Below are 57671 nucleotides of genomic sequence, written 5' to 3' on the forward strand. Positions count from 1 at the left end.
GAAGTCGTATTGATCAGCCAGGCGGATCAGTTGCTGCAGTGTTTCCAGCGCTATTACCGCTCCGGTAGGGTTGCCCGGCGTGCAGATGAACAGCAGCTGGCAGCGCTGCCACACGTCTGCGGGAACGGCGGTGAAATCGGGCACAAAGTGATTGGAGGCATCACACGCCAGATAGTGCGGTTCTACTCCGGCCAAAAACGCTGCGCCTTCGTAGATCTGATAAAAGGGATTCGGGCTGACTACCAGGCCCTGCGGGTCACGCTTGACGGCGGCCTGGGTAAAGGAAAACAACGCTTCGCGGGTGCCATTCACCGGAATCACATTGGCGTCGGGGTTCAGGCTGCCAGCCGGCAGGCCGAAGCGGCGGCTCAGCCAATCGGCGATTGATGTACGCAGCTCCGGCGTCCCGGCAGTGGTCGGGTATATCGCCGCCTTGTCGAGATTCTGACTCAGCGCGTCCAGCACAAACCGGGGCGAGGCATGCTTGGGCTCGCCAATCGACAATGCAATCGGGCGCAGCTCCGGATTGGGTACGACGTCGGCGATTAACGCACGCAACTTTTCAAACGGGTAGGGTTGCAGGCGTTGCAGATCGGTATTCATCCGGCGGTCCTCAATGCCCGGTCGCGATATCACGCGAGCGGCTGGTATCTGGTTGTTGGGTATTGCCCAGGGTTTCGACAATAGTGGACTGCAAGCGCGCGCACAGATCGGGGTCCGATAGTGGCTCGTTGTTCGCGTCGGTGAGAACGAATACGTCGTCCACACGCTCACCCAGGGTCACGATCTTGGCGTTCTGCACGCTGATATCGAAGTCCAGGAAAATCTTGCCCATCCGCGCCAACAAGCCGGGGCGGTCAGGTGCGCTGAGCTCGAGAATCGTGTGTTGGCCCCCGTGATCATTGAAGATGGTGACCTCGGGGGGGAAGGCAAAATGCTTCAGCTGACGCGCGACGCGGCGCTGGATGATGGACGGATAGGAATCAGGATCAGACAGAGCCTCGACCAGGCCGCGTTTGATCTGTCGGACGCGCTCAGGATTATCGCCGATGGATTCGCCATCGGCGTCCAGGACAATGTAGTTGTCCAGGCTGAAACGCCCCGTCGAGGTAATGACCCGGGCATCCTGAATGCTCAGATTAAGCTGGTCCATCGCGGCAACCGTCGCTGCAAACAGGTCGTTCTGTTCGGGCGTATAGATGAAGATCTGGGTAGCCCCTTCAAATTCGCGCTGAGCGGTTTCCTTGATCAGGACCAGCGGTACATGCTTGTCAGCATGCTGGGCGATGGCCTCCGTGTGCCAGGCGATATCGTTGGCGGTATGACGAAGGAAGTAATCCTCTCCCAGATATTCCCAGAGCGCCTCGACGTCTTCTTCGTCTATGCCGCTGCGCACCAGAATGTCCAGTGCGGCCTGCTGAGTCTGATGGATATGCTCGTCGCGGTTGGGTGGGTTTTCCAGCCCGCGGCGCAGTGCGCGCTTGGTTTCGGTATACAGCTGGCGCAGCAGGGAGGCGCGCCACGAATTCCACAGGGTCGGGTTGGTGGCATTGATGTCGGCGATGGTCAATACGTACAGATAATCCAGGCGTACCTGATTGCCCACGCGCAGCGCGAAATCGTGAATGATCTGCGGGTCGGAAATGTCCTTGCGCTGCGCCGTGGTGGACATCAGCAGGTGATTGCCCACCAGCCAGCTGACCAGATGGGTGTCCCAGGCCGGCAGCTTGTGACGCTTGCAGAAGATCTCCGCATCCACCGCGCCCAACTCGGAGTGGTCGCCACCCCGGCCTTTGGCGATATCGTGATACAGGCCGGCCATATACAGCAGGTCCGGTTTGGGCAGGCGGTTGAATATGCGCCATGCCAGCGGGTACTTCTCCTGATAGTCGGCATAACCGAGCTTGCGCAAATGCTTGATCAGGTTGAGCGTATGGGCATCGACCGTATAGATATGGAAAAGATCGTGCTGCATCTGCCCGACAATCTTGCCAAATTCCGGCAGGTAGCGGCCCAGGATGCCGTAGCGATTCATTCGCCGCAGGTTGCGGTGGATCCCTTGCCGGCAACGCAGCAGCTCGATGAACAGACTGGTGTTCTGAATATCGTTGCGAAAGTCATCATCAATAAGATGCCGGTGGTCGCGCAACAGGCGGATGGTCCCGGCGCGTACTCCCCGGATTTCGACGTGCTGGGCCATCAGCAGGAAAATTTCCAGCAGCGCGGAGGGTGTGCGTTTGAATACCTGCTCGTCAGTCACTTCAATGTAATGATCGCGGATCCGGAAGCGAGCATTGAGCGGGGTGATGTCCGCGGCTTCGGCATCACGCAGAAGGATTTCCTCGAAGTGTTGCATCAGCAGGTCATTCAGCTGCGACAGGGACATCACCACCCTAAAGTAGCGCTGCATGAAGCTTTCAACGCCGAGTTTGGTGTCGTTATCCTCATAACCCAGCAACCTCGCGAGGGCGCGCTGATGGTCGAACAGCAGGCGGTCTTCTGCACGGCCAGCCAGATGGTGCAGGGCGAAGCGTACCTTCCACAGGAAGGCCTGGCCGGATGCCAAAATCTGATACTCCGATTCATTGACGAAACCGCGATCAACCAGTTGGCGCAGATCGCTGGTGCCGAAGTGCCGCAACGCCACCCAGCCGATGGTCTGGATGTCCCGCAGCCCGCCAGGGGAGCCCTTGACGTTGGGCTCGAGGTTATATTCAGTGTCGTTGAACTTGGCGTGGCGCGCCTGCTGCTCCGCCCGCTTGGCACGGAAGAACTCAGCGTCGCTCCACATTTTATCGGTGCCAATGTTGGCGATCATCGCCTGACGCAGGTCCTCGCCGCCGGCAAGGGTGCGCGACTCCATCAGGTTGGTAATGACGGTAATATCGGCACGTGCCTCTTCCTGGCACTGAGTAACCGAACGCACACTCTGACCTACTTCCAGACCGATATCCCAGAGCAGCATCAGAAACTGTTCGATGGAGTCACGGTAGGCGTCTGCATTGTCGTCACGCAGCAGAATCAGCAGGTCGATATCGGAATGGGGGTGCAGCTCACCGCGACCATAGCCGCCCACGGCCAGCAGCGCGATATTCGGATCCTGCGCGCAGGCGAGTCGACTCCAGGCCTGGGTGAGTATCTGGTCGGTAAACCAGGCCCGGTCATGCACCAGCTTGCGGATGTCGCGGCCGCCATTGAAGCGCACCTTGAGGATGTGGTCAGCATGCTTGATGGCTTTCTTGAAGGCAGCCACAGGGCTGCTCTTCAAGGCCAGCTCAGCCTGAAACTGGCCCCGGTCGAAAAGTTCGTGATCCACGGTAATATCCTCGGTATGGCGTGTGCCGGTTACCTGAAGCTTTCTTCCCCGCGCAGGGTGAGCACTTCATAGCCGTCGGCGGTAACCAGTACAGTGTGTTCCCACTGCATGGACATCTTGCGGTCCTTGGTGATGGCGGTCCAGCCATCGCCGAGCAGGCGGGTTTCGGCGCGGCCCTGATTGATCATCGGCTCGATGGTGAAAATCATACCTTCTTTCAATTCGATGCCGGTGCCGGCGCGGCCATAATGCAGCACCTGGGGCTCCTCGTGGAATACCTTGCCAATGCCATGACCACAATATTCACGCACGACACTGTAGTGGTTGGCGTGCGCATGGGTCTGGATCACATGCCCGATATCTCCCAGGCGAGCACCGGGGCGGACCACCGAAATACCTTTATACATACACTCCTGTGTCACCCTGGCGAGCCGCTCCATCCATTCGGGTACGTCACCGACCAGAAACATCTTGCTGGTGTCGCCGTGGTAACCATCCTTGATAACAGTGACATCGATATTGAGCGCGTCGCCACTCTTTAACGGTTTTTCGTTCGGGATGCCATGACAGACCACGTGGTTGATCGAGGTGCATATGGACTTGGGGAAAGGGATCCGGTCGGGAGCGCCGCCGTAGTTCAAAGGTGCAGGGATGGCCTTCTGCACGTTGACGATGTGGTCGTGACAGATACGGTCCAGCTCCTCCGTTGTGACGCCCGGTTTGACATGCTCACCGATCATCTCCAGTACTTCAGCGGCCAGCCGACCAGCGATGCGCATGCCGGCGATATCTTCCGGAGTCTTGATGGTAACTGTCATGATTGGGCTCTCTCGTTTACGACGCCTGAACTGGCGTAGGGGCTGAACAAGCCACACAGTTTACCAGACATGCCAGGGTGTGTTCATCAGCCATGCCTGGAGCCGCGGAGGTGACCGTCCGGCAACTTCTTATTTCCGCAGCCCTCTCGATATGGTATAAAGCGCCGCGCCTGAGAGAACGCAGCTATCTTGCACCAGGCGAAAACTGAAACCGCACACGTATCGACACATTGTCCTGGGTGCCCTCCGGGGTTGGACTATGGGATACGTGGAGGCTCAACCCGATATATATTGGAGCTGTCATGACTCAAGTATCAATGCGCGATATGCTGAAGGCCGGTGCGCACTTCGGCCACCAGACCCGTTACTGGAACCCGAAGATGGGCAAGTATATCTTCGGCGCTCGCAACAAGATTCACATCATCAACCTTGAAAAAACCATGCCGCTGTTTCACGACGCTCTGAGCTTCGTAGAAAAGCTGGCTTCCGGTAAGAACAAGCTGCTGTTCGTTGGTACCAAGCGCGCTGCCAGCAAGATCATTGCTGAAGAAGCCACCCGTGCCGGCATGCCCTATGTCGATCACCGCTGGTTGGGCGGCATGCTCACCAACTACAAGACCATCCGTGCTTCCATCAAGCGTCTGCGTGATCTTGAAGTGCAGTCTCAGGACGGTACTTTTACCAAGCTGACCAAGAAAGAAGCGCTGATGCGCACTCGCGATCTGGAAAAGCTGGATCGTGGTCTGGGCGGTATCAAGGATATGGGCGGCCTGCCCGACGCCATGTTCGTTATCGACGTTGAGCACGAGCGCATTGCTATCACCGAAGCCAACAAGCTGGGTATCCCGGTTATCGGCATCGTCGATACCAACAGCAGCCCGGACGGCATCGATTACGTCATTCCCGGCAACGACGACGCTATCCGTGCGATCCGTCTGTACGCAGCAGCCATGGCTGATGCAGTGCTGAGCGGCAAGAACAACACCGGCGGCGCCGATGAGTTCGTTGAAGAGTCCGCTCCTGCTGCTGAGGCACCTCAGGGCTAAGGGCTCACGGCTAGGTTCATGCCGTACTAAAAAGGGGGCTATGCCCCCTTTTTTGCCACATCTTTTTGCAACACTGATATGGCTGCCTGCGAATCTCCCGGGCAGCTAAAAATCAAGCAATTCAGAGGAATATCTCTATGACACAGATTACTGCAGCCATGGTTAAAGAACTGCGCGAGCGCACTGGCCAGGGCATGATGGATTGCAAAAAGGCACTCAACGCTGCCGGCGGCGATATCGAAAAAGCCATTGATGACATGCGTGCTGCCGGTTCGATCAAAGCTGCGAAAAAAGCAGGCAATATCGCTGCTGAAGGCGCTATCGCTGTCAAGGTCGCTGACGACAACAAGACTGCTGTGATCATCGAAGTAAACTCACAGACCGACTTTCTGGCGTTGCAGGATGACTTCAAAGGTTTTGTTAACGAGACTCTGGAGAAGGCCTTTGCTGCTGGTTACACCGATGCCACTCCGCTGATCGCTGATCAGGAAAGCGCGCGTGAAGCGCTGGTGGCCAAGACGGGCGAAAACGTCAATATCCGTCGTCTGACCCGCATTGAGGGCGACGTAATTGGCGCTTACCTGCACGGTCATCGTATCGGTGTTGTCGTCACCCTGAACGGTGGCACTGTTGAGCTGGCGCGCGACATCGCCATGCACGTAGCGGCCAGCAACCCACAGTTCCTCGATCCTTCCCAGGTTTCCGAGGAAGCGGTCGCCAAGGAAAAGGAAATATTCCTGGCACTGAACGCAGAGAAGATCGCCGGTAAGCCGGAAAATATCGTTGAGAACATGGTCAAAGGCCGGATCAACAAGTTCCTGTCCGAAGCCAGCCTGATCGACCAGCAGTTCGTCAAGGATCCTGAAGTCAAGGTGGGTGAGCTGGCCAAGAAAGCCGGTGCTGAGATTGTTTCCTTCGTTCGTTTCGAAGTAGGTGAAGGTATCGAGCGCGCCGAAGTTGACTTCGCTGCAGAGGTTGCGGCCCAGCTCGAAGCGTCCAAGAAGTAAGATCCGTGTCGTTTAACCGGCGCGCAGCAGTCGCTCTGACAGGGCGTCTGTAATATGGTTGATCAGAGGCTTCCCGCGTAGGCGGGAGGCCTCTTTTTTAGGAAACACTGAACAAGTAATCATCCCGAGTGTCTAGGGAGGCTGCTGAGCAGCGCTCCCATGGTGAGACTTGTTGAGTTTTTCTCCATCCCCACAGCAGGAGAGTCAAGCATGGCCCAGGTACCTAGCAGTCGCCAGCCCAAGTATAAAAGGATCCTTCTCAAACTCAGCGGTGAAGCGCTGATGGGCACTGAGGAGTTCGGTATTGATCCAAAGGTTCTGGATCGCATGGCCCTTGAAGTGGGGCAGCTGGTAGGTATTGGCGTCCAGGTTGGCCTGGTGATCGGTGGCGGTAACCTGTTCCGTGGCGCTGCGCTACATGCCGTTGGCATGGACCGCGTTACAGGTGACCACATGGGGATGCTGGCTACTGTCATGAACGGCCTGGCCATGCGTGACGCGCTGGAGCGCTCTAATATCCAGACCAGGGTAATGTCCGCCATTACCATGGAAGGGGTCACCGAGCACTACGATCGCCGCAAGGCCATGCGCTATCTTGCGGGTGGCGACGTGGTAATATTTTCCGCCGGTACCGGCAACCCCTTCTTCACTACGGACACTGCCGCCTGTTTGCGGGGCATCGAAGTGGATGCCGATGTGGTGCTCAAGGCCACCAAGGTTGACGGGGTATACAACGCTGATCCGATGAAAGACCCGAACGCCGAACGTTTCGACAAGCTGACCTATGACCAGGTCCTGGATCTCAAGCTGGGTGTGATGGATCTCACCGCCATTTGCCTGATCCGCGATCACAAGATGCCGTTACGGGTATTTAATATGAACAAGCCCGGCGCGCTGCTGAATGCAGTAGTGGGAAGCGCCGAGGGAACTCTGATCGAGGACTAGTAATGATCAATGAAATCAAGAAAGACGCGCAGGAGCGCATGAAGAAGTCGGTCGAATCGCTGGAGCATGCGTTTGCCAAGATTCGCACCGGTCGCGCTCATCCGAGCATTCTCGACACGGTAGTGGTCTCCTACTACGGAGCCGACACGCCGTTGCGCCAGGTTGCCAACGTGAACGTTGAAGATTCCCGGACCCTGGCGCTTACCGTGTTTGACCGGAGCATGATTCAGGCCGTTGAAAAGGCCATCATGACCTCTGACCTGGGCCTTAACCCGGCAACTGCAGGCACTACTATTCGTGTGCCGATGCCTGCCTTGACGGAAGAAACCCGCAAGGGCTACACCAAGCAGGCTCGCTCCGAGGCCGAGAATGCCCGGGTAGCCGTGCGAAATATCCGTCGCGATGCTCTGGGGCAGCTGAAGGATCTGCAGAAAGAAAAAGAAATCAGCGAGGACGAAGAGCGTCGTGCCGCTGATGAGGTGCAGAAGCTGACAGACAAATTCATCGCCGAGGTCGACAAGGCACTGGAAGCCAAGGAAGCGGATTTGATGGCCATCTAAGGTCCTCTTCCCACGTCATGACATGAAACAACAGACAGCTATCAGCCCTTCATCATCTGACAATCCGCGGCATGTTGCCATCATCATGGATGGCAACAATCGTTGGGCGCGCAAACGTTTTATGCCAGGGGTGGCCGGTCACAAGGCGGGCGTCGATGCCGTCCGCGCGGTGATCGAAGTATGTGCCGAAGAGGGTGTCGAGGTGCTTACCCTGTTTGCCTTTTCCAGTGAGAACTGGAGCCGCCCTGAAGAAGAAGTCGGCGCGCTGATGGAGCTGTTCCTGCGCGCGTTACGGCGGGAAGTGCGCAAGCTGAGTGACAACGGGATTCGCTTGCGCCTCATTGGTGATCGTTCCAGATTCTCGGCTGACCTTCAGAAGGCCATGGCAGATGCTGAGGCGCTCACAGCTGAGGGCCGTCGGATGACGCTGGTCGTCGCAGCAAACTACGGCGGCAAATGGGATATGACCCAGGCTGCGAAAGCGCTTGCCAGTGATGCGGCTGCCGGTCGGCTTGACGCCTCGGCGATCACTGAAGACGATTTTCAGGCGCGCTTGAGCACGGGGGAGTGGCCCCTCCCTGATCTGTGTATTCGTACCGGCGGTGAGCGACGCATCAGCAATTTCCTGTTGTGGCAGCTCGCTTATGCCGAACTGTACTTCTCCGATCTCTATTGGCCAGACTTCAAGCATGATGCCATGCGCGGCGCGTTGGCTGATTTCGCCGGCCGTCAACGCCGTTTTGGTAAAACCAGCGAACAAATAGTGGCGGAATCCTGATGCTGATGCAGCGTGTAATAACCGCAGTGATCCTTGCACCGCTGGCCATTGCCGGTTTTGTATTGCTGGATGGCGCCTGGTTTGCATTATTTGTTGGTGTGATTGTGACGCTTGCAGCCTGGGAATGGGCGCGGCTCGGTGGTGAAACGACTCAGAAAGGCCGCGTTATCTACGCTGTCGCAGTGGCGCTGTTGCTGGCTGGGCTGTACCGGGACGCCTGGCCTGCGCAATATGTCCTGCTGCCCGCGCTTGCCTGGTGGATAGTCGCTACGGTGCTGGTCATGCGTTATCCCAAGGGACGCGGTCTGTGGAGCGGGTCGATGATGTGCCAACTGTTCGGGTTGCTGGTGCTGCTTCCCGCCTGGTATGGCCTGGTGTGGCTCAAGGCGCAGGACAATGGATTATGGCTGATTCTGGCGACCATGATTCTGGTCTGGGGCGCGGATATTGGCGCCTATTTCGCGGGTAAGACTTGGGGTCGCCGCAAGCTACGTCCGGCAGTAAGTCCCGGTAAAACCCTTGAGGGGTTGTTGGGCGGTGTGCTCTTTACTCAGCTGCTGACGCTGATTGCCCTGATCTATCTGGGCTGGGATGTGGCGGCGGTGATGCTGGGACTTCTCGGTGCCTTGCTTGTGGTGTTGTTCTCTGTCGTCGGTGATCTGACTGAAAGCCTGTTCAAGCGTGAGCAGGGACTCAAGGACAGCAGCAATCTGCTCCCCGGCCATGGCGGTGTAATGGACAGGGTCGACAGTCTTACCGCAGCCATCCCGGTTTTCGCTCTGTACTGGCTGTTTATCGGGAGCACGCTGGGGTGAGGTCTACCTGGATCAGCGTATTAGGTGCTACCGGCTCGATCGGTGTCAGCACCCTCGACGTCATTGCTAGGCATTCTGACCGCTACAAGGTGTTTGCCCTGACCGGGCATAGCCGCATGCGTGAATTGGCCGAGCAATGCGTGACGCACCAGCCGCGTTACGCCGTTGTCGCTGATCAGACCCGGGCGCAAGCCTTGCAGGCCACGTTATCGGCCGCGGGGTCGCTGACCGAAGTACTGCACGGGGCTGAGTCGCTGGCCTGGGTCGCTGCGCATGAACAGACCGACGTCGTCATGGCTGCGATCGTCGGGGCTGCTGGCCTGCAACCGACGATGGCAGCGGCGCATGCTGGTAAAAAGGTTCTGCTGGCAAACAAGGAAGCGCTGGTCATGGCCGGCGCCCTGTTGATGGATGCTGTAAAGACGTCCGGCGCGCGGTTGTTGCCCATTGATAGTGAGCACAACGCCATATTCCAATGCATGCCCGAACGCTACCCGGATGGGCTTCAGCGGGTAGGTGTGCGGCGTATTCTGCTCACTGCTTCCGGCGGTCCGTTTCGTGATTTCAGCCGCGAGCAACTCGAAAGCGTTAGCCCGGAACAGGCCTGTGCTCATCCAAACTGGTCGATGGGCCAGAAGATTTCGGTGGACTCGGCGAGCATGATGAACAAGGGCCTGGAGCTGATCGAGGCCTGCTGGTTATTCGATGCGCGTCCGGCCCAGATCGAGATCGTTGTGCATCCGCAAAGTGTGGTGCACTCGCTGGTGGATTACGTTGATGGCTCGGTGCTGGCGCAGATGGGCAATCCTGATATGCGTACGCCCATTGCTCATGCGCTGGCCTGGCCTGAGCGGATCGACTCGGGTGTCAGCCCGCTTGATCTGCTCAGTGTCGCCCGGCTTGACTTCGAAGCGCCCGATCCAGAGCGCTTCCCTTGCCTTCGCCTGGCCAGGCAGGCTGCCGAAGCCGGCGGTACAGCCTGCGCCATTCTCAACGCGGCCAATGAGGTGGCGGTAGAAGCCTTTCTGGCGCGGCGCATTGGCTTTACCTCGATCCCTGTTATTATCGAGCACACCCTGAGTCGTCAGGCTTGCGAGCCGGTACGGGATCTCGAGCACGTTCTTCAGGCTGATCGTCTGGCGCGGCAACACGCAGCTGACTGGTTGGCGCTCAAAGATTGAACCGGAGCTGTCTGCGCGAGCGGACCTCCGAAAGAGGCGTTAAATGGATCTGCTTTTCACTCTGCTTGCTACCGTCGTAGCCCTCGGTCTCCTGGTAACCATTCATGAATATGGTCATTTCTGGGTAGCCCGGCGCTGTGGCGTCAAAGTGTTGCGGTTCTCCGTGGGCTTTGGCAGCGCACTGTTCCGTTGGCATGACAAGCGCGGTACCGAGTATGTCATCGCCGCGATACCGCTTGGCGGCTACGTGAAGATGCTTGATGAGCGCGAAGGCCCTGTTGATCCTGCCGAACTGGATCAAGCCTTCAACCGCAAGGATGTGAAACAGCGCATTGCGGTGGTTGCAGCCGGGCCAATTGCCAACTTCCTTCTGGCCATCGTTGCCTTCTGGTTGATTGCTGTATTCGGCGTGACAACTGTTGCGCCGGTTCTGGGTCCGGTTACGCCGGGCAGCGTTGCCGAACGCGCAGGCTTGAACGAGGGCCTGGAGGTCATCGAGATTGATGGGGTTAAAACCCGGAGCTGGCATGACGTGAATCTGCAGCTTATCCGTCGTCTGGGTGAAAGTGGACAACTGCAACTGCTCGGCAAAGAAGAGGGCAGCAGTGTTCCGCAGCGTTATACGCTGGAGCTGCAGGACTGGCTGCGCGGTGCAGATCAACCCGATCCGATCAGCGCGCTGGGGTTGACCAGCTGGCAGCCACAGATTACGCCGCGCCTGGGCGAGGTGAGCGAAGATGGCGCTGCCTACGCCGGTGGTCTGCGTAAAGGCGATCTGATCCTGGCGATCAATGGTCAGCCCGTGACTGACTGGGTGCGCGAGGTCGTTCCAGCGATTCAGGCCAGTGCCGGTGAGCCGTTGGTTTTTGAGGTGCAGCGAGATGCTGAAAGGCTGTCGATCGAGGTAGTCCCGGCAGTTCGTTCTGCCGAAGATCGGCAGGTCGGTTTCGTTGGCGCAGGTGTCGACGCCTTCGAATGGCCCGACCATATGGTCCGCACCATTGATTACAACCCTTTGATGGCTATCCCTGTCGCGGTCAACAAAACCTGGGATATGACGGTACTGACCCTCGATTCATTGAAGAAAATGGTTACCGGGCTGGTCTCGGCAAAAAACTTGAGTGGCCCGATAACCATTGCTAAAGTGGCGGGCGCTTCAGCCAAGTCCGGTCCGGAAAGCTTTCTGAGTTTCATCGCTTATCTGAGCATCAGTCTGGGGGTGTTGAACTTGCTGCCTATCCCCGTGCTGGATGGTGGGCATCTGGTTTATTACTCAGCCGAATGGATCAGGGGCAAGCCGCTGTCCGAGCGAATTCAGGCCTGGGGGTTGCAAATCGGCCTCACGCTGATCGTGGGTGTGATGGTCTTTGCCATTTATAACGACATCAGCCGACTGGGCGGATGACATGCAAGATGGCCTGGCACCGTAGTTTTAGTACAGCTACCCGAGCTGTCGTACGCGGCAGATATTATATAAACAGCTAGTCAGAACGGATTTCATGAAACGTTACCTATTGCCTGCGCTACTGATGACACTCCTGGCGCCGGAAGTTTTTGCCGATGCTTTCCGGATCTCCGATATTCGCGTCAATGGGTTGCAGCGTGTGTCTGCCGGCAGCGTTTTCGCTGCACTGCCCCTCAACATCGGCGATGAGGTCGATGATCCAGAGCTGGTTGATGCCTCACGCTCGCTTTTCCGTACTGGTTTCTTCGAAGACATCCGGCTCGGCCGCGATGGCGATGTGCTGGTTATTACCCTGGTCGAGCGTCCTTCCATCTCGTCCATCGAGCTCGAAGGTAACAAGGCGATCAAAAGCGAAGATCTGCTGAACGGTCTGACCATGGCCGGTCTCGCTGAAGGCGAGATTTTCCAGCAGGCAACGCTCGAGGGGGTACGTAATGAGCTGCTGCGTCAGTACGTAGCCCAGGGTCGCTATTCAGCCGATATCGAAACCGAAGTGATAGCCGAGCCGCGTAACCGTGTTTCACTGAAAATCATCGTCGATGAAGGTTCGGTGGCATCCATCAAGCACGTCAATATCGTCGGTAATAGTGTGTTTCCCACCGACGAGCTGGTAAATCTGTTCGAGCTGAGCGCCACCGGCTGGTTGTCGTTCTTCCGTAACGACGACAAGTATTCCCGGGAAAAACTCTCTGGTGATCTGGAGCGGCTGCGTTCCTACTATCTGGACCGCGGCTATATCAACATGAATGTCGCCTCGACCCAGGTCTCTATCACACCGGACAAGCAGAACGTCTATATCACCGTCAATATTGATGAAGGCGACCGTTACACTGTCGACGACGTCAAGTTGTCAGGCGACCTGGTTGTCGATGAAGAGGAAGTGCGCAAGCTGTTGCTGGTCGAGCCTGGTCAGGTGTTTTCCCGTCAGGTAATGACCGCCAGCTCCGACCTGATCAGCCGCAGGCTGGGCAATGAGGGTTACACCTTCGCCAACGTCAATGGCATTCCCGAGATCAACGAAGACGACCAGACCGTATCGGTTACCTTTGTCGTGGATCCGGGCAATCGCGCTTATGTAAACCGCATCAACTTCCGTGGCAACACCAAGACCGACGATGAAGTACTGCGGCGTGAAATGCGCCAGATGGAAGGTGGATGGGCTTCCACTCATTTGATTGATCAATCCAAGGTGCGTCTGGAACGCCTGGGGTTCTTCAAGGAAGTCGACGTTGAAACCGTTCCGGTGCCCGGTGCAGAAGATCTGATCGACGTGAACTACTCGGTAGAGGAACAACCCTCCGGCTCAATCACCGCCAGTGTCGGTTTCGCCCAGGGCACGGGTCTCATCCTTGGCGGCTCGATCAGCCAGAACAATTTCTTCGGCTCGGGTAACCGCGTCAGCTTCAGCGCCAACCGCTCGGAATATCAGTCTGCGCTGTCGTTTGGTTTCATGAACCCGTACTTCACCGCTGACGGTGTGAGCCTTGGCTACAACGCGTTCTACCGGACCACCGACTATGACGAGCTGAACTATGATTTCACCAGCTATGCGGTGGACTCATACGGTGGCGGCTTCAATATCGGTTATCCGATCAGCGATACCTCGCGCCTGTCTTTCGGCCTCAGTGCACAGAAGGATGACATCAAGGAAGGTATTTACACAGTGGAGGAGATCAGTCGGTTCCTCGATACCGAAGGCAACTCTTTCACCAACTTCAAGTTCAATGCGTCCTGGTCACAATCGACGCTGAATCGTGGCGTTTTTCCGGATCGCGGTTCATCCCAGTCGCTGGGTCTTGAAACCACGATCCCTGGCAGCGACCTGTCGTTCTACAAGCTTGATTACCGCGGCCAGAAATTCTTTCCCATGTCGGACAGCCTGACCCTGCGGTTACATACCAATCTGGGCTACGCGGAGAGCTATGGCTCCACCACGTTCGTGCCTTTCTATGAACATTACTATGCGGGGGGTATCGGTTCTGTACGGGGCTTCCGCGATAACTCGCTCGGCCCACGAAGCACGCCAAATAGCGCCGATCCAGACAAGGACCATTTGCCATTTGGTGGTAACGTGAAAATTACCGGGGGTGCCGAACTCATCTTCCCGGTGCCCTTTGTTGAAGATCAGCGCTCGCTGCGCACCGTGCTATTCCTCGATGCGGGTAACGTATTCGATACGAACTGTTCCACCACGAGCCTGCAGTACGAAGGCGGGACCGAGAACCCGGGTTGTGGCGATATTGATGCAGGCGAAATTCGTTACAGCGCTGGTGTCGGGCTTTCCTGGCTGACTGCGCTCGGTCCGCTAGGATTCAGTCTCGGTACGGCTCTCAACGATGAGTCTGGCGATGACACCCAGTTCTTCCAATTCACTTTGGGCCAGACATTCTAAGTCGGCTCGAACCAAGCATAATCAGGAGTAGGTCAAGTGCATAAGTTGATCAAAGTTGCAGTGCTTTCGGTCATGGCGTTAGCCTGTTTTCCGGCTATGGCAGAAATGAAGATCGCGGTGCTGGATTATCAGATGGCGCTGCTCGAATCGGATGATGCCAAGAAGTATTCAGCCGATGCCGAGAAGAAATTCGGCACGCAGCTCCAGCGTCTGCGTAATCTCGAGGCGGAAGCCAAGCGTTTGCAGGAGCGGATGCAGCGCGATGGCGAGAAGCTGAATCAGACCGAGCTGGAGAAGCTTGAGCTGGAATTTCGCCAGAAGGCCCGTGAATTCCAGACCCAGTCCAAGGAGCTGAATGAATCCAAGGCCTCGGCTGACCGTGAAATGCTCGATTCGCTCAAGCCGAAGCTGGACAAGGCTGTCGAGGATGTCCTCAATTCCGGTAACTACGATCTGGTCATTGACCGCAGCGCTGTAGTTGACGTCAAACCTGAATTTGACATCACCCGCCAGGTGATTGAACGCCTGAACCGCTGAGGCAATAATGACTGATGTCACTCTCGCGCGCCTGGCTGAAAAGCTTGGCGCGCGCCTGGTAGGAAACGGCGAAAAGGTTATCCACGGGCTGGCAACTCTGCAGGATGCCGGCCCGGGACAGCTGAGTTTTCTCGCCAATAGCCGTTACCGCAAAATGCTGGGTACAACCGGGGCCGAGGCCGTACTACTGAAAGAAGTTGACGCGGCGGACTACGCCGGTAATGCATTGGTTGTAGACGACCCCTACCTGGCTTACGCCCGTATATCCCATCACTTCGATCCCAAACCACGAAAGGCGCCCGGAATTCATCCGTCGGCCTTTGTTGCGGAGGATGCGCAGGTCGATCCTGGCGCTTCGATCGGCCCTGGGGCGGTGATCGATTCCGGTGCCGTTATTGGCGCAGGGGTCACTGTCGAAGCGCTCTGTTACGTGGGTGCTCGCAGCAGAATAGGGCAGGGCGGATGGCTGGGGCCACGGGTTACGCTGTATCACGACGTCATTGTTGGTGAACGGGTATCGATCCAGGGCGGCGCGGTAATTGGCTCTGAGGGGTTCGGCTTCGCCAATGAGAAAGGTCAGTGGCAGAAAATAGCCCAGATAGGCGGTGTGGTCATCGGTGACGATGTTGAAGTCGGTGCCAACACGACCATCGATCGTGGCGCATTGTCCAGCACCACCATTGGCAACGGGGTGAAGCTCGATAATCAGATTCAGATAGCGCACAACGTGCAGATCGGCGACCACACGGCTATTGCTGCCTGTGTAGGGATCTCCGGCAGCACACGGATCGGCAAGTATTGCACCATCGCTGGTGGTGTCGGAATGGTTGGCCACATCGAGATATGTGACAACGTTTTCATCAGTGGCATGACAATGGTGACCCGTTCGGTTACCGAGCCGGGTGCCTATTCCTCCGGCACTGCAATCCAGCCAGCAGCTGAATGGAGAAAGTGCGCCGCACGCTTCCGTCAGCTGGATACCATGTTCAAGCGTGTGCAGCAGCTTGAAAAAGAGCTGTCTGCAGTGACCCCAGGCGCTTCGGGTTCATCTGAATCCTGATCAGCGCGGACGCGCTCAATTTTCACTGCAAGGCATGCAAACCAATGGATATCAAAGAAATACGAGAATACCTGCCCCACCGCTACCCGTTTTTGCTGGTAGACCGGGTGGTGGAGCTGGATCTCGAGGCGAAAAAAATCCGTGCGTACAAGAATGTCTCGGTCAATGAACCCTTCTTCAATGGTCATTTTCCGCAGCACCCGATCATGCCCGGCGTGCTGATTATCGAGGCCATGGCTCAGGCGGCCGGCCTGCTCGGGTTCAAGATGATGAACGTAAAGAGCGACGAGGGAACCCTGTATTACTTCGTCGGTTCTGACAAGCTGCGCTTCCGTCAGCCTGTTGTACCGGGCGACCAGCTGGTGCTCGAAGCACAGCATCTGAGCAATCGCCGCGGCATCTGGAAGTTTGCCTGCCGTGCGACGGTGGACGGCAAGGAGGCCTGTTCAGGTGAAATCATTTGCGCGGAACACAAGGTATGACAGGTATTCACCCCCAGGCCATCGTCGATCCTGCTGCCAGGCTCGCTGATGACGTTGAGGTCGGACCCTGGACCTATATCGGACCAGACGTCGAAATAGGCGCCGGCACGGTTATTGGTTCACACGTTGTGATCAAGGGCCCAACGACCATCGGCAAGGCGAACCGGATATTCCAGTTCGCCTCTGTGGGTGAAGACTGTCAGGACAAGAAATACAACGGTGAGCCAACCCGTCTGGAAATCGGCGACCACAACGTCATCCGTGAGGGGTGCACATTGCATCGTGGCACCGTGCAGGACCAAGGTGTTACGCGCATCGGCAGTCATAATCTGCTGATGGCCTATGTGCACGTGGCGCACGATTGTGTAGTCGGCAATAACATCATCATGGCCAACAATGCGACTATCGCTGGCCATGTGCATGTGGGTGACGGGGTGATACTCGGCGGCTACACGACCGTTCACCAGTTCTGCCAGATCGGCGCCTGGTCGATGAGCGCCGCCAACAGCGCCGTATTCAAGGATATTCCTGCGTTCGTAATGGTGGGTGGCAATCCGGCGAATGCGCATGGCATGAATTTCGAAGGTATGCGTCGGCGCGGCTATCAGCCGGAGGTGGTCACGGCACTGCGACGCGCCTACAAGCAGGTATATCGGCAGGGTCTGACTTTGCAGGACGCGTTGAAAAACATAGAAGAAAGCGCCAATACCTTCCCTGAGGTCGCGCTCTACCGCGACTCCATCCTGGCGTCGACTCGCGGCATTACCCGCTGATCATGCTTGGCTCAGCCCTTTCTGAAAACACGCCTTTACGTATTGCTCTGGTCGCCGGTGAGGCCTCCGGCGATACCCTGGGCGCAGGGTTGATCCGCGCGCTAAAAGAGCAATACCCCGATGCGCAGTTCATTGGCATCGGCGGGCCGCGCATGCTCGCCGAAGGCATGCACAGCCGGGTTCCGATGGAGCGGCTTTCCGTCATGGGACTGGTTGAAGTGCTGGGCAGGCTGCGCGAGTTACTGCGTATTCGCAAGGAACTCGTCGAATGGCTGAAACAGCAGAAACCGGATGTATTCATTGGCATCGACGCGCCGGACTTTGCCTTGGGTGTCGAGCTTCGCCTGCGCGAAGAGGGCATCCCCACCGTGCACTATGTCAGTCCGTCGGTATGGGCCTGGCGCGAAAAACGTGTGCTGGGTATTCGGAAATCCACCGACCTGATGCTCACCCTGTTTCCGTTCGAAGAAGACGTCTACCGACGTCATGGCGTGGCGGTACGTTGCGTAGGTCACACATTGGCCGATCAGATCCCGCTGGAGCCGGACAGAGCCGCCGCGCGCAGCACACTGGGTCTGGACGAGAACATGCGAGTCGTTGCGCTGATGCCGGGCAGTCGTAACGGCGAATTGCGCAAGCTGGGCCTGTTGTTTTTGCAGACCGCCGCCTGGTGTCTTGAGCGCCAACCCCAATTGCGTTTTATCATGCCCTGCGCGAGTCCTGAACGTAAAATCCAGATGCAGAACATCATCGCCGAGAGCGGTCTGGACTTACCGCTTACGTTGCTCGACGGCCAGGCTCACGATGTACTCGCCGCCTGCGACGCAGTATTGATCGCCTCAGGTACCGCAACGCTCGAAGCCATGCTGTTCAAGCGGCCCATGGTGGTCGCCTACCGCATGGCCGGGTTAACCTTTCGTATACTCAAACGCCTGGTGCGGGTTGGGCATGTGTCGCTTCCCAACCTGTTGGCGAAAAGGGAGGTGGTTCCCGAATTTCTACAGGACGATGCCACACCCGACGCCATGGGCGCTGCACTGCTTGAGCGCCTGGGGTCAACGCCCGAGCGTGAAGCGACCCAGGCAGAATTCATGAAGCTGCATCAGATGCTGCGCCGCGATGCAGATCATTCCGCGGCCGACGCAGTGATAGAGCTGTTGAAACAGAAGGGCAGGTTGGCATGAACCAGATCGTGATGGACTGGATTGTTCCCGACGGAGAGACCGTTGCGGGCGTTGACGAGGTCGGACGCGGACCACTCTGCGGCGCCGTGGTGACTGCCGCCGTCATCCTCGATCCGCTCAACCCGATCGAAGGCCTGAACGATTCCAAAAAACTTACCGAAGCCCGCCGCGAAGAGCTCTTTCCGCTGATCCAGGAGCGTGCGCTGGCCTGGTGCATTGCCCGCGCGGAAGTTGAGGAAATCGACGAGCTCAACATCCTGCACGCGACCATGCTCGCCATGCAGCGCGCCGTAGCAGGTTTGTCGGTCCGCCCGGACCGCGTGCTGGTAGACGGTAACCGCTGCCCGATCCTGCCCATGCCCAGCGAGCCGGTGATCAAGGGTGACAGCCGCGTTCCGGCGATCGCCGCAGCGTCGATCCTGGCGAAAGTCGCCCGCGATCGCGAGCTAGTCGAAATGGATCTGCGGTATCCCGGCTACGGCCTCGCGCAGAACAAGGGCTACCCCACGGTGCAGCATCTTGCGGCGTTGAAGGAGCGAGGCGCCACCGTGATACATCGCCGCTCGTTTGCTCCGGTGCGTGAGGCGTTGGATTTGGTGGTGCCGTCGCTGCCGATTGAATCTGCCGAGCCATCATTTCCCGAGGCCGAAGCTGCAGAGCTCTCCTGATGTCGTCGTCTCTCGCCACCGTTTTAATGTTTGGTTGAGTAGGTAGGGGTCAGCTTTCGCGAGGTCACAGGGCCGCGCTGACACGCTGCAAGTACGTCCCTGTAAGCTCGTCGATGACATCCCTGTCATCGCACGGTCATCGCAGCCCTGTCGCCTCGCTTCGCCGTAGAGATTTGAGTTGCCAGAGTGAAAAATCAGGCTGGCTGGTCGGACACCGATCCTGGGGGTGTAGCGCGCCTGCGCTACGCCAGACTTCCCAGCCACACCAAACTCCGTCGGCGAATTCGAACGCGGCCAGAGGCGGCCGGCTTCTGATATATCGGCGCGGCCAGGTCAAAAACCGAATCCCCCTAACCCCCTTTTCCAAAGGGGGGACTGGTCCGAGCGGCTGTCGGTTTTATTTTCACCGATGCGCAATCCTGACACCCGGTGGGCGCTTGACTTCAGGCTGGCTATTCCGAGCGCTTGGCGCCTGGCTGATGTTTTTGACGCTTCCAGCCAGCCGATGCCCGATCAAGCCCGCATCTGTGCCGGGTGAAGCAAGTGTCGAAAACAGGGATGTTTTCACCAAGCCCCCATGGATGGGTTTACGGTGTCTTGCGCAATCCTGGCAGCCGGTGGGCGGCTCGCTCCCGATATCAGTGCGCATCTTCACGCGACCGCAAAACAGGTGAGTCTGGTTCTGTTGCAAATCCGGGGTGAGCTGACGCGGGCGATCTGCCACTGGCTCCCCAAGCACTCCTTCAGAACATCGATCAACAAACCAAACCCAAGGTCGCTGGCTCGATTCGCCCCCCGCCGTTACAATCGCTCCCTTGCCGTTCGCATCTGAAACAGGATCATCAATGAGCTTCTCCTTCGTCCATCTGCGTGTCCACAGTGAATATTCCCTCGTGGACGGCCTGGTCAAGATCAAACCGTTAATCAAGGCGGTGGGCGAGGGTGGTATGCCGGCTGTGGCGGTTACCGACCAGAACAACATGTGCAGCCTGGTGAAATTCTACAAGGCTTCCATGGGCGCGGGCATCAAGCCGATCTCGGGCGTGGATATCTGGCTGGTTGGCCGGGATGACGAAAGCAGCCTGACCCGGATGACCCTGCTGTCAATGAACCGCCCCGGCTATCGCAACCTCACCGAACTGATCTCTCGTGGCTATACCGAAGGGCAGAAAAACGGTCTGGTTACCATTCGCCGGGAATGGATAGCCGAAGCCAGTGAAGGCGTTATTGCGCTGTCAGGTGCAAAGGAAGGCGAGATCGGACAGGCCTTGTTATCCAACAATCCCCATGAAGCCGATGAGTTGCTCAGCTACTGGATGGACGTGTTTCCCGGGCGTTTCTATCTTGAACTGCAGCGCACCAGTCGTCGCAATGACGAAGAGCATGTGCACGCCGCCGTTGCGCTGGCCACGCGGCTGGACTGTCCGGTCGTTGCCACCAATGACGTGCGCTTCCTCAAGCGCGAGGATTACGAAGCCCACGAAACGCGGGTGTGTATCGGTGAAGGGCGGGCGCTGGATGATCCGCGCCGGGTCCGCCAGTACAGCGAAGAGCAGTACCTGAAGACGCCGGAAGAAATGGCCGAGTTGTTCTCGGATATTCCGGAAGCCCTGGAAAACAGTGTTGAAATCGCCAAGCGCTGCAACATCGACGTCCAGCTGGGCACCTACTTTCTTCCGGAATTCCCGATTCCCGAAGGCCTGACCATCGAAGAATACTTTCGTCAGGTGTCCTTCGAAGGACTGGATGAACGCCTCAAGGTCATCCTCCCGCCGGACACGCCTGATTATGATGCGCGCCGCCAGGTGTACGTGGATCGTTTGAATTTCGAGCTCGACATCATCAACCAGATGGGCTTTCCCGGTTACTTCCTGATCGTGATGGACTTCATCAAGTGGGCCAAGGGCAATGGCGTGCCGGTTGGGCCTGGCCGGGGGTCGGGGGCGGGCTCGCTGGTGGCTTACGCGCTGTTGATCACCGATCTTGACCCGCTCGCCTATGACCTGCTGTTCGAACGCTTCCTGAATCCCGAGCGGGTGTCCATGCCCGACTTCGATATCGACTTCTGCATGGAGGGACGCGACCGCGTCATCGACTATGTGGCGGAGACCTATGGCCGGGACGCGGTATCCCAGATCATCACATTCGGCACCATGGCGGCCAAAGCCGTGGTGCGGGACGTGGCGCGGGTGCAGGGCAAGTCCTACGGGCTGGCTGATAAGTTGTCGAAGATGATCCCCTTCGAAGTCGGGATGACCCTGGCCAAGGCCTTCGAGCAGGAAGAGATTCTGCGCGAGTTTCTGGCGGCCGATGAGGAAGCCCAGGAAATCTGGGACATGGCGCGCAAACTGGAGGGTATTACCCGTAACGTCGGCAAGCACGCCGGGGGCGTGGTAATCGCACCCACCAAATTGACCGATTTCGCGCCCTTGTATTGTGATGAAGCCGGTGCGGGTCTGGTGACCCAGTTCGACAAGGATGACGTGGAAGCCGCCGGTCTGGTGAAGTTCGACTTCCTCGGGCTGCGAACCCTGACGATCATCGATTGGGCGATGGAAACCATCAACCGCGAGCAGGCGAAGAACGGGCTGGAGGCGCTCAATATCGACTTCATCCCGCTGGATGATGCGCCGACCTACCACATGCTGCAGAAGGCCGAGACGACGGCGGTCTTTCAGCTTGAATCGCGCGGCATGAAGGAGCTGATCAAGAAGCTCAAGCCGGACTGTCTGGAAGACCTGATCGCCCTGGTGGCGTTGTTCCGCCCCGGTCCGCTGCAATCGGGCATGGTTGATGACTTCATCAACCGCAAGCACGGACGCGAGATCGTCTCCTACCCACACCCGAATTATCAGTATGCGGGCCTCGAGCCGGTACTGAAGCCCACCTACGGCATCATTTTGTATCAGGAACAGGTGATGCAGATTGCCCAGGTGATGGCGGGTTATACCCTTGGCGGCGCCGACATGCTGCGCCGTGCCATGGGCAAGAAAAAGCCCGAAGAGATGGCCAAGCAGCGGGCTATCTTCCTTGAAGGCTGCGAGAACAACGGTATCGATGCGGACCTTGCGGGCAACATCTTTGACCTGGTGGAAAAATTTGCCGGTTACGGTTTCAACAAATCGCACTCGGCGGCCTATGGCCTGGTTTCCTATCAGACCGCCTGGCTCAAGGCGCATCATCCGGCGGCCTTTATGGCAGCAGTGTTGTCGGCGGATATGCACAACACCGACAAGGTCGTCACGCTGATTGAAGAGTGCCGCAGCATGAGGCTGCAGGTTAAGGCGCCGGATGTGAACCTGTCCGATTACAAATTCACCGTCGATGAATCCGGCGCTGTGGTTTACGGGCTCGGCGCGATCAAGGGCGTGGGCGAAGGGCCGGTGGAAACCATCGTTCAGACGCGCCGCGCCGGAGGGCCCTTCACCGATCTGTTCGACTTCTGTGCGCGGGTGGATCTGAAGCGGATCAACAAGCGCGTAATGGAAGCGCTGGTGCGCAGTGGCGCGCTGGATTCGATGGGCCCCTTCTTCGATACCGAACAGGCTGCCTATCTCAAGCAGGTGGATCGCAACCGGGCCGCGCTGTCTGCGGCCATGGAAGAGGCGATGGCCGCAGCGGAACAGACCGCCAAGAGCGCGGACAGCGGTCATGACGACCTGTTCGGCGAATTGCTCGGGCCTTCCGCTGAGCGTGACGTGTTCGAAAATTACCGCCGTGTTCGCGAGTGGAGTTTCAAGGAGCGCCTGCGCGGGGAAAAGGAAACACTCGGTCTGTATCTGACCGGGCACCCGATCGACGAGTATGAAAAGGAAGTACGTCGCTTTGCCCGGCAACGGATTATTGACCTTAAACCCTCCCGGGAGAGTCAGACCATTGCAGGGCTGGTATTTGATCTGCGGGTAATGAAAAGCAAGCGCGGCGATAAGGTCGGCTTCGTGACGCTGGACGACCGTTCCGCGCGTATCGAGGTGTCGCTGTTTGCGGACGCCTTCCAGGCGGCCCAGTCCTTGTTGCAGAAGGATGCCTTGCTGGTAGTGGAGGGGGAGGTCGCCCAGGATGATTTCTCCGGTGGCCTGCGCATGCGCGCCAAGCGGGTGATGAGTCTGGAAGACGCGCGCACGAGTCTGCTGGACAGCGTCCGGATCAGGATGAACACCCAGCGGCACGGCCCTGACTGCTTGTCGCAGCTGGCAGGGTTGTTACAAAAGCACAAGGGCGGTTGCGCGGTCACGATTGATTTTCAGCGTCCCGACGCTGCGGCGCTGCTCAAGCTCGGGGACGAATGGAAAGTGGAACCTGCAGACGACTTGGTCCAGAGCCTGCGTGACCAGCTCGGAAAAGACAGCGTCTCTTTGCACTACAGATAACCGCGACCTCGGCCGCCGGCCTGCTCGACGCAGGTCAGGCATTCCCGTAAGGTAACGCAAAAAATCGAATGCCCAGCATGGGCCACGCGGATGATGTACGCCTATGAGCAAAAGTCAGAATTACCTTGAATTTGAACATCCCATCGCCGATCTGCAGGCCAAGATCGAAGAGTTGAGATTGGTGGGCAGCGATAATTCGCTGAATATCACCGATGAAATTACCCGGCTCCAGGACAAGAGCAAGTCTCTCACCGAGAGCATCTTCTCCAATCTGTCCAGCTGGCAGGTCGCGCAGATGGCGCGGCACCCGCAGCGTCCTTATACGCTGGATTACATTCAGCACATCTTTACCGATTTCGAAGAAATGCACGGCGACCGTCATTTCGCTGATGATGCAGCGATTGTCGGCGGTATGGCGCGTCTGGAAGGCCGGCCGGTCATGGTTATCGGACACCAGAAAGGCCGCGCCGTAAAAGAGAAGGTTCGACGCAACTTCGGCATGCCCAAGCCCGAGGGCTATCGCAAGGCGTGCCGTCTGATGCAGTTGGCAGAACGCTTCAAGATGCCGATTCTCACATTTATCGATACGCCCGGTGCCTATCCGGGGATCGATGCAGAAGAGCGCGGCCAAAGTGAGGCGATCGCCTGGAACCTGCAGATCATGTCTCGTCTGAAGACGCCCATCATCTCCACGGTGATTGGCGAAGGCGGATCAGGCGGCGCATTGGCGATTGGCGTCTGTGATCGGCTGATGATGCTGCAGTATTCGACGTATTCGGTGATTTCGCCCGAGGGTTGTGCATCGATTCTGTGGAAGAAGTCCGAGAAGGCTGCTGAGGCCGCCGAAGCGATGGGCATCACCGCTGCGCGTCTGAAAGAGCTGGGTCTGGTTGATAATCTGATCCCTGAGCCTTTGGGTGGCGCGCATCGCCAGCCGGAGGAAATGGCAGCGCGGATCAAGGCGCAACTGCTGTCTGAACTGGCTGCACTGGACAACTATTCCGCTGAGGCGTTGCTGGATAGCCGTTATGATCGTCTGATGGCCTTCGGCATCAAGTAATCATGTTCACCCCGCAGGCGCTGCACGAACACCTGGCGCACTGCGCGCAAGCTCCGGTCTGGTGGCTGGGGCTTTCTGGCGGTCTGGACTCGATGGTGTTGCTGGAGGCGCTGGCGCAGCTCGGCAAGACCTGCCAGCTGCCGCCTGTGGTTGCCGTTCACGTGCACCATGGTCTGCATCCGCTTGCAGACAAATGGGCCGAGCATTGTGAGCAGCAGTGCGTATTGCGCAGTATCCCACTGCACATCAAACACGTACAGCTCGAGCCTGGCGCCAGTATTGAAGCTGCTGCGCGAGATGCGCGCTATCAGGCTTTCGCCTCGCTTATCGGGCCGGAAGATGTGCTGTTGCTGGCGCATCATCTCGATGATCAGCTGGAAACACTCTTATTCCGTCTCGTACGTGGCACGGGTCTGCGCGGGCTATCCGGTATGCCCGCCAGCCGCCAGGTAGGCAGCGGTCAGCTGTTCCGGCCGCTGCTTGGCTGGCGCCGGAACGAACTCGAGACTTGGGCCGAGGAGCAGGGGCTGCGCTGGATTGAAGACCCGGCAAATGCCGACGCGCGGTTTGCCCGCACTACCTTGCGTCATCAGATATTGCCCGTACTGCGTCAGCACTGGCCGATGGTAGACAGCAGTCTGCTGCGTTTGATCGAGCATGTGGAGGAGGCCACCAGCCTGCTTGACGAACGGGCCGCGCAGGATCTTGAGCGGGCACAGGCAGTCAGCCAGGATCCATGGCTACAGCCCTGGCCGGCATTACGGGTTGAAGTGCTGCTCACGCTATCCGCTGCCCGGCAGAACAATCTGCTGCGTTATTGGTTGCACCAACAGGGCAGACGCATGCCGGATCACCGGCAGTCCGAGGTCGTGCTGGATCAGTTGGGTGCAGCAGAGGACAGTCAGCCGGTCGTGCAGATCGACGACTATCAACTGTGTCGCTCCGCCGGACACCTGTGGCTGCAATCAGCAAAGGGTCTCGCCGCTGGCGTGCCGCAGCCGTTGGTGGCGTTCGGCGATACGGTACTCGCCGGTGGTAACGGTGTGTTATGCATGCGCCAGGCCCAGGGCGGAATCAGCTATCGTCCGGGTAATTGGCAGGTCGGTTATCGCCAGGGCGGGGAACGGCTCAAGCTGGCGGGACGGCCTCACCGGACGCTCAAGCAGTTGTTTCAGGAGGCGGGCATTCCCGGCTGGTTGCGACCCGCTGTGCCGCTACTGTTTTGCGACGGCGAGCTGGTATCGGTGGCCGGGCGCTGGAATGCCGAGGCGTTCAGCGCTGGCAACGAGCAGCCTGGCTGGCGGATCGAGTGGCAGCCAGGCGCGCAATCCTTGCTACCTTGAAGTACAGCTTTGCGAAGGTCCGGGCCTGGCCAGTGCAGGCGCTTTCGGATTGAGCAAACCGGGGGCGTCTGGTATCCTGACTTCCCATCTTGACGAGACTTTGGTCTCCCTTCGATTCCCTGCGGTCGCGACCGCCTAACTGTTCAATCTACGGGTTTTTCATGACGCGCTACATCTTCGTCACGGGTGGTGTTGTATCTTCATTGGGTAAGGGCATCGCCTCGGCATCGCTGGCGGCGATCCTTGAAGCGCGGGGACTGAAGGTCACCATGCTCAAGCTCGATCCCTATATCAACGTGGATCCGGGCACCATGAGCCCCTTCCAGCACGGTGAGGTTTTTGTCACCCATGATGGCGCCGAGACTGATCTCGACCTGGGCCATTATGAGCGCTTCATCAATGCGACCATGACCCGCGCCAACAACTTTACTGCTGGCCGTGTATATGAACACGTGTTGCGCAAGGAGCGCCGCGGTGATTATCTGGGCGCGACGATTCAGGTTATCCCGCATATTACTGACGAGATCAAGGACCGCATCATCAAGGGCGCCGGCGATGCCGATGTAGCCATGGTGGAAATCGGCGGTACCGTGGGTGATATCGAGTCCCAGCCGTTCCTTGAGGCGATCCGCCAGCTGCGTATCGAGGTGGGTGCCAAGCGCGCCATGCTCATGCACCTGACGCTGGTCCCTTATATCGCTACCGCCGGTGAGACCAAGACCAAGCCCACCCAGCACTCGGTCAAGGAATTGCGCTCCATTGGCTTGCAACCGGATGTGCTGATCTGCCGCTCCGATCACCCGATCGATCTGTCCTCTCGCCGCAAGATTGCGCTGTTCACCAATGTGGAAGAGCGTGCGGTTATTGGTCTGGAAGATCTGGACAGTATTTACCGTATTCCTTCCGCCCTGCATGCGCAGGGCCTGGACGATTTTGTTGTGGAACGCTTTGGCCTGGAATGTGGGCAGGCTGATCTGTCCGAATGGGACCGCGTGGTCGATGCCAAGCTGTATCCGGATCAGGAAGTGACCATCGCCATGGTCGGCAAGTACATGGAACTGCTGGAAGCCTACAAGTCGCTGATCGAAGCCATCAGCCACGCCGGCATTCAGAGCCGGACCAAGGTCAATCTGCGCTACATCGACTCAGAAGACATCGAACTCAAGGGCACTTCGCTGCTCGAGGATGTGGATGCCATTCTGGTGCCGGGTGGGTTCGGCCAGCGCGGCGTTGAGGGCAAGATCGAGACCGTGCGCTACGCCCGTGAGAACAAGATTCCGTATCTCGGCATTTGCTTGGGCATGCAGGTGGCGGTCATCGAGTATGCGCGGCATATTCTTGGCTGGAACGACGCCAACTCGACCGAATTTGACAAGACCAGCACGCATCCGGTGGTGGGTCTGATTACCGAGTGGCAGACCGCTAGCGGTGACAAACAGTTGCGGGATGAAGGCTCTGATCTGGGCGGTACCATGCGCCTCGGCGGTCAGGATTGTGCGCTGGAGCCTGGCTCGCGTGCCCATGAATGCTATGGCAAGGATGTGATTGTCGAACGCCACCGCCACCGTTATGAGGTCAACAACAACCTGTTGCCCGATTTGCAGGCGGGCGGTCTGAAAGTTACCGGTCGGTCAGTCGATGGCGCGCTGGTTGAAGTTATCGAGGTGGGCGATCATCCGTGGTTCGTGGCATGCCAGTTCCACCCGGAATTCACTTCCACTCCCCGTTATGGTCACCCCTTGTTCAGCGGCTTCGTCAATGCAGCCCTGGCACAGAAGGCGAGCAAGGCTAACGCCTGAGGAATACCGATGACCCAGAAGACAATCCAGGTCGGCAACATCGATATCGCCAACGACAAACCTTTCGTGCTGTTCGGGGGCATGAATGTTCTCGAGTCCCGCGAGCTGGCGATGCGAATTTGCGAGACCTACGTAGAGGTGACCAGCAAGCTGGGCATTCCCTACGTATTCAAGGCCAGCTTCGACAAGGCCAACCGCTCCTCGATCAACTCCTTCCGCGGCCCGGGCATGGAAGAGGGGCTGAAGATCTTCGAGGAGATCAAGCATACCTTCAACGTGCCGGTGATTACTGACGTTCATGAGCCGCATCAGGCTGCACCGGTGGCTGAAGTCTGCGACATCATCCAGCTGCCGGCTTTCCTGTCGCGGCAAACTGATCTGGTGGTGGCTATGGCTGAGACCAAAGCCGTTATCAATATCAAGAAAGCGCAGTTCCTCGCGCCGGCGGAAATGAAGCACATCCTCACCAAGTGTGAGGAGGCCGGCAACGATCGGTTGATTCTATGTGAGCGGGGCTCCAGCTTCGGTTACAACAATCTGGTCGTGGATATGCTCGGCTTCGGCATCATGAAGCAGATGGGCTACCCGGTGTTTTTCGATGTGACCCATGCGTTGCAGATGCCGGGCGGACGTAGTGATTCTGCAGGCGGACGGCGCGGTCAGGTGACTGATCTGGCCAAGGCGGGCATGAGCCAGGGCCTGGCTGGGCTGTTTCTGGAAGCCCATCCGGATCCCGATAACGCCAAGTGCGATGGCCCGTGCGCTCTGCGCCTGGACAAGCTCGAACCTTTCCTTTCGCAACTCAAGCAGCTTGATGATCTGGTCAAAAGCTTTGCGGTGCTGGAGACCGCTTGAACTTGTCGCGTAGTAGCTGATCTATTCTCGGACGATTAAATGGAGCACGTAGCAAAGATGGCGAAAATCATTGATATCAAGGGTCGTGAAGTTCTGGATTCGCGCGGCAACCCGACTGTAGAAGCAGATGTCATCCTGGACGGAAATATCATCGGTAGCGCCTGTGCGCCGTCCGGAGCTTCGACCGGTTCCCGTGAAGCGCTGGAACTGCGTGATGGCGACAAGAGCCGCTATATGGGCAAGGGCGTGCTCAAGGCAGTTGCCAATATCAATGGCCCTATTCGTGAGTTACTGGTCGGTCGCGACGTTGAAGATCAAGCGGGTCTGGACCGAGCCATGATTGACCTTGATGGAACCGAGAACAAGGCCAACCTGGGCGCCAACGCCATTCTCGCTGTGTCCCTGGCGGCCGCCAAGGCAGCAGCACAGTCCAAGGGCGTGCCGCTGTATGCACATATCGCAGACCTGAACGGCACCCCCGGTCAGTACAGCATGCCGGTCCCGATGATGAACATCATCAATGGCGGTGAGCATGCTGACAACAACGTTGACATTCAGGAATTCATGGTCCAGCCGGTTGGCGCCAAGACCTTTGCTGACGCCCTGCGTATGGGCGCAGAGATTTTCCATCACCTGAAAGCCGTTCTGAAGGCGCGCGGACTGAGCACCTCGGTGGGTGATGAGGGCGGTTTCGCACCGAACCTGAGTTCCAACGAAGACGCGCTCGGCGCAATCGCCGAAGCAGTCGCGAATGCCGGATACACACTGGGTGACGACGTCACTCTGGCGCTGGACTGCGCTTCAAGCGAATTCTACAAGGACGGCAAATACGATCTGGCTGGCGAAGGCCAGGTGTTTGATGCCGCCGGTTTTGCTGATTATCTGGCAGGCCTGACTGAACGTTATCCGATCATCTCCATTGAAGATGGCATGGATGAGTCCGATTGGGACGGCTGGAAAGTCCTGACCGACAAGATCGGTGCCAAGGTTCAGCTGGTCGGTGACGATCTGTTCGTAACCAACACCAAGATCCTCAAGGAAGGCATCGACAAAAGCATCGGTAACTCGATTTTGATCAAGTTCAACCAGATCGGCTCGCTGACCGAAACGCTGGAAGCCATCCAGATGGCCAAGGCTGCCGGTTACACCGCGGTCATCTCTCACCGTAGCGGTGAGACCGAAGACCACACCATTGCCGACCTGGCTGTGGGTACCGCGGCTGGACAGATCAAGACCGGTTCGCTGTGCCGCTCTGATCGCGTTTCCAAGTACAACCAGTTGCTGCGTATTGAAGAGCAGCTGGACGGTTCCGCTCCGTATAAGGGCCGTGCCGAGTTTCGTGGCTGATTGCTGATTATTGACGAAACCTGACGGGCGCTGGCATTGTTCAGCGCCTCGTCGTTTCTGGCTCTGGTACATGGAGTAGGGACTGGTGCTGGTGCTGGCCGGTTGATAGGCTGGCAATCGGCGCAGAATAGGTAACGCCATTGGAGGCGATAACACGTGAAGTGGCTCTGGGTAATTGCTCTGGTAATGCTGGCTGGCCTGCAATATCGCTTGTGGGTAGGCGAGGGCAGCCTGGCGCATGTGACTCAGCTCAGCCAACAGATCGCCGAGCAGAAACGTGAGAACGAGCAGCTGCTGGAGCGCAATCGCGTGCTGACCGCCGAGGTAATCGAGCTCAAACAGGGTCTGGAAACCATTGAGGAACGTGCCAGGAAAGAGCTTGGCATGATTCGCGACGGTGAGACGCTGTATCAGCTGAGCTCCGAATAAATGAATGTTTTACCCTTCTGGGTCGTCATCCCCGCTGCCGGTATCGGATCGCGCATGCAGGCGGACCGCCCCAAGCAGTATCTTCCCCTGGCTGGTCGCAGCCTGATTGAACATACCCTTGATTGCTTCCTGAATCAGCCCGGTTTGCGAGGTCTGGTCGTCAGCCTGGCTGAAAATGATCCTTACTGGCCTGAACTGCCCTGCGCCCAAGACGTGCGGATTCGTACCGCTGCTGGCGGGCGGGAGCGCGCCGATTCGGTATTGAATGGATTGGAAGCCTTGGTTGCCCAGGGTGCAAAGTCCGAGGATTGGGTGCTGGTGCATGATGCGGCCCGTCCCAATCTGGCCGCGACCGATCTGGACAAGCTATTGGAAACGCTTGCGGACGATGCGGTGGGCGGTCTGTTGGCCGTGCCGGTGCGCGATACCCTCAAGCTGGCTGGCGCAGATGGACGGGTAACCGCCACGCCGGATCGCGCACTGTTCTGGCAGGCCTATACGCCGCAGATGTTTCGCCTTGAAGCGCTGCGCAACGCTTTGTCCGGTGCGCTGGGTGCCGGTGCCTCCATCACCGATGAGGCGTCTGCAATGGAGTGGGCGGGTCAGGCACCGCTGCTGGTCGAGGGCCGTGCTGACAATATCAAGGTCACCCGCCCCGAAGACCTGGATTGGCTTGCTGGAAGTATGCCAGCCACTGACTAATTCCCGGGGTTGTCGAGCGCCACGGGCCCCGTTCGGACTCGACGACAACGATTCGTTACGACTTCAGCGTTGATCTCCAAAGCCAATGCGTCGCGCAGGCGCACGACACCCCCAGGTAGCGACGCTACGGGATAGACCGGTCTGCCCCTGGAGTTGTCGAGTGCCTCGGACTGCGTTCGAACTCGACACAGCAAATCCGTCAGCGTCTCCAAGATGGCCCATAGTTAATAGTTACTGGACCACTCATCCACTTCCACGAATACAAATTGACCAGTCGTTTTGATCTGAATATGCTGTATATCTATACAGTAAAAAGGTGGTCTGTATGCTTCGCTTGATTCCTCATTTCACTCCTGACCTGATGCGCTCTCATACGATGCGCGGAGCGGACTGATGGGCGCTGTCGTTGCACTGGATGCCCTGCTGGATCAACGCCGGATATGGAAAGGCCGGCACACCAGCACGCCCCGTAGCGGGTATCCGACCGGCAATGCCGGGCTGGATGCAATGTTGCCCTCCGGCGGCTGGCCCCTGGCTGCGTTGAGTGAAATCCTGCTTCAGGCTGAGGGGACGGGTGAGTTGCGGCTGTTGTGGCCGACACTGGCGCGATTGACCCAGGCGGGGGAAACAGTGGTGCTGGTGGCGCCACCCCATGTGCCCTTTGCACCGGCCTGGCACGCCGCAGGAATAGATCTGCGCCATCTGATGATCGTGAATGCACAGGGTGCCGAAGCGCTTTGGGCAGCCGAGCAGTGTCTGCGAACAGGATGCAATGGCGCAGTGTTGTGTTGGCCGCAACGTGCAGATGATCGATCCATGCGGCGGTTACAGGTTGCTGCTGAAACAGGGCAAACCCTTGCCTTTGCCTACCGTCCGGCCGAAGAAGCGGTGAATCCTTCCCCCGCCGCGCTGCGTCTGTTGCTTGAATCGGCGACCAGCCAACTACGTGTTCTCAAGTGCCGGGGCGGTATCGCGCCAGCGGCCCCGCTTCCCTTCGTCGCGTGGCATTGAAAATTCATTATGCGCTGGGCTTGTATTCTCTTCCCGCAACTGGCTTTAGACGCTGTTCTTCGGACACGCGCTGATTCGGACGCGCCGCTGGTATTGCTGAGCGGCCCGACCCAGCGCCGCGTGCTGCAAACCATGAACTCTGCCGCCCGCGAGCTTGGCTTGCGCCCCGGTCAATCTTTGACCGCAGCCCAGGCCATAACCAACACTTTTGCCATGGCGGAATACGATCCGGCCGAGATTGAACGCTGGCATCAATTCCTTGCCGCATGGGCCTATCGCTTCAGTTCGCATGTGAGCCTGCATTATCCCCGCGCTGTGTTGATGGAGGTGCAATCCAGTTACAGCCTGTTTGGCCCCTGGCCACGCTTTGAGTCGCTGCTGCGCAAGGAGTTGACGGAGCTGGGCTTCCAACACCGGATTGTGGTTGCGCCCAATGCCGCGGCAGCGCGGGCGTTGGTTAATTGCCATGATGGCCTGGCTGTGGATGAGGCGCAGCTACAAAAAATGCTTGCTCAGCATCCGGTCGATCGTCTCGGGTTGGAGCGCAGCGCTGCCATCGCCTTCTCGCGTATGGGCATAAGAAATCTGGAGCAGATTTTGCGATTGCCGCGGGACAGCATCGCACGGCGCTTCAGCAAGGAAGTGCTCATGCATATCGATACCTTGCTGGGGGCCCGGCAGCTAGCGCTTGCATGTTATGCACCCCCGGATTACTTCGACAGCCGTATCGAATTGAACTTTGAGGTGGAATCCCACCAGGCCTTGTTATTTCCCTTGCGCCGCTTGACGGCCGATCTGGCCGCCTATCTGGCGGGGCGAGACAGTGGCGTGCAGCGTTTTACCCTGCACATGGAGCATCGTGATCGCGAGGACACACTGCTACCCATCGGACTGCTGAACACCGAACGTGAAGCGACCATGTTGTTTGAACTGGTACGCGGTCGGCTGGAACAGGTGCAGTTGCCAGAACCGGTTCTGGCGCTGCGGCTGATTGCGCGGGATCTCCCGGTGTTTGTACCTGAGCGCCGTGAGCTTTTCTCCGAACGAGCGCACCAATCACTGCCCTGGGAGCAGCTGCGTGAACGCCTGCGCGCCCGGCTTGGGGATGACGCTGTAACGGGGCTGCATATACAGGCTGACCACCGACCTGAACGGGCATGGCAAACCAGTAATGAAATTGCTCAGGTTGCTTCCCCCACGAACCAGCGGCTGCGTCCCGCCTGGCTCTTGGACGAGCCGGTTATATCAGAATTCGCTGGAAGCCAGATTCTGGCCGGGCCTGAGCGCATCGAGTCCGGATGGTGGGATGGCGGGGATATCCGCAGGGATTATTACCTTCTGAGGACTCAATCCGGTCAACTGGCCTGGGCCTACCGGCCGGTGGGCGATTCTGGACCATTGATGTTGCATGGGTGGTTCGCATGACTGGATATGCAGAGCTGCACTGCCTGTCCAACTTCAGCTTCCAGCGCGGGGCCTCCAGTGCGCTGGAGTTATTCGAACGGGCCAGGGCGCATGGCTATCGAGCACTGGCGATTACTGATGAATGCACGCTGGCTGGCATCGTTCGTGCCTGGCAGGCCGCACGGCAGACGGGCGTCCCGCTCATAGTCGGCAGTGAGATGCGTGTCGAAGCAGGCCCCAAACTGGTGCTCTTGGCGGAAAACCTGATCGGCTACCAGAACCTCTGCCGGCTTGTCACTGTTGCCCGGCGGCGCGCGCCCAAGGGCGAATACAGGCTCCAGAGAAGTGATTTTGATGAATCGCTTACCGGGCTGCTGGCGCTTTGGATACCTGAACAACAACCGGACGCGGAAATGGGACGCTGGCTGAAACAGCACTTTGCCGATCGGTTGTGGCTATCCGTTGAATTGCATCGCGGTCCGGATGATGCCAGGCGGCTGGATCAATTGCTGGCTCTCGCCGAGTCTCTGGATATTCCTGCCGTGGCAACAGGCGATGTGCATATGCACGCCCGCGGGCGTCGCGCACTGCAGGACACCATGACTGCCATCCGTCATCACTGCACCGTCGCCGACGCCGGGCAACATCTGTTTCCCAATGGCGAGCGGCATCTGCGCTCGCCACCGGTGTTATCCGAGCTGTATCCCGCTGCGTTGTTAGCCGAGACGCTGCGGATTGCCGAGCGCTGCACCTTCGACCTCGGCCAGCTGCGTTATCAGTATCCACGTGAGCTGGTCCCGGAGGGCCAGACCGCCGCCTCCTGGTTGCGCACGTTGACCGAGGAGGGCATGTGCTGGCGCTGGCCCGAGGGGGCGCCGGATAAGGTACTGCAACAGATCGAGACCGAGCTCGAACTGATTACTGAAATGCACTACGAAAGTTATTTTCTGACGGTGCACGACATCGTCCGTTTCGCCCGTAGTCGCCATATTCTCTGTCAGGGTCGCGGCTCGGCTGCCAACTCGGCCGTCTGTTTTGCGCTGGGTATTACAGAAATCGATCCGTCTCGCATGAACATGTTGTTCGAGCGGTTCATATCCAGGGAACGCAACGAGCCGCCGGATATCGACGTGGATTTCGAGCACGATCGGCGCGAAGAAGTCATCCAGTACGTATTCAATCGCTATGGGCGCCGCCGCGCTGCACTCACGGCGGTGGCCTCCTCCTATCGCGGCGCCGGGGCTATACGGGATGTAGCCAAGGCACTGGGTCTACCGCCCGATCAGATAAGCGCATTGGCTGATTGTTGCGGCAAGTGGAGCAGTAAGGTGCCCTCCGGGGAGAGGCTGCGCGAGGCCGGTTTTGATCCGGCTAATCCTGTGTTGCACAGGGTGCTGACTCTGACGGGCGAGCTTGTCGGCTTTCCACGGCATCTGTCCCAGCATCCTGGCGGTTTCGTTATTTCCGAACAGCCGCTGGAAACACTGGTACCGGTTGAAAACGCCGCCATGGATGACCGCACCATCATTCAGTGGGACAAGGACGATCTGGATGCGGTTGGTTTGCTCAAGGTGGATATTCTGGCCCTGGGCATGCTCAGCGCGCTGCGAAGGGCCTTCGATCTGCTACGCCTGCATCGCGGCCGGGATCTGACCCTGGCGACTATTCCTGCCGAGGATAAGGCTACCTACGAGATGATCAGCCGGGCCGATACCGTCGGGGTATTCCAGATCGAATCGCGGGCCCAGATGGCCATGCTGCCGCGACTCAAACCCAGAACCTTTTATGATCTGGTCATTGAAGTGGCAATTGTTCGCCCCGGCCCGATCGTCGGCGATATGGTGCATCCCTATCTGCGGCGGCGAAACGGTGAGGAACCGGTAACCTATCCCTCCGAGGCGTTGCGCCAGGTATTCGAACGCACACTCGGCGTGCCGCTGTTTCAGGAACAGGTGATGGAGCTGGCTATCGTGGCGGCGGGATATACCCCCGGCGAGGCAGACCAGCTGCGCCGTTCCATGGCAGCCTGGAAACGCCTGGGTGGTCTGGAACCGCATCAGAAACGCCTGACCGAAGGCATGCTTGCGCGCGGTTATACGCGGGAGTTCGCCGAGCGCATCTTTGAGCAGATCAAAGGATTCGGAAACTACGGCTTCCCGGAATCCCATGCAGCCAGCTTTGCCCTGTTGACCTATGCCAGCTGCTGGTTGAAGTGCCATGAGCCGGCGGCCTTTATCTGCGCACTGATCAACAGCTGGCCCATGGGTTTTTACAGTCCGGATCAGCTGCTCCAGGATGCGCGGCGCCATGACATCGAGACGTTCCCCGTGGATGCCCGAAACAGCGAGTGGGACTGCACGCTGGAACCGGGGCGCGGAGGCGAACTGGCGATACGGCTGGGGCTGCGTATGGTGCGCGGTTTTCGCGAAGAGGATGCTCAGCGCATTACCTGCGCTCGCGCTAATAAAGTCTTCTCAGATACCACGGATCTGATCCAGCGCTGCCGTCTCGACAATCGCGCACGTGAATTGCTGGCTGATGCGGGCGCGCTGCGCGGTCTGGCTGGTCACAGACACAAGGCGCGCTGGGCGGTTGCAGGCGTAGAGCCGCAATTACCACTCTTTGCAGGACAGCCCGCCACAGAAGAGAAGGGGATCGTATTGCCATTGCCTCAGGTCGATGAAGACATTCATGCCGATTACGCCACCACAGGTACGACCCTGGGCCCACATCCCTTGAGCTTGCTGCGCAGGCAGTTAAAAAACAGGCGATGCCGTTCCTCGAAGGAGTTGAAAAAGATGGAGCATGGGCGGCCCGTAGTCGTTGCAGGGTTGGTAACCGGCAGGCAAAAGCCGAGCACGGCCAGCGGCGTGATCTTCGTTACCCTGGAAGATGAGTACGGCATGATCAATGTAGTGGTCTGGCATGATCTGGGCGAGCGACAACGCAGGGAACTGGTTGGTTCAAGGCTGATGCAGGTCAAAGGCCGACTGGAAACGGAAAAGGGGGTGATTCACGTCATCGCCCATCATCTGACGGATCTCACCCCGATGCTGGATGGCCTGGATGTTCGCAGCCGGGATTTTCACTAAGCTGCGACACATTGCAAACTAAAACCAATGAGCAGGGTTCAATGTGCAGGAGATGCTGCATGTATATGCTATCGAATTTTCAGGATTCATTTTTGCACTGCTGTGCAGCGCGCCGACGCTGAGTGCGACAAGAAGAACACCAGATAACACAGCTACTGAAAACGAACTCATCAGATCAGATTTCATGAGCAAGCCCTACATTGTTGTTTTTGTATTTGCCTTTCGCGTATCGCGTGCGAGGCATATTGGTATGTGAATACATTAGTACGGGCAGCGTACAAAATCCACACAAAACCAAACAAATTTGTCTTTTTTTACTTTTCGAAAGGTTGCTGCCCGAACGTCCGAGCAGCTTTGAGACTAAAGGGAATACTGGCGCAGCTCCCGTGCAATCAGCAAGCGCTGTATCTCGCTGGTGCCTTCATAAATCTGCGTAATCCGTGCATCACGATAAAGCCGCTCGACGGGGTAGTCCTCCAGATAACCGTAACCGCCATGAATCTGTATCGCTTTGGAGCACACCTCTTCCGCCATTTCGCTGGCAAACAGCTTGGCCTGGGAGGCTTCGGACAGACAGGGCTCACCGGCGCTGCGCAAACGTGCCGCATGCAGGATCATCAGCCGCGCTGCATTCAGCTTCATATGCATGTCCGCAAGCATATTGGCGATGCTTTGATGCTCTGTCAGCGCCACGCCGAACTGGCTGCGCTCCCGCGCGTAGGTCAGTGCGGCCTCAAAGGCGGCACGGGCAATGCCCAGGGCCTGCGCAGCAATGCCGATGCGGCCTCCCTCCAGATTGGACAAGGCAATGGCCAGCCCTTTGCCGCGCTGGCCCAACATGTTGGCTTCGGGGATACGACAATTATCCAGGCTCACGGCGCAGGTATCCGAACCGCGGATGCCCATCTTGTGTTCCATGCGCTCGATCCTGAAACCAGGGTTCTCGGTGGGCACCAGGAAGGCGGAGAGGCCTTTCTTGCCGAGTTCAGGGTCAGTCACGGCAAAAACGATCGCCAGACCCGCGCGCTTGGCATTGCTGACAAACTGCTTGGCGCCGTTGATCACCCATTCGCCATTTTCCAGGACCGCTCGGGTCCGTAGGTTGTGCGCTTCGGAGCCGGCCTGGGGTTCGGTCAAACAGAAACAACCAATCGTCTGACCCGCCGCGAGAGAAGGCAGCCAGGTTTGCTGCTGATCCGGCGTACCGAACTTGAGAAGCGGTCCACACCCCACGGAGTTATGAATGCTCATAATGGCGCCCGTTGCGCCGCAGCCTGCTGAAATTTCTTCCACGGCCAGGGCGTAAGCGGCGTAATCAGTGTAGCTCCCGCCCCATTCCTCTGGCACCACCATCCCCAGTAGCCCCAGCTCACCCATCTGACGCACCACAGCGTCATCGATCCAGCCGGCCTTGTCCCATTCGGCGGCACGCGGCGCCAGTTCGCTTTGCGCAAACTGGCGGGCCATGTCACGGACCATGCGCTGGTCTTCATTCAGTTCAATGTCATGCATTGTATCGATTCCCTTGTGCGGCCGGCTCAGGCCTGGCGGCGACTGGCGGTGGAGCTAGGCGCAAACCCTTCAAAGAATTCGTCTACCTGTTCAGCGCTGACTCCCGCGAGGGTCGGCGGATTCCAGCGTGGAGACTTGTCCTTATCGATAATCAGCGCTCGCACACCTTCCATGATGTCGCCCTTGGCGAACCATTGGCGATCCAGATGCAGCTCCATGGCGAAGCAGTCTGCCAGATCCAGGTCGCGACCACGGCGGATCATCTCCAGAGTGACGCTCATCGCCAGCGGTGAGCGGCTATCAATCACTGCAGCAGTCTTTTCCGCCCAATCCTGATAGGCCTCACATTCTTCCGTCGTCAGCGACTGGCGGATGTCCGCCAGTGAATTATGAGCAAAGTGACGATCAATAGTGTGCTGGATGGCCTTGAGTTCAGATCCGATCATTGCGCTGGAAGCCAGGGTCTTGAGGATATCCGTCAGGTCTTGCCCTGGGTTATCTGACCAGGTGGTGCCGTTCAGTGAAAAATGCAGTTCAGATATCAGATCCTTGCCCAGACAGAAATCCGCAAGTCCGGTGAAGAGCGCATCAGCCGCCCGAATCTGCGTGCCGGTGACGCCCAGGTAGGCTCCCAGCTCTCCGGGCAGGCGGGACAGAAAATAGCTTCCGCCCACATCAGGGAAATAGCCTATGCCGGTTTCAGGCATACCCATGCGTACGCTTTCAGTTATCACCCGGTGTGAAGCGCCCTGCACCAGGCCCATGCCGCCACCGAGAACGAAACCGTCCATCAGTGCCAGGATAGGTTTCGAGTAACCGTGAATACTCTGGTCCAGCGCGTATTCCTCTTCGAAGAAGGTGGTATACATGCCGTCACCGGCCTTGAAGCTGTCGTACAGGGCGCGAATGTCACCACCGGCGCAAAAGGCTTTCTCGCCATTCGCCCGCAAAACCACGGCCTTGATGCTGTCATCCTCGCGCCATGCGTCCAGCTGCTGCTGCAGGAGCCGAATCATCTCGAGCGTCAGCGCATTGAGGCCCGCAGGGCGATTGAGTATCAGATGGCCGACCTGGTTCTGCACCTCGGCCAATACAGTTTGCTGCAGATCAGTCATTCCGGGCTCCATACAGCTTGATGATCGCGGAGAAGTCCAACCCGCCATTACCCTGGCTGCTGAACGTCTGGTAAAGCTGCTGGGCCAGACCGCCGAGGATGACTGGTTGGCGCGCCTGCTTGGCCGCCTCGGTGGCCAGGCCGAGGTCCTTGAGCATCAGATCGCTACCAAAACCGCCGGTATAGCCCCGCGATGCCGGCGCGCTATCCAGTACGCCCGGGTAGGGGTTATAGGTATCGGAACTCCAGCAGCGACCGCTTGAAGTATTGATGATGCCCGCCAGCACCTTGGGATCCATGCCCAGGGATACGCCCAGATTCATGGCTTCGGCGGTCCCGATCATAGAGATCGCCAGTAACATGTTATTGGCGACCTTGGCCACCTGTCCGTTGCCCGCCGGGCCACAGTGAACAATGTTCTTGCCCATTGTCTGCAATACCGGCAGGGCTGCATCGAAATCAGTCTGCTCGCCGCCCACCATGAAGGTCAGGGTGCCTGCCGTAGCACCACCAGTACCGCCGGACACCGGTGCATCAATCATGCGGTTGCCATTTTTTTCTGCGGCGGTGGCAACTTCGCGGGCGCTCATCGGATCGATGGTTGAGCTGTCGATCAGGCGTACCGCCGGCGCAACGTTGGCCAGCAAGCCTTCCTCACCCAGGTAAACGGATTTCACGTGCTGGGCTGCGGGGAGCATGGTGATAATGAGCTCGACATCGCTCTGGGCCAGCGTGGCGATACTTTGCGCAGCGCTGGCCCCAGCGTCCACAAGACTGCTGACTGCCGTCTGGGACAGATCGAACACGGTCAGCTGATGGCCGGCCTTGATGAGATTGTGAGCCATTGGCCCGCCCATATTACCTAGGCCAAGAAATCCGATTTTCATGCATGTTACCTCGTTATTGTTGTCGGCTCGCCAATGTTGTCTGGCGCTTGCTCAATTGTTCCTGAAGCTCGGTTTGCGCTTCTCGACGAAGGCCTGCATGCCTTCGGTCTGGTCGGCCGTGGCGAAGATAGAGTGGAATACCCGGCGCTCGAAGCGCACGCCTTCGCTGAGGCTGGTCTCGAACACGCGGTTGACGCATTCCTTGGTCATCATCACGCTGGGCAGAGATTTCGCCGCGATGACCTGCGCGGTCTTCAGCGTTTCTTCCAGAAGTTGATCAGCTGGAATGATCCGCGCCACCAGACCGGCACGCTCGGCCTCTTCGGCGTCCATCTGGCGACCGGTCATGCACATCTCCATCGCCTTGGCCTTGCCCAGGGCACGGGTCAGGCGCTGGGTTCCGCCGATGCCGGGTAATACGCCCAGGTTGATCTCCGGCTGGCCAAATCGTGCATTGTCCGCTGCGTAGATGAAGTCGCAGATCATTGCCAGTTCGCAGCCGCCACCCAGGGCATAACCGGCCACCGCAGCGATCAGCGGCTTGCGCCGATTGGCGATGCGGTCGGCGGGGGAGAAGAAGTCGTCCAGGTATACCTGGGGATACTGCAGATCGACCATCTGCTTGATGTCGGCACCGGCGGCGAAGGCCTTGCTCGAGCCAGTCAGCACCATGCAACCAATGTTGGGATCCTTCTCGAATTGATCAAGGGCCTGATTCAGCTCGTCCAGCACCTGTGTATTCAAGGCATTCAATGCCTGGGGGCGATTCAGGGTGATCAGACCGACGCGGTCACGAACTTCAACCAGCAAGGTTTCAAAACTCATAGGACTACTCCAACAATGCGGGCCGACATTGCTGCCGGCCCGCATGAATTATTTCAGGGTGATGGTGGTGTTGACCGCAGCTGCCTGCTCGTCATCATCGAACCAGCGTGCGGTGACGGTCTTGGTCTGGGTGTAGAACATGATCACCTGCTTGCCGTAAGGACCGAGATCTCCCAGCTTGGAGCCACGTGAACCGCTGAAAGAGAACAGCGGGACCGGCACGGGGATCGGCACGTTGATGCCTACCTGGCCAACGTCGATATCCTCCTGGAAGCGCCGGGCGATGCCGCCGGAGCGCGTAAAGATAGCGGTGCCGTTGCCATTGGGATTGGCATTGATGATCTCGATGGCCTCGTCCAGGCTATCGGCCTGCATCACGTTTAGCACTGGCCCGAAGATTTCTTCGTCGTACACGGCCATGCCCGGCTTGACGCCAGCGAGGATGGTCGGACCGACAAAGTTGCCGTCTTCATAACCCGGCACGGTAGGGTTGCGTCCATCCAGCACCAGTTCAGCACCCTGATCCACACCTTTCTGAATCAGACCGTTAACCCGCTCCAGTGCCGCGGTGGAAATCACCGGGCCGACATCTGTGCCTGGCTCCACGCCGGCACTGACCTTCAGCGTCTGCGCCTTGCGCGCCAGTTCAGGCAACCAGTTACGGGCTTCGCCCACCAGGATGATGACCGGCAGGGCCATACAGCGCTGACCGGCAGCACCGAAGGCAGCGCCGACCAGATTGTTCAGGGTCTGCTCCTTGTTGGCATCGGGCATGACGATGGCGTGGTTCTTGGCGCCCATCATGCACTGCACGCGCTTGCCGGCCTGGCTGGAACGGTTATATACGTGAGTGCCGACATGGGTTGAGCCGACAAAGGAGACGGCCTTGATGTCCGGGTGATCACAGACTGCGTTCACTGCGTCGACGCCGCCATGGATCACGTTCAGCACCCCCGGCGGTATGCCCGCTTCCAACGCCAGTTCTGCCAGGCGCATGGTGACCATCGGATCCTGCTCGGAGGGCTTGAGCACAAAGGTATTTCCGGTGGCGATAGCCATGGGAAACATCCACAGCGGGATCATCGCCGGGAAGTTGAACGGCGTGATGCCGGCACAGACGCCCAGCGGTTGCAGCAGGGTATAGGTATCCACACCGCCGGCCACGTTGTTGGCCAGTTCACCGAGCTGCAGATTGCCCACGGCTGAAGCGTGCTCGACCACTTCCAGACCGCGGAACACGTCGCCTTCAGCATCGGCCAACGTCTTACCCTGCTCGGCGGTGAGAATGGCTGCCAGCTCTTTCATGTTCTCGCGGATCAGCTGCTGATATTTGAGGAAGATCCGCGCCCGGGCACCGATGGGTGTCTTGCGCCAGGTCTTGAATGCTTCCTTGGCGCCAGCGACCGCGGCATTGATTTCGTCCGCGGTGGCGAAGGGCACACGGGCCAGCACTTGCTGGGTCGCGGGGTTGATCACTTCGCGCCACTGGTCGGTTCTCGATTCGACAAATTCGCCGTTGATCAGCAGCTTGACGGTAGGGACATTCGTGGTGGTCATGTGTTTCTGCCTTGGGCCGTATGGGCCTTGTCGTTTGGAAGGTCGTACTGGATAGTAGCAGTGCGTTTTTACATTAAACAATTGGCTCATCCGCAACATGGATCTGCGTTTTTGCACAGGAAGGAAAATGGACTGGGATAATCTGCGTTTTTTTCTCGAATTGAGTAGAGCCGGGCGCCTGACTACTGCGGCGCGTCGTCTCGGGGTAGACCACACCACGGTGTCCCGGCGCGTCCAGGCGCTGGAAAAAAGTCTTGGCGTGGCGCTCTTCATCCGGGACACAACTGGTTATTCGCTGACCGAGGCGGGCCGCAGCCTGCTGCCCCAGGTTGAGCAGATGGAAGGGGCGAGCGTGCGGATTGAGCAGGCCCTGCCGAACCCGGGTGAAAGCCTTTCGGGGCAGGTGCGTATCGGCGCAACCGAAGGCTATGGGACGCTGATTCTGGGCGGTCAGCTCAGTGAGTTGAGCCAGCGCCATCCGCACCTTCATCTGGATTTGCTGGCGCTGCCCCGGGCGGTGCGCTTATCACGGCATGAGGCCGATATCGTCATCACCCTCGAGCGGCCCGAACGGGGACCCTTCATCATCACCAAGCTGACCGATTACGTCCTGCGCCTGTATGTCGGCAAGCACTATCTGGAAAAGCATGGGCCCATTCGCAACCGCGATGATCTGAGTACACATCGCTTTGTCAGCTATGTGGACGATCTGGTATTCAGCAAGGAGCTGCTGTTTCTCAACGAAATTGCAAGCTCGGGCGCGGTCGGGCTACGCAGCACAAGTTTGCTGGCGCAGCAGGAAGCCATAGCCGCCGGTGCCGGACTCGGCATCCTGCCCGCTTTCTCTGCTGATTCCGACCCGCGCCTGAGCCTCGTCATGCCTGAACAGATTCGTTTCATCAGAACATTCTGGATGTTGATGCCCATCGAACTGAAAGATATTGCCCGGATGCGGGTGACCTGGGATTTTTTGCGAGAGATGGCGGAGCTCGAGAAGGACAGGCTGATGGGCGCAAGATAATACTGGTGGCTATGCGGAGCGAAGAACAGCCAGCGATAACACCTGCTTGAGGACTGACAAGCGATTTCATTGGCGTAGCGCTGTAATTTTTATACCAGACGAAGGTTGTCATTTCATGAAACAGCATGTAGCTTAATAAAAAACGAGTCTGTTGGTTTTTAAATAGTGAGCAGGTTCCTTACAAAAACAAGAATCGGGAGAGATGATCAATATGCCTCCTACGCAGCTGTTTCCTCTGTCGCTCACCTCCGCTTCGCGTGGGGCTAGCGCTAATGGCGAAAACGTGTCCGCTGATATATCCGGTGCGAAGCTGTCTCCGTGGGAAGCGCAAGCAGCGGTCGATGACAATTGTAGCGTTGCTGCCTATACCCTGGATCCAAGCGGTTCGTCGAACCGTGATCCTGCCGGCCCAGATGGTGCTCCGGATTCTGACGCAGACGCACCCACTTGTCTTGTTATCCACCGAAGCCATTCCAGGCCCGCGCCAAACCGCCCAGCACAGATGTTACATCCAGACCTGAACTGTCTCTCCGTTACAGCACGGGGTTTTACCCCGCTCACGGCGGCGCTGGCTACCCCAGCTACGTTCGCGAACCATCTAAACCCCAATTGTATTGAAGCCAGTACCGACCTGGTTTTTCGCTTTGAAGCCTTGTCTCCCAGTGGCCTTCGCTAACTGTTACGTTTGGAGTATCAATAATGAGTGCAGATGCAGTTTTGAAAGGTAAGGTCGCCATAGTACTGGGCGCGGCTGGACCAGGAAATATGGGGCAGGTAATAGCTCGTTATATGTCTGAAGCTGGCGCTAATGTGGTGGTAGCTGGTCGACATGCTGATGAGCTTGAACGCTTCGCCGCTTCGATAGAGGGCTCTTCGGCTGTATGTGATATCACGAACAGTCAACAGTTGGCAGAGCTGTTCGGTACAACCATTGAACGCTATGGAAAGGTCGATATTGCGATAAATGCCACCGGGTGGGGTTTGCTGAAACCTTTCCTGGAGACAACTGAAGAGGAACTTGAGCGCATGCAGGATCTGCAGTTCAAAGGTCCTTTCATGTTTCTTCAGCAGGCGGTCACGTCGATGGAGTCAGGTGGGTCCATCATACAGATCAGCTCTGCAACCGCGTCTATCATGTTCGAGAATCATGCAGCCTATATGGGCACGAAGGCCGGGATCGATCATGTAGTGCGGTGCGTAGCGAACGAATTTGGTGAGCGGGGCATCCGCGCCAACAGCATTTCTCCCGGTCTGACTGATACACCGATGACGGCTGCAGCAAAGGAAGTTCCCGGTGTGTTTGAAGCCTTCCTTAAGGGTTATCCGCTCGGCCGTATAGGCACCTCTGAGGATATTGCGGCCGCGGCCGTCTGGCTGGCCAGCGATGCGTGTTTCATGACGGGACAAAACCTTCAGGTCAATGGAGGTTTAACGTTACGGGCAAATCCTATGCAGGCCGATATCAATGAAGCTGTGGAGCAGGCTGCGCAACACTCGCGTTGATAGGCGCGGTGGACACAGCGTAAGAAGCAGAGATAACGATTTATTCCAAACAGTAGGCAACCGCTGTAACAGATGGTGAATTCCATTCCGATTAAATAAAACGAGCTAGTTGGTTTTATTTAATCGGGCCAGGAAGGACTCATTAATAACCCTTGGAGCATGCAAATGAGCGTAAACAAGAATAACAACCGCTGTAACAAAATTGCCCTGTCACGTCTGGCCGCCGGAGTGCTAGCCGCCGGGCTCGCATCGACCAGTGGGCAGGCGATGGCGTTCAGTATTGACACCGAGAACCCGGATCTGCGGGTGCGCTGGGACAATACGGTTAAATACAACATCGGCTGGCGTATGGAAGGTCGGGATGACCGTTTGGGAGACAACTGGGTCTCACAGGCGACCAACCATGGTTGGGACAAGGGCGATATCGTGACCAATCGGGTCGATATTCTCAGCGAATTCGACATGGTTTATAAAATGAATCATGGCTTCCGGGTCTCTGCTGCAGCCTGGAACGACTTTGCGTTCGATGATGTTGAAGGTAACCCAGCCTACCAGGCGGCCGGTCTGGGCACGGCGTATCCAAATAATCGTTTTACCAGTGACGTGGAACGCTACTACAAGCGCTCAGGTGAGATATTGGATGCCTTCGTCTTTACTCGCCTCGATGTGGGTACGGTGCCGATAAATGTGCGCGCGGGTCGTCACAATGTGTACTGGGGCGAGTCGATGTTTACCTTCGGCAACAGTATCGCCTATGGCCAAGGTCCACTCGACCTGCGCAAAGCGACTTCTACGCCGGGCGTCGAAGCGAAAGAGTTGTTCCTGCCACAGACTCAGATCTCGGCCTCGGCACAGCTGACGGATAATGTTTCGGTGTCCGCCAATTACTACCTTGAGTGGGATGCGCACCGCCTCCCGGAAGGTGGGACCTACCTCGGTGGCTCTGACCTCAGCTTTCTTGGCGGGACCGATTATCTTGGTCTACCCGTAGTGGGCGATCTGGATCATGGTCCAGGTGAAAAACCTGATGATCGAGGCAGCTGGGGTATTAACACACATATTCGCTCAGAATTGCTGGGCGGAACCATCGGTCTCTACTACCGGAATTTTGACGACCGCAATCCGGCCATGGTGATGGCGCCCGACTCTTCCTATATGTACAACGCCTACGCAGAAGATGTGAAACTTTACGGTATCAGCTATGCGCGGCTATTGGGTGCTATCTCGGTAGGCGCCGAGTTATCCCGCCGGGAAGGCACATCGCTGGCGTCCAATAGCGCTGGTCTCGCTACAGGTGATACGTGGCATGGCTTGCTCAACATGGTGGCTTTCATTGGCCAAACGTCCGTGTTCGATTCAGCCAGTTTGTCTGCAGAGCTATCTTATAGCCGGCTCGATAGCGTTGACGGCTCGACTCGCCAGTTCTTTAATCACGAGAGCGGGCGGTATGGGGGGTGTGACGCCGGACGGAAGGGCGGATGCGCAACCGATGATTCGCTGGGCTTTCAGGTGTCATTTGTCCCGACCTGGTATCAGGTATACCCGGGCATAGACATGACTGCACCAATCAACTACGGCCAAGGCATCACTGGTAACTCGCCTACTCCCCTCGGCACTGCAGAAAACGGCGGTTCCTGGAGCGTTGGCGTAGGCCTGGATATCCATGCCAAGTACGAAGTGGATCTGGCCTACAACGATTATTTTGGCGACTACACCAAGGGAGCGAATCCACTCGCAGCCGTACCGGGCGTGGAGGACGTGGTGTGGGAGAACAACAGCGGCAGCGGGATCATGCACGACCGCGGTTGGTTGTCTCTGACCTTCAAGACCGCGTTCTGATCCAGGCTCTCCGACCAAGATAACCATTAGCGAAACGCCGCTCGGACTGATAGTGCCAACAGATTGGCTGGCGCTGTCAGTCCGATGAGGTGAAATAGGGGAGCAGTCATATGTTGAGCCTTGAAGCCAGGATTCAGCGCATTGAAGACCATCTGGCGCTGCAAGAACTTATTCATTCGTATTGCATTCATATCGACGAAGCAAAAAACGCGGATGCGATCGTTGATTGTTTTGTAGACGATGCGGTTCTGGATTTGTCCGGCCTGGGTCTGCCGGTGGTGACGGGACACCAGGACATTCGCGAGTTTTTTATCAGTGTGCTGGCTGGCACCGAGTGCAACGCCCATTTCAGCAGCAATTTTAAAGTTAATCGGTTGGAGCAGGACGAGGCGGAGTGCCAGAGCTATGTGCATGCGGTCGGCACCGCCAAGGACGGTAGCGACATTCTGGTATATGCCAAGCACCAATATCGCTGCGTCAGAACTGCCATGGGTTGGAAAATAAAGCATTTTTCAGAGCCCTATTTGTTACCTCCCACCAAGGTCATTCCGCACTTTGAGTAAGTGATGCTCAATGTTGGTGCGACCCACGCGTATATATTTCTACGCCCTCATGGTTACAGGTAGAGCGTGATGAACAATAAAAAAGATAAGACCGAAACGTCTCTTTCTCGCCGCAGTTTGCTCGCCAGTGCGGGTATAGCGGTAGGCGCGGCAGCGGCCTTGGGCGTTCCGGGTGTTGCCATGGCAGCAAGCTCGGCTGGTAGAAAAGTGCAGTGGGATCTGGAAACCGATGTGATCTGCGTTGGTACGGGATCGGCCGCGTGTACAGCAGCGGTGACAGCCGTCTCACGCGGCGCAAAAGTGATCGTACTGGAGAAGATGCCCATGGCAGGCGGCACCACCGGCAAATCGGGCGGCATCACCTGGATTCCGAACAATCAGTTCCTGGCGGAAGCCGGCCTGAATGATGACAAGACGGATTGCCTGAAATACATAGCCCGCTATGCCTACCCCGAACGTTACAACGCCAACGGTCCGACACTGGGGCTGAGCGAGCACGATTATCGAATGATCGAGACCTTTTACGATAATGGCACGCGTATGGTGGATTGGATGGCGAAGGTGGAGGCCATGTCCTTCCAGCCCTTCCAATTGTGGGAGCTGGAGATCACCCCTCCGGATTACGGCGACCACTTGGCCGAGAACAAGCTGAACAAGGGGCGAGCATTGGAGCCGGCTGTGGGAGCCGGTCCATACAGTGGCGGTAGCAGTCTGGCCTACCAACTTGAAACCTGGCTGCGTAATGCGGAAGTCCCCGTGATGCTTGAGCACAAGGCAGAAGAGATCATCTTCGACGGTGAGCGAGCAACGGGTCTGGTGGTCAGTCATGCAGGCAAGCGCATCAACATCAAGGCCAATAAAGGCGTCATCTTCGGTACTGGTGGGTATGCCCACAACACCGACCTGATCGAGCGTCACCAGAGTCCGGGCCTGTATGGCTCGTGCGCTGCGGTCGGCTCCACCGGAGACTTCGTCGGCATGGCCCAGCAGGCGGGTGCCCGTATGGGGCGCCTGGATACGGCATGGCGGACACCTGTGGTACTCGAAGAGGCGTTGCAGAACCGGGCTGTGGCTCACGGCGTCGTATTCGCTCCGGGCGACTCCATGATTCATGTCAACAAGTACGGCCAGCGTTGCGTCAACGAAAAGCGCAACTACAACGACAGGACCCAGGCGCACTTCACCTTTGATCCGGTTAATGCCGAATACCCGAACCTGTTCATGTTCATGGTATTTGATGAGCGGACCCTGCAGCGCAACGGCGGCGCCTTGCCCATTCCCGTGGACAAGCGCGAATCTGCCTGGTTGATCGAGGGTAGAGGTACCAAGGATCTGGGGCAGCAGATACGTCAGCGTCTGCAGTCACTTCACGGCAAACTCGGTACCTACAAGCTGGATGACGCGTTCGAAGAAAATCTCAGCGCGACCATCACCCGTTATAACGAGTTTGCCAGAACGGGCAGGGATGAGGACTTTGACCGTGGTCTGCATGAGTACGACCAGATATGGCAGAAGGTCTTCTCGCCAGTCCGTGAGGACAGCGATTTTCCCGATAACAATCACCCGAACTCCACCATGCATCCGATCGATGACGATAGGCTGTATGCCGTCATTCTTGCACCGGGTGCGCTGGATACCAGCGGTGGTCCGGAGATCAATGAGCATGGCCAGGTTCTGGGCGCAGACGGTAAGCCGATCGAAGGGCTCTACGGAGCGGGTAACTGCGTGGCTTCCCCGGTCGGCCCAGCCTACGTTGGCGCAGGCGGCACCATTGGTGTGGCTATGACCTTTGCCTGGTTGGCTGGTACCCATGTGGTCGGAGCAGAGGCATGAAGCGTTTGATGGATGGCCTGTTGACCTCGTTGTCTGTAATGGCGATCGGTACGCTGCAGGCCGGGGCTGTGTCTGCGTCTGCTGCGGTAGAGGATGGTTCGGTCAGCTTTACCCAGGCTGTCATCCCGGTGCTGCGGACTCAGTGCGCTACCTGTCACATGACGGGGACAGAACCAGGCAACCTCAAGCTCTACCCCTCGGCCGCTTATGACAGCATTGTGGAAGCGAAATCACCAGGCACGGGAGCGACGCTGGTCGTCCCCGGGAACCCCGACAGCAGCTACCTCTTGCACAAGATCAAGGGTACCCATCTTGAGCACGGCGGCACAGGGGGGCGCATGCCCTTCGGTCAGCGGCCGCTAGCGGACGACGTCATCTCCGTAATAGAAAAATGGATCGATCAGGGAGCGCTGAACAACTGAGCGCGACGCCATTTCAGCTTTAAAACCCTTGAATGAAAAATAACAATTACAGGTGATTGGTTTATGAAATTGAAAATGACATGCGTGGCGGTACTAGGTGCCCTGGGCCTGAGTCAGGGAGCAATGGCAGCATTGAATGCCGATGAAATTGCCCGGTTGGGAGACGATCTGACTGTCTGGGGTGCGATTCAGGCAGGCAATGAAGCGGGAACCATCCCTGCGTATACCGGACCTGTTGAGCCGCCAGCGGGCTACGATCCTTCCAAACCAGGTAAACGGCCTGATCCTTTCGCAGACGAAAAGCCAATGTTCAGCATAACCGCTGACAATATGGACGAATACGCGGATCAGCTTTCGGCAGGCACGCAAAAGATGTTGCAGCAGTACCCGAGCTTTCGCCTGGATGTATATCCCACCCATCGAACGGCTAGTTATCCAGAATACGTCCTTGATAATACATTGAAGAACGCTAAAGCCTGCGAGTTGGCTGATAACCTCCTGCAATTGTCAGGGGAATGTTATGGAGGTGTACCCTTCCCGATTCCAAAAAATGGTTCCGAGGTTATGTGGAACCGGACGCTGAAATACGATCAATATGCATACGAATCTCCAGCCCAGACGTCGACCCTGGTAGACGCGAAAGGACGAGTTATCGAAACGGGCGCTTTCGAATACTGGCAAACCTTCCCTCATTACGAGCCGGGTCGCACAGCGCCAATCGACAGTGAGGAAATGCTGGAGTATGGCAGGGTCGACTGGACTGGGCCGGCGCGTAAGGCTGGTGAAAAGCTGGTGATTCACGATAACGTGGATATGCTCAATATTGGCCGACGCGCCTGGTCCTATCTGCCGGGCCAGCGTAGAGTCAAGCTCTCGCCTGATGTTGCCTATGACACACCTAGTCCAGCGGGCGGAGGAATCGGTACTACCGATGAAACACAAGTGTTTTACGGTTCTCAGGATCGCTACAACTTTGAGCTCATGGGCCGGAAAGAAATGTTCATTCCGTATAATACATTCAAGTTACATGATGAATCCCAGTGCTCGGCTGAACAGGTTTATACACCTAACCATATGAATCCGGATTGTGTTCGCTGGGAGTTGCACAGGGTCTGGGTGGTCGAAGCTACACTGAAAGAGGGTAAGCGGCATATCTATCCCCGTCGAACATTTTATTGGAACGAAGATATTTACGCAGTGGGGATGGCTGATAACTACGATGATGCGGGGAATATATATCGAGTTACCCGTACCCACTATTATCCCTTCTATGAAACCCATGGACATAATACGCATGAGTTTGTAGTCCATGACCTCGCCAGCGGTGGCTATGTGCGGCAGGCTTACACACCGGCCGACGGCAACATGATGACGGTGACTCCCGCAGAGGAGGCTCACCCGGCTCGCTTCTATCAACCCTCAAGCCTTTCCCGCGGCGGCGTTCGCTAAGCAGATCAGTGGGGTTGGTTAACACCAACCCTCGATTCTCAAGGGAAGTATGAGGGTAACAATAACAACGTGTTGTCGAGGTTTGAACCATGAGACTGAATAATAAAGTAGCACTGATCACCGGAGCCGCGTCAGGTATTGGCGAGGGGATTGCTCGTCTCTTTGCCGCAGAGGGAGCCAAGGTGCTGGTGACCGATATACACGACGAGGCAGGACGCCGCCTGGCCCAGAGTCTGACGGGCAATTGTCATTATCATCATCTGGATGTTTCAAAAATGAGTGATTGGCGGGACGCGATCGGCTGGGCGGAATCGAATCTCGGGCCGGTAGATATCATGGTCCACAGTGCTGGAATATCCTTCCCCGCAGATATCGAGACAGTCGATGAAGAGGCCTGGCACAATCACATGAATGTACATGGTTTGGGTACGATGCTGGGTTGCAAGGTCACTGTCGAAAGTATGAAAAAGGTAGGGAAGGGCTCCATCATCAATATATCGAGTGTGGAGAGCATTCGTCCCGGTCCACTTTTTGTTGCTTATGGCGCAGCAAAGGCGGCTATGGATTCTGTCACCAAGACAGTTGCTTTGCATTGCGGTGAAAGAGGCTACAACATCCGGGTTAACTCGGTACACCCGGCCGCCACGCGCACCCCGCTGGTGCAGCAGTATCTGGACGGCGCGGAAGATCCTGTGGCACTCGAAAAAATATACGCCGGCATGCAGCCGCTCGGGCGCATTGCTGAAGTCAGCGAGATAGCCTCAGCTGTACTGTTTCTTGCTTCAGATGATGCAAGTTTCATGACAGGGCATCAAATGTATGTAGACGGTGGAGTTTTGAGTAAACCCTACCCAGCAGGGGAGGGTGCCTAGAAAATGGACATGTCCCAATCCATGCTGAGCGAAGTGGCGCTGCTCATTGACAAACAGCAACTGCATGAACTGAATGTTCGTTATTGCATTGGGGTTGATCGTAAGGATCATGCGTTGCTTTCCAGAGTATGGGCTGAATCTGCGACCATTGATTTCGGTTTATTCAGGGGAAGCGCCAGCGAATTTTGCCAATTGATTGTTCTGGACGATCCGGCCGTCAGCATCGCGCATCATTTCGCTTCCAATGAACTATTTGAAATCCAAGGTGATAAAGCCACAGGGCAGAGCTACGTTATTGGTAGTTCGGTCAGGCCGCAGGGGGACGGGTCCCAAGAAAATCAACTGGTGGGTGGTCGTTACCTGGATACCTATATACGCGAAGAGGGCAAATGGCTGATCAGCCGTCGCCACTTCGTCGTTGACTGGGTCCACGCGCAAGTCAGTCTCGCAGACTACCAGGCGGGAATTGCGGCGGTCGCTACCAACGGCAAGCCCTCGACAGATGACATCGCATACAGTTTCCCACATGCTGGCTTTTTTGAAGGGGAGTAGAGTTATGGAGAATGCATTTCACCAGGTTATCTCTGTCGAAGAGCTGGCTCCAGGGCAGTCCAAAGCGGTAGAGCTGGAAGGGCTAAGCGTCCTGGTTTGCAATGTTAAAGGTGAGTTCCTGGCGGTAGAAAACCGCTGCACCCACCAAGCCTCGGAACTGGAAGGCGGCAGAATTCGTAATGGTATGATTTCCTGCCCTTTGCACGGGGTCATGTTCGATTTGCGTACCGGCTGCGGCCGAGGCCCTTTGGGCAAAGTACCGCTGCGCACTTTTGCGGTACAGGTGATTGGCGACCAGGTACATGTGCGATTAACGGAGCCGGCCGAAGCGCAAGCATAGTTTTCGCTAGCTAAAAAACAGTCAAGGCTGATTTAATGGTTGCAAGCTGCGCATCCGTCTTGCTGTAACTCTAGCTGCTTATATTGGCCATCAGCTCAGTCGGGTGGTGGCGTTAGCTGATATGTGCTGTAGCAGGTTAATGAATTCGGCTGGTTTTTGTTTATGTTGTTTCGTAACAAACGCGGCCCGCGAATACTGATTTTTTGAACTTAAACTAGAGACCAAAAATAAAACTATGGAGTACACCATGGAGCTGATAAAAGTTCACCCTCTCACTATGGACGGTCGTGATGCCAGCCTGCTACGCGGGGATCCTATGACTGGCGACCGGTATTATTCGCGCGAGTTTGCCCAGCGTGAATGGGATCATATGTGGACCAAGATCTGGCACGTCGCTGGCCGCGTCGCGGAGTTGGAGGAGGCGGGCGACTATCTCGTCCATGATTTCATGCATGAATCAGTAATCGTAATCCGGCAGGAAGACGACAGCTTCAAGGCGTTTTATAACAGCTGTGGCCATCGTGGTCAGCGCTTGGTCTGGGATAACTCGCATGCGGGAGCGGGTTTTCATTGTCCTTATCATGGCTGGCTTTGGGGTAGAGACGGGGTATTGAAGTCAGCACAAGATCCCGATGATTTTCCCGGCGGAAACCCCTGTGGGAAGTTGAAACTGAATGAGCTCAGGTGTGACACCTGGGGCGGCTTCATCTGGTACACCATGGATGATGACGCACCGCCTCTGCTTGAATACCTGGAGCCAATGCCCGAGCTGTACAAGAACTACCCAATGGAGACGGGAGTTCGTGTTTTCTGGATGAAGATCAACCTCGATACCAACTGGAAGTTTGCCACTGACAACTTCAGTGAGTCCTACCACACTCGCACAGCACACCCCCAAGTGCCGCCGTTCATCGATCAGGATGTTGATAGTGCCCGCCATGAAATGTTTCCCCGGGGACATGGCCGAACGGTGCAACCCATGCGGCCATCCCTTTCTGATCGATTGCCCGAGGGCACTCCACAGCCTTTTGATGATTTGCTACGTCAGTGGGGCATTGATCCTGATAGCTACCCCGATTTCGAATCCAAGGCGATTCAGGGTTGGCTAGACCTCAAGGCGGCCAAGCGCAGGCTATGGAAAGAGAAAGGGTACAAGCATTACGAGCACATGAACGATGAGGAGCTTACCGATAGTCCGCATACGGTGATATTCCCCAACGTCACGATTTCGTTTCTGCCGGATCAATTGATCTTTTTCCGTACCGAACCTCATCCGGATGATCCCAACAAGTGCACGTTCGACCTGTGGTGCATGGTCTACCCCGTCGAGGGGCAAACCGAGGTCGAATCGATCATGGCCGGCATGCAACCGCTGGAGGAAGCAGAGCTGCACGTCCGTGACTTCGATAATGGCGCGGGGGTGCCGGAGATCGTGGACCAGATCGTCTATCAGGACATGTTGTTGGCGGACGGTCAGCAGCGGGGCATCAGGTCGCAGGGGTACAAGGATACTGTCTTGTGCAACCAGGAGACGCGGGTTCGCTTCTTCCATGAAGTCCTGAATGATTATCTCGAAGGCCGAGTCTGAAAAAGGAACGTGAAATGACCGATCTACAATCCATGCAGGCTCAGTTGACACGTTTGAACGATCTGGAAGAGATACGCACGCTACGTCACCGTTACGCCTATCTTGCCAATATCGTTGATGGTGTGCCCGGCGATGCGGAGCAGTTCGCCGCCTTGTTTACACCTACCGGAACACTGGATCTGGGTATGGGATTGGCAACGGGCCACGCCGAGATAGTCGCAATGATGACCTCCGCAACCACCCAGTGGACTTGTGCCATGCATTATATGCTGAACCCACTTATCGAGCTGAAAGGGGACCGGGCGGAAGGGAAAGTCTCAGGACTGTTTGCCTTTACCACGACCGACAATCCGTCACCGATATGGCTGTCCAATATTTACTCGGATGAGTATGTGAGAACGGCGCAAAGTTGGAAATTTCAGTCGGTAACAATAAAGACAACCTTTGTAGACCCGCAGTTCATGGAAGCCTACGCCGGCATGATCGAATAATCCCGATGAGACAGATGAGGAAGAAGACCGGGCCAAGGGTGCCCAGGCATCACCCGGTCAGACAGATAGCGTATTTCGTGGACGACGTCGCCAGGAGTGCGTACGACCATCACCTGCTGTTCGGCTCAGGGCCTTACTTCGTGGTCGAGAACATCGAACTGGCAGTATGTCTACACCGAGGCGAGCCGAGCAAGCTCGACCATACCTCTGCCTATGGTCAATGGGGTGAGGTGATGGTCGAGTTTTGCCAGCAGAATAACCCTGGACCCTCCGTCTTTTATGACCACTGTCCGATCGGGAACGGCGCTATCCATCATGTGGCGATCATGGTCGAGGATTTACAGCTGGCCATCAGTGGATACGAGCAAGCAGGCTATGAAACGGCCCTCTACGCTGAGCTAACGTCAGGGCAGGCCTATGCAATGATTGATTGCACGCGAGCCCTAGGCCACTTCGTCGAATTATATGAACCTACTGAAGAGCTAACCGATTTCTATTCCTTGGTCCGATCCGCTTCACAAGACTGGGACGGAAATGAAGTTATCCGCTCTCTCGCTCTCCATGCGTGATAACAAATGAGGAGTACTTGAATGGCTAACATCGTAATTACCGGTGCCAACCGTGGTATCGGGCTAGCTCTGGTCAAAGACTATCTCGCGGGCGGGGACCGCGTATACGCGTTTTGTCGTTCTCCAGGCAGCGCGTCAGACCTCGCAACCATTGCACAGGCTTCGGAGGGTCGGCTGACGGTGCACCAGATAGATATGGCTGACGGCCCCTCGGTCGCCAGGGCTGTACACGCTGCCGTCAGTGATGAGCCGGTCCATGTATTGTTGAACGTGGCGGGGGTATTGGGCGGCGAGACAGGGCCGTTAACCAGTAAAACCTTTACCGAGGACGATTTTGCCGACTGGCATACCGCTTTTGAGGTCATGACTATCGGACCGTTTCGCCTGATCCAGGTGCTACTGCCTAATTTGTTGGCAGCGAAGGGCAAGGCCATGACGGTAAGCAGCCAGCTTGCCGCCTCAACCTGGCCGTACGGCGGCATGTACGCCTATGGTGCGGCAAAGGCCGGGGTGAACAGAGTCATGCGTAGCCTGGCTATCGACTTGCGAGATCAGGGCGTCTGCGTTGCGACCATCCATCCCGGTTATGTGCAGACTGACATGGGCGGGCCAACCGCAGACATCACTCCGCAAGAGAGCGCCGCCGGCATCAGGTCGGTGGTTGCAAATCTGACGCTGGAGAATAATGGTGACTTTTTCAAGTGGAACGGCGAATTGCATCCCTGGTGATTTCCTCAGGTCTGACCTGGTGCTGTTCTTGCCAGTGATGAGTCTCGACAGCCCAATGGTGCGCAGCTGGTGATTGATAACGGCGAAACCGTCAAGTAGCGCTGCCAGTCTCCGTAGGTGGCGAGCGATTATTAACCGACTTTGTCAAAGTGAGAGCAGACTTATGAATACCTATAATAAAAACATACTAAACGGTTTGCCAGGTGACCACAGGGGGCTTGCGCCCGGAGAGGCGCGCTGCCCGGGTCGCACCGTGCAGGAGATCATTGCCAGCGATTTGAAACCGGCGCCAGATATCCTTAAGGAGGAGAGTTACCGTTACGCCGGAAGTGATGACATTGCTTTTTCCCGCTACACCTCCCCGGATTTCTTTGCTAAGGAGATGGAGCATGTCTGGACCAAGGTGTGGCAATGGGCGTGCCGCCTGGAGCATATTCCTCAAGTAGGTGACTACTACGTCTATGAGATAGGTGCCTACTCGATTCTGGTGGTGCATACCCCCAAAGGGATCAAGGCTTATCACAACTCGTGTCTGCACCGCGGCACCAAACTCAAACCAGAGGAGGGCATGGGCTCCAGTGACCAGTTGCGCTGCCCTTTCCATGGTTGGACCTGGTCCCTTGATGGTGAAATACAAAGTATTCCCTGTGCCTGGGATTTCCCGCATGCCAAGCCGGAGAATCTCAAGTTGCCAGAGGTCCGTGTAGGGCAATGGGGTGGTTTCATATTCGTTAACCTGGACGATGACGCAGAAGATCTCGAGAATTTTCTGGGAGAAATTCCTGAGCATTTCAGTGGTTGGGATATGGAAAACCGATTTACCGAGTTTCACGTGGCGAAGGAATTGCCGTGTAATTGGAAAGCGGCCACGGAGGCGTTCCTCGAGGCCTATCACGTCGTGGAGACCCATCCTCAACTACTTCCGGGCACTGGCGATGCCAACGTCCAATATGACGTGTATAGCGATCATGTGACGCGCTTCTATGCGGCGAGCGGGGTCAGCAGCCCGCACCTGGAAACTCCGCTAAGCGAGCAGGAGCTGGTTGATGCAATGCTGGTGGGTGATCGCTCGCTTGTCACTGATGAGCTGGAGGTAAAAGAAGGTGAAACGGCGCGAGTCGTCATGGCGCGATTTTTACGCAAGACGTTGGGCGAGAAGTACAAGGTCAATCTGGAAGACGTGTCCGACTCCGAGATCATCGATACCATCGAATATCATCTATTCCCCAATATGATCCTCTTTCCGGGCTTGTCATTGCCCATGGTGTATCGCTTCAGACCGCTGGGCTGCGATCCGGATCGTAGTCTATTCGAGATCCTCTTTTTGCGCCCGCTGGCGCCCGGTGCAGAACGTCCCGAGGCTCCCGAGGTTTCCTACGTCAAAGAGGAGGAGTCCTACGCGCTCGCTGATGGCATGGATGCAGGCATGGCACATGTCTACGATCAGGACACGTCCAACATGCGAGCTCAGCAACAGGGCTTCAAGGCAGCGAAGAAAAAGGGCGAAACCTTGGGTAATTACCAGGAAGTGCGGATCCGCCATTTCCACAACGTACTCGACAAGTA

General features: G+C 57.3%; 50 protein-coding genes (2 of these 50 only partly in view). 42 read left to right on the plus strand and 8 right to left on the minus strand.

Annotated features, from left to right (window positions below):
• The 3 genes in view from dapC to map are tightly spaced (at most 29 nt apart) and all read right to left on the minus strand, a layout consistent with a single transcriptional unit that may run on beyond the window.
• Nucleotides 1–603, minus strand: partial view of a succinyldiaminopimelate transaminase gene (dapC, locus tag FZE95_RS09685; protein ID WP_150300681.1) — the 5' portion only. The gene continues 594 nt to the left of window position 1, outside the view; 603 of the gene's 1197 nt are visible here — the first part of the coding sequence; it begins with the start codon at nucleotides 601–603; its stop codon lies off the left edge, out of view.
• Nucleotides 604–613: 10 nt separating this feature from the next.
• Nucleotides 614–3316, minus strand: a complete 2703-nt coding sequence (locus FZE95_RS09690) for a [protein-PII] uridylyltransferase (RefSeq protein WP_263398685.1) — start codon at nucleotides 3314–3316, stop codon at nucleotides 614–616.
• Between the two features lie 29 nt (nucleotides 3317–3345).
• On the minus strand, nucleotides 3346–4134 hold the full coding sequence (map, locus tag FZE95_RS09695) for a type I methionyl aminopeptidase (protein ID WP_150300683.1): 789 nt from the start codon (nucleotides 4132–4134) through the stop codon (nucleotides 3346–3348).
• 302 nt (nucleotides 4135–4436) lie between these two features.
• Between map and rpsB the strand changes: the two genes are divergently transcribed.
• The 27 genes from rpsB (at nucleotide 4437) to FZE95_RS09830 (ending at nucleotide 36695) form a co-directional block, all read left to right on the plus strand.
• Nucleotides 4437–5180: a 30S ribosomal protein S2 gene (rpsB, locus tag FZE95_RS09700; protein ID WP_150300684.1), complete on the plus strand. Its 744-nt coding sequence runs from the start codon at nucleotides 4437–4439 to the stop codon at nucleotides 5178–5180.
• Nucleotides 5181–5317: 137 nt separating this feature from the next.
• The gene (tsf, locus tag FZE95_RS09705) at nucleotides 5318–6187 is read left to right on the plus strand and encodes a translation elongation factor Ts (RefSeq protein WP_150300685.1); all 870 of its coding nucleotides are present in this window, start codon (nucleotides 5318–5320) and stop codon (nucleotides 6185–6187) included.
• A gap of 210 nt (nucleotides 6188–6397) precedes the next feature.
• Nucleotides 6398–7132, plus strand: a complete 735-nt coding sequence (gene pyrH / locus FZE95_RS09710; RefSeq protein WP_150300686.1) for a UMP kinase — start codon at nucleotides 6398–6400, stop codon at nucleotides 7130–7132.
• Nucleotides 7133–7134: 2 nt separating this feature from the next.
• Entirely contained in the window at nucleotides 7135–7692 is a 558-nt protein-coding gene (gene frr / locus FZE95_RS09715) for a ribosome recycling factor (RefSeq protein ID WP_150300687.1), read from the plus strand.
• Between the two features lie 22 nt (nucleotides 7693–7714).
• A complete protein-coding gene (gene uppS, locus FZE95_RS09720) occupies nucleotides 7715–8470 on the plus strand; it encodes a polyprenyl diphosphate synthase (RefSeq protein ID WP_150300688.1) in 756 nt (251 codons plus the stop codon).
• Nucleotides 8470–9285, plus strand: coding sequence for a phosphatidate cytidylyltransferase (locus tag FZE95_RS09725; RefSeq protein WP_150300689.1), 816 nt, complete (start codon nucleotides 8470–8472; stop codon nucleotides 9283–9285). The genes uppS and FZE95_RS09725 overlap by 1 nt, the downstream gene beginning before the upstream one ends.
• Nucleotides 9282–10466 carry a 1-deoxy-D-xylulose-5-phosphate reductoisomerase gene (gene ispC, locus FZE95_RS09730; protein ID WP_150300690.1) on the plus strand — a complete coding sequence of 395 codons (1185 nt, stop codon included), beginning with the start codon at nucleotides 9282–9284 and terminating at the stop codon, nucleotides 10464–10466. Before FZE95_RS09725 ends, ispC begins: the two co-directional genes overlap by 4 nt.
• Nucleotides 10467–10509: 43 nt before the next feature.
• Nucleotides 10510–11871, plus strand: a complete 1362-nt coding sequence (gene rseP, locus FZE95_RS09735; RefSeq protein ID WP_150300691.1) for a sigma E protease regulator RseP — start codon at nucleotides 10510–10512, stop codon at nucleotides 11869–11871.
• A 94-nt stretch (nucleotides 11872–11965) separates the two neighbouring features.
• Nucleotides 11966–14323: an outer membrane protein assembly factor BamA gene (gene bamA / locus FZE95_RS09740; RefSeq protein WP_150300692.1), complete on the plus strand. Its 2358-nt coding sequence runs from the start codon at nucleotides 11966–11968 to the stop codon at nucleotides 14321–14323.
• Nucleotides 14324–14359: 36 nt separating this feature from the next.
• Complete coding sequence (locus FZE95_RS09745; protein WP_150300693.1) at nucleotides 14360–14860, plus strand: OmpH family outer membrane protein; 501 nt, start codon at nucleotides 14360–14362, stop codon at nucleotides 14858–14860.
• A gap of 7 nt (nucleotides 14861–14867) precedes the next feature.
• The gene (gene lpxD / locus FZE95_RS09750; protein ID WP_397387125.1) at nucleotides 14868–15920 is read left to right on the plus strand and encodes a UDP-3-O-(3-hydroxymyristoyl)glucosamine N-acyltransferase; all 1053 of its coding nucleotides are present in this window, start codon (nucleotides 14868–14870) and stop codon (nucleotides 15918–15920) included.
• Between the two features lie 44 nt (nucleotides 15921–15964).
• Nucleotides 15965–16402, plus strand: coding sequence for a 3-hydroxyacyl-ACP dehydratase FabZ (gene fabZ, locus FZE95_RS09755; RefSeq protein WP_150300695.1), 438 nt, complete (start codon nucleotides 15965–15967; stop codon nucleotides 16400–16402).
• The gene (gene lpxA, locus FZE95_RS09760) at nucleotides 16399–17175 is read left to right on the plus strand and encodes an acyl-ACP--UDP-N-acetylglucosamine O-acyltransferase (protein ID WP_150300696.1); all 777 of its coding nucleotides are present in this window, start codon (nucleotides 16399–16401) and stop codon (nucleotides 17173–17175) included. Before fabZ ends, lpxA begins: the two co-directional genes overlap by 4 nt.
• A 2-nt stretch (nucleotides 17176–17177) precedes the next feature.
• Nucleotides 17178–18359: a lipid-A-disaccharide synthase gene (gene lpxB / locus FZE95_RS09765; RefSeq protein ID WP_150300697.1), complete on the plus strand. Its 1182-nt coding sequence runs from the start codon at nucleotides 17178–17180 to the stop codon at nucleotides 18357–18359.
• 11 nt (nucleotides 18360–18370) lie between these two features.
• Entirely contained in the window at nucleotides 18371–19027 is a 657-nt protein-coding gene (gene rnhB, locus FZE95_RS09770; protein WP_397387127.1) for a ribonuclease HII, read from the plus strand.
• A gap of 845 nt (nucleotides 19028–19872) precedes the next feature.
• Nucleotides 19873–23397, plus strand: coding sequence for a DNA polymerase III subunit alpha (dnaE, locus tag FZE95_RS09775; protein WP_150300699.1), 3525 nt, complete (start codon nucleotides 19873–19875; stop codon nucleotides 23395–23397).
• Nucleotides 23398–23500: 103 nt separating this feature from the next.
• Entirely contained in the window at nucleotides 23501–24457 is a 957-nt protein-coding gene (gene accA, locus FZE95_RS09780; protein ID WP_150300700.1) for an acetyl-CoA carboxylase carboxyl transferase subunit alpha, read from the plus strand.
• Between the two features lie 2 nt (nucleotides 24458–24459).
• Complete coding sequence (tilS, locus tag FZE95_RS09785) at nucleotides 24460–25800, plus strand: tRNA lysidine(34) synthetase TilS (protein ID WP_150300701.1); 1341 nt, start codon at nucleotides 24460–24462, stop codon at nucleotides 25798–25800.
• A 161-nt stretch (nucleotides 25801–25961) separates the two neighbouring features.
• Nucleotides 25962–27599 carry a CTP synthase gene (locus tag FZE95_RS09790; RefSeq protein WP_150300702.1) on the plus strand — a complete coding sequence of 546 codons (1638 nt, stop codon included), beginning with the start codon at nucleotides 25962–25964 and terminating at the stop codon, nucleotides 27597–27599.
• 9 nt (nucleotides 27600–27608) lie between these two features.
• On the plus strand, nucleotides 27609–28454 hold the full coding sequence (gene kdsA, locus FZE95_RS09795; protein WP_150300703.1) for a 3-deoxy-8-phosphooctulonate synthase: 846 nt from the start codon (nucleotides 27609–27611) through the stop codon (nucleotides 28452–28454).
• A 57-nt stretch (nucleotides 28455–28511) separates the two neighbouring features.
• The gene (eno, locus tag FZE95_RS09800) at nucleotides 28512–29801 is read left to right on the plus strand and encodes a phosphopyruvate hydratase (protein WP_150300853.1); all 1290 of its coding nucleotides are present in this window, start codon (nucleotides 28512–28514) and stop codon (nucleotides 29799–29801) included.
• Between the two features lie 156 nt (nucleotides 29802–29957).
• Nucleotides 29958–30230: a cell division protein FtsB gene (ftsB, locus tag FZE95_RS09805; protein ID WP_223825022.1), complete on the plus strand. Its 273-nt coding sequence runs from the start codon at nucleotides 29958–29960 to the stop codon at nucleotides 30228–30230.
• Nucleotides 30231–30932 (plus strand): 2-C-methyl-D-erythritol 4-phosphate cytidylyltransferase, encoded by a 702-nt coding sequence (ispD, locus tag FZE95_RS09810; protein ID WP_150300704.1) that lies wholly within the window; start codon nucleotides 30231–30233, stop codon nucleotides 30930–30932.
• A 393-nt stretch (nucleotides 30933–31325) separates the two neighbouring features.
• Nucleotides 31326–31943: a translesion DNA synthesis-associated protein ImuA gene (gene imuA, locus FZE95_RS09815; RefSeq protein WP_150300705.1), complete on the plus strand. Its 618-nt coding sequence runs from the start codon at nucleotides 31326–31328 to the stop codon at nucleotides 31941–31943.
• A gap of 9 nt (nucleotides 31944–31952) precedes the next feature.
• The gene (locus FZE95_RS09820) at nucleotides 31953–33368 is read left to right on the plus strand and encodes a Y-family DNA polymerase (RefSeq protein ID WP_150300706.1); all 1416 of its coding nucleotides are present in this window, start codon (nucleotides 31953–31955) and stop codon (nucleotides 33366–33368) included.
• Entirely contained in the window at nucleotides 33365–36439 is a 3075-nt protein-coding gene (locus FZE95_RS09825; protein ID WP_150300707.1) for an error-prone DNA polymerase, read from the plus strand. The genes FZE95_RS09820 and FZE95_RS09825 overlap by 4 nt, the downstream gene beginning before the upstream one ends.
• Nucleotides 36440–36482: 43 nt before the next feature.
• On the plus strand, nucleotides 36483–36695 hold the full coding sequence (locus tag FZE95_RS09830) for a hypothetical protein (RefSeq protein ID WP_150300708.1): 213 nt from the start codon (nucleotides 36483–36485) through the stop codon (nucleotides 36693–36695).
• Between the two features lie 104 nt (nucleotides 36696–36799).
• Here the strand turns inward: FZE95_RS09830 and FZE95_RS09835 are convergent, their stop codons facing one another.
• The 5 genes from FZE95_RS09835 to FZE95_RS09855 are packed head-to-tail and all read right to left on the minus strand — an operon-like array spanning nucleotide 36800 to nucleotide 42334.
• The gene (locus FZE95_RS09835) at nucleotides 36800–37951 is read right to left on the minus strand and encodes an acyl-CoA dehydrogenase family protein (RefSeq protein ID WP_150300709.1); all 1152 of its coding nucleotides are present in this window, start codon (nucleotides 37949–37951) and stop codon (nucleotides 36800–36802) included.
• 26 nt (nucleotides 37952–37977) lie between these two features.
• Nucleotides 37978–39066 (minus strand): enoyl-CoA hydratase/isomerase family protein, encoded by a 1089-nt coding sequence (locus FZE95_RS09840; protein ID WP_150300710.1) that lies wholly within the window; start codon nucleotides 39064–39066, stop codon nucleotides 37978–37980.
• Nucleotides 39059–39952: a 3-hydroxyisobutyrate dehydrogenase gene (gene mmsB / locus FZE95_RS09845; RefSeq protein ID WP_150300711.1), complete on the minus strand. Its 894-nt coding sequence runs from the start codon at nucleotides 39950–39952 to the stop codon at nucleotides 39059–39061. Before mmsB ends, FZE95_RS09840 begins: the two co-directional genes overlap by 8 nt.
• A 51-nt stretch (nucleotides 39953–40003) precedes the next feature.
• Nucleotides 40004–40777, minus strand: a complete 774-nt coding sequence (locus tag FZE95_RS09850) for an enoyl-CoA hydratase (RefSeq protein ID WP_150300712.1) — start codon at nucleotides 40775–40777, stop codon at nucleotides 40004–40006.
• 48 nt (nucleotides 40778–40825) lie between these two features.
• Nucleotides 40826–42334, minus strand: coding sequence for a CoA-acylating methylmalonate-semialdehyde dehydrogenase (locus tag FZE95_RS09855; protein ID WP_150300713.1), 1509 nt, complete (start codon nucleotides 42332–42334; stop codon nucleotides 40826–40828).
• A gap of 127 nt (nucleotides 42335–42461) precedes the next feature.
• On the opposite strand from FZE95_RS09855, the gene FZE95_RS09860 reads away from it, so the two are divergent.
• The 15 genes from FZE95_RS09860 to FZE95_RS09930 all read left to right on the plus strand — a co-directional run.
• Nucleotides 42462–43355, plus strand: coding sequence for a LysR family transcriptional regulator (locus tag FZE95_RS09860; RefSeq protein ID WP_150300714.1), 894 nt, complete (start codon nucleotides 42462–42464; stop codon nucleotides 43353–43355).
• A gap of 699 nt (nucleotides 43356–44054) precedes the next feature.
• A complete protein-coding gene (locus FZE95_RS09865) occupies nucleotides 44055–44858 on the plus strand; it encodes an SDR family oxidoreductase (protein WP_150300715.1) in 804 nt (267 codons plus the stop codon).
• Nucleotides 44859–45023: 165 nt separating this feature from the next.
• A complete protein-coding gene (locus tag FZE95_RS09870; protein WP_150300716.1) occupies nucleotides 45024–46697 on the plus strand; it encodes a DUF1302 domain-containing protein in 1674 nt (557 codons plus the stop codon).
• Nucleotides 46698–46807: 110 nt separating this feature from the next.
• Complete coding sequence (locus FZE95_RS09875) at nucleotides 46808–47260, plus strand: nuclear transport factor 2 family protein (RefSeq protein ID WP_150300717.1); 453 nt, start codon at nucleotides 46808–46810, stop codon at nucleotides 47258–47260.
• 69 nt (nucleotides 47261–47329) lie between these two features.
• Complete coding sequence (locus FZE95_RS09880; RefSeq protein ID WP_150300718.1) at nucleotides 47330–49093, plus strand: FAD-binding protein; 1764 nt, start codon at nucleotides 47330–47332, stop codon at nucleotides 49091–49093.
• Complete coding sequence (locus FZE95_RS09885; protein WP_150300719.1) at nucleotides 49090–49515, plus strand: hypothetical protein; 426 nt, start codon at nucleotides 49090–49092, stop codon at nucleotides 49513–49515. Before FZE95_RS09880 ends, FZE95_RS09885 begins: the two co-directional genes overlap by 4 nt.
• 63 nt (nucleotides 49516–49578) lie before the next feature.
• Entirely contained in the window at nucleotides 49579–50964 is a 1386-nt protein-coding gene (locus FZE95_RS09890; RefSeq protein ID WP_150300720.1) for a DUF1329 domain-containing protein, read from the plus strand.
• An 89-nt stretch (nucleotides 50965–51053) separates the two neighbouring features.
• Nucleotides 51054–51836: a glucose 1-dehydrogenase gene (locus FZE95_RS09895; protein WP_150300721.1), complete on the plus strand. Its 783-nt coding sequence runs from the start codon at nucleotides 51054–51056 to the stop codon at nucleotides 51834–51836.
• Between the two features lie 9 nt (nucleotides 51837–51845).
• A complete protein-coding gene (locus tag FZE95_RS09900; RefSeq protein WP_163982735.1) occupies nucleotides 51846–52388 on the plus strand; it encodes a nuclear transport factor 2 family protein in 543 nt (180 codons plus the stop codon).
• 4 nt (nucleotides 52389–52392) lie between these two features.
• Nucleotides 52393–52728 (plus strand): Rieske (2Fe-2S) protein, encoded by a 336-nt coding sequence (locus FZE95_RS09905; protein ID WP_150300723.1) that lies wholly within the window; start codon nucleotides 52393–52395, stop codon nucleotides 52726–52728.
• A gap of 247 nt (nucleotides 52729–52975) precedes the next feature.
• Nucleotides 52976–54316: an aromatic ring-hydroxylating oxygenase subunit alpha gene (locus FZE95_RS09910; protein WP_150300724.1), complete on the plus strand. Its 1341-nt coding sequence runs from the start codon at nucleotides 52976–52978 to the stop codon at nucleotides 54314–54316.
• Between the two features lie 14 nt (nucleotides 54317–54330).
• Nucleotides 54331–54807, plus strand: coding sequence for a nuclear transport factor 2 family protein (locus FZE95_RS09915; RefSeq protein ID WP_150300725.1), 477 nt, complete (start codon nucleotides 54331–54333; stop codon nucleotides 54805–54807).
• A 77-nt stretch (nucleotides 54808–54884) separates the two neighbouring features.
• Nucleotides 54885–55376 carry a hypothetical protein gene (locus FZE95_RS09920; RefSeq protein WP_335720729.1) on the plus strand — a complete coding sequence of 164 codons (492 nt, stop codon included), beginning with the start codon at nucleotides 54885–54887 and terminating at the stop codon, nucleotides 55374–55376.
• Between the two features lie 21 nt (nucleotides 55377–55397).
• A complete protein-coding gene (locus FZE95_RS09925; RefSeq protein ID WP_150300726.1) occupies nucleotides 55398–56105 on the plus strand; it encodes an SDR family oxidoreductase in 708 nt (235 codons plus the stop codon).
• Between the two features lie 163 nt (nucleotides 56106–56268).
• A protein-coding gene (locus FZE95_RS09930; RefSeq protein ID WP_150300727.1) for an aromatic ring-hydroxylating oxygenase subunit alpha crosses the window boundary here: on the plus strand, nucleotides 56269–57671 show its 5' portion. It continues 16 nt past the right edge of the window; 1403 of the gene's 1419 nt are visible here — the first part of the coding sequence; its start codon is at nucleotides 56269–56271; its stop codon lies beyond the right edge, outside the window.

Source organism: Pseudomonas profundi, assembly GCF_008638305.1.
Classification (GTDB): domain Bacteria; phylum Pseudomonadota; class Gammaproteobacteria; order Pseudomonadales; family Pseudomonadaceae; genus Halopseudomonas; species Halopseudomonas profundi.

Coding starts and splice junctions, on each gene's coding strand:
- map (WP_150300683.1), bottom strand. CDS start 4,134: ATGACAGTTACCATCAAGACTCCGGAAGATATCGCCGGCATGCGCATC.
- rpsB (WP_150300684.1), top strand. CDS start 4,437: ATGACTCAAGTATCAATGCGCGATATGCTGAAGGCCGGTGCGCACTTC.
- tsf (WP_150300685.1), top strand. CDS start 5,318: ATGACACAGATTACTGCAGCCATGGTTAAAGAACTGCGCGAGCGCACT.
- pyrH (WP_150300686.1), top strand. CDS start 6,398: ATGGCCCAGGTACCTAGCAGTCGCCAGCCCAAGTATAAAAGGATCCTT.
- frr (WP_150300687.1), top strand. CDS start 7,135: ATGATCAATGAAATCAAGAAAGACGCGCAGGAGCGCATGAAGAAGTCG.
- uppS (WP_150300688.1), top strand. CDS start 7,715: ATGAAACAACAGACAGCTATCAGCCCTTCATCATCTGACAATCCGCGG.
- FZE95_RS09725 (WP_150300689.1), top strand. CDS start 8,470: ATGCTGATGCAGCGTGTAATAACCGCAGTGATCCTTGCACCGCTGGCC.
- rseP (WP_150300691.1), top strand. CDS start 10,510: ATGGATCTGCTTTTCACTCTGCTTGCTACCGTCGTAGCCCTCGGTCTC.
- bamA (WP_150300692.1), top strand. CDS start 11,966: ATGAAACGTTACCTATTGCCTGCGCTACTGATGACACTCCTGGCGCCG.
- lpxD (WP_397387125.1), top strand. CDS start 14,868: ATGACTGATGTCACTCTCGCGCGCCTGGCTGAAAAGCTTGGCGCGCGC.
- fabZ (WP_150300695.1), top strand. CDS start 15,965: ATGGATATCAAAGAAATACGAGAATACCTGCCCCACCGCTACCCGTTT.
- lpxA (WP_150300696.1), top strand. CDS start 16,399: ATGACAGGTATTCACCCCCAGGCCATCGTCGATCCTGCTGCCAGGCTC.
- lpxB (WP_150300697.1), top strand. CDS start 17,178: ATGCTTGGCTCAGCCCTTTCTGAAAACACGCCTTTACGTATTGCTCTG.
- rnhB (WP_397387127.1), top strand. CDS start 18,371: ATGGACTGGATTGTTCCCGACGGAGAGACCGTTGCGGGCGTTGACGAG.
- dnaE (WP_150300699.1), top strand. CDS start 19,873: ATGAGCTTCTCCTTCGTCCATCTGCGTGTCCACAGTGAATATTCCCTC.
- accA (WP_150300700.1), top strand. CDS start 23,501: ATGAGCAAAAGTCAGAATTACCTTGAATTTGAACATCCCATCGCCGAT.
- tilS (WP_150300701.1), top strand. CDS start 24,460: ATGTTCACCCCGCAGGCGCTGCACGAACACCTGGCGCACTGCGCGCAA.
- FZE95_RS09790 (WP_150300702.1), top strand. CDS start 25,962: ATGACGCGCTACATCTTCGTCACGGGTGGTGTTGTATCTTCATTGGGT.
- kdsA (WP_150300703.1), top strand. CDS start 27,609: ATGACCCAGAAGACAATCCAGGTCGGCAACATCGATATCGCCAACGAC.
- eno (WP_150300853.1), top strand. CDS start 28,512: ATGGCGAAAATCATTGATATCAAGGGTCGTGAAGTTCTGGATTCGCGC.
- ispD (WP_150300704.1), top strand. CDS start 30,231: ATGAATGTTTTACCCTTCTGGGTCGTCATCCCCGCTGCCGGTATCGGA.
- imuA (WP_150300705.1), top strand. CDS start 31,326: ATGGGCGCTGTCGTTGCACTGGATGCCCTGCTGGATCAACGCCGGATA.
- FZE95_RS09820 (WP_150300706.1), top strand. CDS start 31,953: ATGCGCTGGGCTTGTATTCTCTTCCCGCAACTGGCTTTAGACGCTGTT.
- FZE95_RS09825 (WP_150300707.1), top strand. CDS start 33,365: ATGACTGGATATGCAGAGCTGCACTGCCTGTCCAACTTCAGCTTCCAG.
- FZE95_RS09835 (WP_150300709.1), bottom strand. CDS start 37,951: ATGCATGACATTGAACTGAATGAAGACCAGCGCATGGTCCGTGACATG.
- FZE95_RS09840 (WP_150300710.1), bottom strand. CDS start 39,066: ATGACTGATCTGCAGCAAACTGTATTGGCCGAGGTGCAGAACCAGGTC.
- mmsB (WP_150300711.1), bottom strand. CDS start 39,952: ATGAAAATCGGATTTCTTGGCCTAGGTAATATGGGCGGGCCAATGGCT.
- FZE95_RS09850 (WP_150300712.1), bottom strand. CDS start 40,777: ATGAGTTTTGAAACCTTGCTGGTTGAAGTTCGTGACCGCGTCGGTCTG.
- FZE95_RS09855 (WP_150300713.1), bottom strand. CDS start 42,334: ATGACCACCACGAATGTCCCTACCGTCAAGCTGCTGATCAACGGCGAA.
- FZE95_RS09860 (WP_150300714.1), top strand. CDS start 42,462: ATGGACTGGGATAATCTGCGTTTTTTTCTCGAATTGAGTAGAGCCGGG.
- FZE95_RS09865 (WP_150300715.1), top strand. CDS start 44,055: ATGAGTGCAGATGCAGTTTTGAAAGGTAAGGTCGCCATAGTACTGGGC.
- FZE95_RS09870 (WP_150300716.1), top strand. CDS start 45,024: ATGAGCGTAAACAAGAATAACAACCGCTGTAACAAAATTGCCCTGTCA.
- FZE95_RS09875 (WP_150300717.1), top strand. CDS start 46,808: ATGTTGAGCCTTGAAGCCAGGATTCAGCGCATTGAAGACCATCTGGCG.
- FZE95_RS09880 (WP_150300718.1), top strand. CDS start 47,330: ATGAACAATAAAAAAGATAAGACCGAAACGTCTCTTTCTCGCCGCAGT.
- FZE95_RS09885 (WP_150300719.1), top strand. CDS start 49,090: ATGAAGCGTTTGATGGATGGCCTGTTGACCTCGTTGTCTGTAATGGCG.
- FZE95_RS09890 (WP_150300720.1), top strand. CDS start 49,579: ATGAAATTGAAAATGACATGCGTGGCGGTACTAGGTGCCCTGGGCCTG.
- FZE95_RS09895 (WP_150300721.1), top strand. CDS start 51,054: ATGAGACTGAATAATAAAGTAGCACTGATCACCGGAGCCGCGTCAGGT.
- FZE95_RS09900 (WP_163982735.1), top strand. CDS start 51,846: ATGTCCCAATCCATGCTGAGCGAAGTGGCGCTGCTCATTGACAAACAG.
- FZE95_RS09905 (WP_150300723.1), top strand. CDS start 52,393: ATGGAGAATGCATTTCACCAGGTTATCTCTGTCGAAGAGCTGGCTCCA.
- FZE95_RS09910 (WP_150300724.1), top strand. CDS start 52,976: ATGGAGCTGATAAAAGTTCACCCTCTCACTATGGACGGTCGTGATGCC.
- FZE95_RS09915 (WP_150300725.1), top strand. CDS start 54,331: ATGACCGATCTACAATCCATGCAGGCTCAGTTGACACGTTTGAACGAT.
- FZE95_RS09925 (WP_150300726.1), top strand. CDS start 55,398: ATGGCTAACATCGTAATTACCGGTGCCAACCGTGGTATCGGGCTAGCT.